Annotated in this window: 54 protein-coding genes (2 of these 54 only partly in view); 33 read left to right on the forward strand and 21 right to left on the reverse strand. The window is 31.9% G+C overall.

All coding sequences use genetic code 11. The features are described from left to right. From C3729_RS02675 to C3729_RS02715, 9 genes are all read left to right on the forward strand, one after another. Nucleotides 1–77, forward strand: the end of a protein-coding gene (locus tag C3729_RS02675; protein WP_104792714.1) for a DUF4199 domain-containing protein. The gene continues 502 nt to the left of window position 1, outside the view; only the last 77 of its 579 coding nucleotides appear in the window; the start codon falls outside the window, past its left edge; the stop codon is at nucleotides 75–77. Beyond that, nucleotides 77–622, forward strand: coding sequence for a hypothetical protein (locus tag C3729_RS02680; protein WP_104792715.1), 546 nt, complete (start codon nucleotides 77–79; stop codon nucleotides 620–622). Before C3729_RS02675 ends, C3729_RS02680 begins: the two co-directional genes overlap by 1 nt. Before the next feature lie 6 nt (nucleotides 623–628). Next, complete coding sequence (locus C3729_RS02685) at nucleotides 629–1,582, forward strand: glycosyltransferase family 2 protein (protein WP_104792716.1); 954 nt, start codon at nucleotides 629–631, stop codon at nucleotides 1,580–1,582. Nucleotides 1,583–1,760: 178 nt separating this feature from the next. Beyond that, nucleotides 1,761–2,474 (forward strand): GIN domain-containing protein, encoded by a 714-nt coding sequence (locus C3729_RS02690; RefSeq protein ID WP_104792717.1) that lies wholly within the window; start codon nucleotides 1,761–1,763, stop codon nucleotides 2,472–2,474. Nucleotides 2,475–2,606: 132 nt separating this feature from the next. Continuing rightward, a complete protein-coding gene (locus C3729_RS02695) occupies nucleotides 2,607–4,319 on the forward strand; it encodes a phospho-sugar mutase (RefSeq protein WP_104792718.1) in 1,713 nt (570 codons plus the stop codon). A gap of 124 nt (nucleotides 4,320–4,443) precedes the next feature. Continuing rightward, on the forward strand, nucleotides 4,444–5,697 hold the full coding sequence (locus C3729_RS02700) for a pyridoxal phosphate-dependent aminotransferase (protein ID WP_104792719.1): 1,254 nt from the start codon (nucleotides 4,444–4,446) through the stop codon (nucleotides 5,695–5,697). Between the two features lie 96 nt (nucleotides 5,698–5,793). After that, the gene (gene kdsB, locus C3729_RS02705) at nucleotides 5,794–6,570 is read left to right on the forward strand and encodes a 3-deoxy-manno-octulosonate cytidylyltransferase (RefSeq protein WP_104792720.1); all 777 of its coding nucleotides are present in this window, start codon (nucleotides 5,794–5,796) and stop codon (nucleotides 6,568–6,570) included. Between the two features lie 96 nt (nucleotides 6,571–6,666). Next, nucleotides 6,667–7,329 (forward strand): outer membrane lipoprotein-sorting protein, encoded by a 663-nt coding sequence (locus C3729_RS02710; protein WP_104792721.1) that lies wholly within the window; start codon nucleotides 6,667–6,669, stop codon nucleotides 7,327–7,329. A 91-nt stretch (nucleotides 7,330–7,420) separates the two neighbouring features. Continuing rightward, the gene (locus C3729_RS02715; RefSeq protein ID WP_104792800.1) at nucleotides 7,421–7,957 is read left to right on the forward strand and encodes a glutathione peroxidase; all 537 of its coding nucleotides are present in this window, start codon (nucleotides 7,421–7,423) and stop codon (nucleotides 7,955–7,957) included. A gap of 153 nt (nucleotides 7,958–8,110) precedes the next feature. Here the strand turns inward: C3729_RS02715 and C3729_RS02720 are convergent, their stop codons facing one another. After that, entirely contained in the window at nucleotides 8,111–8,767 is a 657-nt protein-coding gene (locus C3729_RS02720) for an NAD(P)H-binding protein (RefSeq protein WP_104792722.1), read from the reverse strand. Between the two features lie 114 nt (nucleotides 8,768–8,881). Between C3729_RS02720 and C3729_RS02725 the strand changes: the two genes are divergently transcribed. Next, nucleotides 8,882–9,241 (forward strand): MmcQ/YjbR family DNA-binding protein, encoded by a 360-nt coding sequence (locus C3729_RS02725; protein WP_104792723.1) that lies wholly within the window; start codon nucleotides 8,882–8,884, stop codon nucleotides 9,239–9,241. A gap of 209 nt (nucleotides 9,242–9,450) precedes the next feature. On the opposite strand, the gene C3729_RS02730 is transcribed toward C3729_RS02725, so the two are convergent. Together C3729_RS02730 and C3729_RS02735 are read right to left on the reverse strand one after the other, a co-directional pair. After that, nucleotides 9,451–10,209: a TerC family protein gene (locus C3729_RS02730; protein WP_104792724.1), complete on the reverse strand. Its 759-nt coding sequence runs from the start codon at nucleotides 10,207–10,209 to the stop codon at nucleotides 9,451–9,453. Between the two features lie 88 nt (nucleotides 10,210–10,297). Continuing rightward, complete coding sequence (locus C3729_RS02735; protein WP_104792725.1) at nucleotides 10,298–11,224, reverse strand: bifunctional riboflavin kinase/FAD synthetase; 927 nt, start codon at nucleotides 11,222–11,224, stop codon at nucleotides 10,298–10,300. Nucleotides 11,225–11,328: 104 nt separating this feature from the next. Between C3729_RS02735 and atpD the strand changes: the two genes are divergently transcribed. Beyond that, nucleotides 11,329–12,837: a F0F1 ATP synthase subunit beta gene (atpD, locus tag C3729_RS02740; RefSeq protein ID WP_104792801.1), complete on the forward strand. Its 1,509-nt coding sequence runs from the start codon at nucleotides 11,329–11,331 to the stop codon at nucleotides 12,835–12,837. Between the two features lie 85 nt (nucleotides 12,838–12,922). Beyond that, entirely contained in the window at nucleotides 12,923–13,207 is a 285-nt protein-coding gene (locus tag C3729_RS02745) for a FoF1 ATP synthase subunit delta/epsilon (protein ID WP_104792726.1), read from the forward strand. Nucleotides 13,208–13,259: 52 nt separating this feature from the next. Here the strand turns inward: C3729_RS02745 and C3729_RS02750 are convergent, their stop codons facing one another. The 4 genes from C3729_RS02750 to C3729_RS02765 form a co-directional block, all read right to left on the reverse strand. Further along, entirely contained in the window at nucleotides 13,260–15,449 is a 2,190-nt protein-coding gene (locus tag C3729_RS02750) for a B12-binding domain-containing radical SAM protein (protein ID WP_104792727.1), read from the reverse strand. A gap of 95 nt (nucleotides 15,450–15,544) precedes the next feature. Then, on the reverse strand, nucleotides 15,545–15,955 hold the full coding sequence (gene rnk / locus C3729_RS02755) for a nucleoside diphosphate kinase regulator (RefSeq protein ID WP_104792728.1): 411 nt from the start codon (nucleotides 15,953–15,955) through the stop codon (nucleotides 15,545–15,547). A gap of 66 nt (nucleotides 15,956–16,021) precedes the next feature. Continuing rightward, on the reverse strand, nucleotides 16,022–17,296 hold the full coding sequence (locus C3729_RS02760) for an aminotransferase class I/II-fold pyridoxal phosphate-dependent enzyme (protein WP_104792729.1): 1,275 nt from the start codon (nucleotides 17,294–17,296) through the stop codon (nucleotides 16,022–16,024). A gap of 74 nt (nucleotides 17,297–17,370) precedes the next feature. Next, nucleotides 17,371–18,408, reverse strand: a complete 1,038-nt coding sequence (locus tag C3729_RS02765; RefSeq protein ID WP_104792730.1) for a PLP-dependent cysteine synthase family protein — start codon at nucleotides 18,406–18,408, stop codon at nucleotides 17,371–17,373. A gap of 272 nt (nucleotides 18,409–18,680) precedes the next feature. Here C3729_RS02765 and C3729_RS02770 point away from each other — a divergent pair, with 272 nt between their 5' ends. The 9 genes from C3729_RS02770 (at nucleotide 18,681) to C3729_RS02810 (ending at nucleotide 31,386) form a co-directional block, all read left to right on the forward strand. After that, nucleotides 18,681–22,166 carry a DUF2723 domain-containing protein gene (locus C3729_RS02770; protein ID WP_104792731.1) on the forward strand — a complete coding sequence of 1,162 codons (3,486 nt, stop codon included), beginning with the start codon at nucleotides 18,681–18,683 and terminating at the stop codon, nucleotides 22,164–22,166. A gap of 126 nt (nucleotides 22,167–22,292) precedes the next feature. Continuing rightward, entirely contained in the window at nucleotides 22,293–23,783 is a 1,491-nt protein-coding gene (locus tag C3729_RS02775) for a hypothetical protein (RefSeq protein ID WP_104792732.1), read from the forward strand. A gap of 9 nt (nucleotides 23,784–23,792) precedes the next feature. After that, nucleotides 23,793–24,326: a DUF1697 domain-containing protein gene (locus tag C3729_RS02780; protein ID WP_104792733.1), complete on the forward strand. Its 534-nt coding sequence runs from the start codon at nucleotides 23,793–23,795 to the stop codon at nucleotides 24,324–24,326. Between the two features lie 64 nt (nucleotides 24,327–24,390). Beyond that, complete coding sequence (locus C3729_RS02785) at nucleotides 24,391–26,382, forward strand: S9 family peptidase (RefSeq protein WP_104792734.1); 1,992 nt, start codon at nucleotides 24,391–24,393, stop codon at nucleotides 26,380–26,382. 100 nt (nucleotides 26,383–26,482) lie between these two features. After that, nucleotides 26,483–26,971 carry a DNA-deoxyinosine glycosylase gene (locus C3729_RS02790; RefSeq protein WP_104792802.1) on the forward strand — a complete coding sequence of 163 codons (489 nt, stop codon included), beginning with the start codon at nucleotides 26,483–26,485 and terminating at the stop codon, nucleotides 26,969–26,971. Nucleotides 26,972–27,087: 116 nt separating this feature from the next. Continuing rightward, entirely contained in the window at nucleotides 27,088–28,137 is a 1,050-nt protein-coding gene (gene queA / locus C3729_RS02795; protein WP_069799285.1) for a tRNA preQ1(34) S-adenosylmethionine ribosyltransferase-isomerase QueA, read from the forward strand. Between the two features lie 93 nt (nucleotides 28,138–28,230). Next, complete coding sequence (rlmN, locus tag C3729_RS02800; RefSeq protein ID WP_104792803.1) at nucleotides 28,231–29,268, forward strand: 23S rRNA (adenine(2503)-C(2))-methyltransferase RlmN; 1,038 nt, start codon at nucleotides 28,231–28,233, stop codon at nucleotides 29,266–29,268. 185 nt (nucleotides 29,269–29,453) lie between these two features. Further along, nucleotides 29,454–30,311 carry a hypothetical protein gene (locus C3729_RS02805; RefSeq protein ID WP_104792735.1) on the forward strand — a complete coding sequence of 286 codons (858 nt, stop codon included), beginning with the start codon at nucleotides 29,454–29,456 and terminating at the stop codon, nucleotides 30,309–30,311. Nucleotides 30,312–30,408: 97 nt separating this feature from the next. Then, complete coding sequence (locus C3729_RS02810; RefSeq protein ID WP_104792736.1) at nucleotides 30,409–31,386, forward strand: polyprenyl synthetase family protein; 978 nt, start codon at nucleotides 30,409–30,411, stop codon at nucleotides 31,384–31,386. Here C3729_RS02810 and C3729_RS02815 read toward each other — a convergent pair. Both C3729_RS02815 and C3729_RS02820 read right to left on the reverse strand, forming a co-directional pair. Next, nucleotides 31,367–33,088, reverse strand: a complete 1,722-nt coding sequence (locus C3729_RS02815; RefSeq protein WP_104792737.1) for a helix-turn-helix domain-containing protein — start codon at nucleotides 33,086–33,088, stop codon at nucleotides 31,367–31,369. The two genes, C3729_RS02810 and C3729_RS02815, sit on opposite strands and share 20 nt — an antisense overlap. 268 nt (nucleotides 33,089–33,356) lie before the next feature. After that, entirely contained in the window at nucleotides 33,357–35,141 is a 1,785-nt protein-coding gene (locus C3729_RS02820) for a helix-turn-helix domain-containing protein (RefSeq protein ID WP_123057189.1), read from the reverse strand. 184 nt (nucleotides 35,142–35,325) lie between these two features. On the opposite strand from C3729_RS02820, the gene C3729_RS02825 reads away from it, so the two are divergent. From C3729_RS02825 to C3729_RS02850, 6 genes are all read left to right on the forward strand, one after another. Next, nucleotides 35,326–35,571, forward strand: a complete 246-nt coding sequence (locus tag C3729_RS02825) for a hypothetical protein (protein WP_104792739.1) — start codon at nucleotides 35,326–35,328, stop codon at nucleotides 35,569–35,571. Nucleotides 35,572–35,911: 340 nt separating this feature from the next. Then, nucleotides 35,912–36,133 (forward strand): hypothetical protein, encoded by a 222-nt coding sequence (locus C3729_RS02830; protein ID WP_104792740.1) that lies wholly within the window; start codon nucleotides 35,912–35,914, stop codon nucleotides 36,131–36,133. A gap of 274 nt (nucleotides 36,134–36,407) precedes the next feature. After that, complete coding sequence (locus tag C3729_RS02835) at nucleotides 36,408–38,837, forward strand: thiamine pyrophosphate-dependent enzyme (protein ID WP_104792741.1); 2,430 nt, start codon at nucleotides 36,408–36,410, stop codon at nucleotides 38,835–38,837. 3 nt (nucleotides 38,838–38,840) lie between these two features. Further along, nucleotides 38,841–39,077 carry a hypothetical protein gene (locus C3729_RS02840; RefSeq protein WP_104792742.1) on the forward strand — a complete coding sequence of 79 codons (237 nt, stop codon included), beginning with the start codon at nucleotides 38,841–38,843 and terminating at the stop codon, nucleotides 39,075–39,077. A gap of 122 nt (nucleotides 39,078–39,199) precedes the next feature. Beyond that, nucleotides 39,200–40,588, forward strand: a complete 1,389-nt coding sequence (gene lpdA, locus C3729_RS02845) for a dihydrolipoyl dehydrogenase (protein ID WP_069799305.1) — start codon at nucleotides 39,200–39,202, stop codon at nucleotides 40,586–40,588. Between the two features lie 79 nt (nucleotides 40,589–40,667). After that, nucleotides 40,668–41,435: a patatin-like phospholipase family protein gene (locus C3729_RS02850; RefSeq protein ID WP_104792743.1), complete on the forward strand. Its 768-nt coding sequence runs from the start codon at nucleotides 40,668–40,670 to the stop codon at nucleotides 41,433–41,435. Between the two features lie 6 nt (nucleotides 41,436–41,441). Here the strand turns inward: C3729_RS02850 and C3729_RS02855 are convergent, their stop codons facing one another. From C3729_RS02855 to C3729_RS02880, 6 genes are all read right to left on the reverse strand, one after another. Further along, a complete protein-coding gene (locus tag C3729_RS02855; protein WP_104792744.1) occupies nucleotides 41,442–41,795 on the reverse strand; it encodes a diacylglycerol kinase in 354 nt (117 codons plus the stop codon). Beyond that, the gene (locus tag C3729_RS02860) at nucleotides 41,795–43,159 is read right to left on the reverse strand and encodes a M20/M25/M40 family metallo-hydrolase (protein WP_104792804.1); all 1,365 of its coding nucleotides are present in this window, start codon (nucleotides 43,157–43,159) and stop codon (nucleotides 41,795–41,797) included. The genes C3729_RS02855 and C3729_RS02860 overlap by 1 nt, the downstream gene beginning before the upstream one ends. Before the next feature lie 59 nt (nucleotides 43,160–43,218). Next, a complete protein-coding gene (locus tag C3729_RS02865; RefSeq protein ID WP_104792745.1) occupies nucleotides 43,219–44,469 on the reverse strand; it encodes a DUF1015 domain-containing protein in 1,251 nt (416 codons plus the stop codon). A gap of 74 nt (nucleotides 44,470–44,543) precedes the next feature. Continuing rightward, the gene (locus C3729_RS02870) at nucleotides 44,544–45,503 is read right to left on the reverse strand and encodes an NAD(P)-dependent oxidoreductase (RefSeq protein ID WP_104792746.1); all 960 of its coding nucleotides are present in this window, start codon (nucleotides 45,501–45,503) and stop codon (nucleotides 44,544–44,546) included. Between the two features lie 14 nt (nucleotides 45,504–45,517). Further along, a complete protein-coding gene (gene serC / locus C3729_RS02875; RefSeq protein WP_104792747.1) occupies nucleotides 45,518–46,573 on the reverse strand; it encodes a 3-phosphoserine/phosphohydroxythreonine transaminase in 1,056 nt (351 codons plus the stop codon). 79 nt (nucleotides 46,574–46,652) lie between these two features. Next, on the reverse strand, nucleotides 46,653–47,003 hold the full coding sequence (locus C3729_RS02880; protein WP_104792748.1) for a 4Fe-4S dicluster domain-containing protein: 351 nt from the start codon (nucleotides 47,001–47,003) through the stop codon (nucleotides 46,653–46,655). Nucleotides 47,004–47,139: 136 nt separating this feature from the next. On the opposite strand from C3729_RS02880, the gene C3729_RS02885 reads away from it, so the two are divergent. Then, nucleotides 47,140–48,177 (forward strand): acyl-CoA reductase, encoded by a 1,038-nt coding sequence (locus C3729_RS02885; RefSeq protein WP_104792749.1) that lies wholly within the window; start codon nucleotides 47,140–47,142, stop codon nucleotides 48,175–48,177. 47 nt (nucleotides 48,178–48,224) lie between these two features. After that, nucleotides 48,225–48,914, forward strand: a complete 690-nt coding sequence (locus C3729_RS02890) for a Bax inhibitor-1 family protein (protein WP_104792750.1) — start codon at nucleotides 48,225–48,227, stop codon at nucleotides 48,912–48,914. A 37-nt stretch (nucleotides 48,915–48,951) separates the two neighbouring features. Here C3729_RS02890 and C3729_RS02895 read toward each other — a convergent pair whose 3' ends face one another. Beyond that, a complete protein-coding gene (locus tag C3729_RS02895) occupies nucleotides 48,952–49,266 on the reverse strand; it encodes a DUF4286 family protein (protein ID WP_104792751.1) in 315 nt (104 codons plus the stop codon). Nucleotides 49,267–49,307: 41 nt separating this feature from the next. On the opposite strand from C3729_RS02895, the gene C3729_RS02900 reads away from it, so the two are divergent. From C3729_RS02900 to C3729_RS02910, 3 genes are all read left to right on the forward strand, one after another. Beyond that, nucleotides 49,308–49,679, forward strand: coding sequence for a DMT family protein (locus C3729_RS02900; RefSeq protein ID WP_104792752.1), 372 nt, complete (start codon nucleotides 49,308–49,310; stop codon nucleotides 49,677–49,679). A gap of 153 nt (nucleotides 49,680–49,832) precedes the next feature. Then, nucleotides 49,833–52,394 (forward strand): DNA gyrase subunit A, encoded by a 2,562-nt coding sequence (gene gyrA / locus C3729_RS02905; RefSeq protein ID WP_104792753.1) that lies wholly within the window; start codon nucleotides 49,833–49,835, stop codon nucleotides 52,392–52,394. Between the two features lie 58 nt (nucleotides 52,395–52,452). Then, complete coding sequence (locus tag C3729_RS02910) at nucleotides 52,453–53,841, forward strand: tetratricopeptide repeat protein (RefSeq protein WP_104792754.1); 1,389 nt, start codon at nucleotides 52,453–52,455, stop codon at nucleotides 53,839–53,841. Nucleotides 53,842–53,887: 46 nt separating this feature from the next. On the opposite strand, the gene C3729_RS02915 is transcribed toward C3729_RS02910, so the two are convergent. Next, the gene (locus C3729_RS02915) at nucleotides 53,888–54,538 is read right to left on the reverse strand and encodes a metal-dependent transcriptional regulator (RefSeq protein WP_104792805.1); all 651 of its coding nucleotides are present in this window, start codon (nucleotides 54,536–54,538) and stop codon (nucleotides 53,888–53,890) included. A gap of 227 nt (nucleotides 54,539–54,765) precedes the next feature. On the opposite strand from C3729_RS02915, the gene C3729_RS02920 reads away from it, so the two are divergent. Then, entirely contained in the window at nucleotides 54,766–55,185 is a 420-nt protein-coding gene (locus tag C3729_RS02920; protein WP_104792755.1) for a nucleoside-diphosphate kinase, read from the forward strand. 54 nt (nucleotides 55,186–55,239) lie between these two features. Here C3729_RS02920 and C3729_RS02925 read toward each other — a convergent pair whose 3' ends face one another. The 4 genes from C3729_RS02925 to C3729_RS02945 all read right to left on the reverse strand — a co-directional run. Further along, complete coding sequence (locus tag C3729_RS02925; protein WP_104792756.1) at nucleotides 55,240–55,512, reverse strand: hypothetical protein; 273 nt, start codon at nucleotides 55,510–55,512, stop codon at nucleotides 55,240–55,242. A 27-nt stretch (nucleotides 55,513–55,539) separates the two neighbouring features. Then, nucleotides 55,540–56,190 carry a ribulose-phosphate 3-epimerase gene (rpe, locus tag C3729_RS02930; protein ID WP_104792757.1) on the reverse strand — a complete coding sequence of 217 codons (651 nt, stop codon included), beginning with the start codon at nucleotides 56,188–56,190 and terminating at the stop codon, nucleotides 55,540–55,542. A 1-nt stretch (nucleotide 56,191) separates the two neighbouring features. Beyond that, on the reverse strand, nucleotides 56,192–56,602 hold the full coding sequence (locus tag C3729_RS02935) for an RDD family protein (RefSeq protein ID WP_104792758.1): 411 nt from the start codon (nucleotides 56,600–56,602) through the stop codon (nucleotides 56,192–56,194). A 349-nt stretch (nucleotides 56,603–56,951) separates the two neighbouring features. Continuing rightward, on the reverse strand, nucleotides 56,952–57,671 hold the 3' portion of the coding sequence (locus C3729_RS02945; RefSeq protein WP_104792760.1) for an RNA polymerase sigma factor RpoD/SigA. Its footprint extends 147 nt past the window's final position; the window shows 720 of its 867 coding nt (coding positions 148–867); its start codon lies off the right edge, out of view; its stop codon occupies nucleotides 56,952–56,954.

Consider the following 57,671-nt stretch of genomic DNA (forward strand, 5'->3'; position numbering starts at 1 on the left):
TCGCTGCAGTTTTGGTATTTTATACCATTCTGTCTACATTCTTCGGAACTTTCTTTAGAAATAAAACTTTAGAATAATGAGCTTAAAAACTACTGTTTCCAGAAATTTGACGGGCAAAAAAGTTCTTATCTTCTTCGTGTTGTCAAGTGTGGTTTATTTTGCCATGATTTTTTTTACGATTCCAAAATTAACTGATTTTGCGAATGGTTTACAGATTTTTGACATGAAACCCAATGGTTACAGTTTTACTTATGCCAAAGAACTTTTAGGAAATCTAGGGAAGAGTGGCAGAAATTTTTATCTGTCTCGTCAGTTGCCATTAGATTTCGTATATCCTCTCTTGTTTATGATCAGTAATATTCTGATTTTGAGTTTCTTTCTTAAGAAAATTGGCAAATTAGAATCTTGGTTTCTTTTGGTTTTATTCCCTGTAATTGCTGGAGTTTTGGATTATTTAGAAAATTTCGGTCTTATTTATTTACTCACTTCTTATCCTAAAATCTCTGAAATAGGCGTGAGAATAATCAGCACATTTACTGTAATAAAAAGTCTATTTACAAGCTTATATTTTGTAATTTTGCTGTTCGTTTTAGCGATATTAATTTTCCAAAAAATAAAATAATTTTTAATGAATCTATCCGTTGTAGTTCCTTTATTAAACGAAGAAGAATCTTTGCACGAGCTTTATGCAAGAATAAATAAAGTGTGTCAAGAAAACCAATTGTCTTACGAAATTTGGTTCGTAGATGATGGAAGTACAGATTCTTCTTGGCAAATTATAGAAAATTTATCCAAAGAAAATCATCATGTTCACGGCATTAAATTTTCTAGAAATTATGGGAAATCTCAAGCGTTACATGCCGCTTTTGAGAAAGTTCAAGGCGATGTAGTGATTACAATGGATGCAGATTTGCAAGATTTTCCAGAAGAAATTCCTGAATTATACAGTAAAATTGTAGTCGAAAAATACGATTTGGTTTCTGGTTGGAAGAAAAAACGTTTTGACAATGTGATGACCAAAAATCTTCCGTCAAAATTGTTCAATTCTGCGGCAAGAAATCTTTCTGGAGTAGAATTACACGATTTTAACTGTGGTCTGAAAGCTTACAGAAAACAAGTGGTAAAATCTGTAGATGTTTACGGAGATTTACACCGATGGATTCCTGTTTTGGCAGCAAATGCAGGTTTCAAGAGAATCACCGAAAAACCAGTTCAGCATCAAGCAAGACCTTACGGAACTTCTAAATTCGGGACAGAAAGATTTATTCGTGGATTTTTAGATTTAATTACGCTATGGTTTGTAAGCAAATTCGGAGGAAGACCAATGCACTTCTTCGGAGCAGTGGGAACTTTAATGTTTATTTTCGGATTTTTCTCAGCATTTTGGTTGGGAGCAACCAAATTAGTTGATGTGTATTATTATCACGTTTATGGAAATTTAATCGCCGAAAATCCTTGGTTTTACATTGCATTAACCATGATGATTATGGGAACATTATTGTTTGTAGCAGGATTTTTAGGAGAACTCATTATCAGACAAAGTAGAGGTCATAAGAATTATCATATTGAAGAGGTAATTTAATTTGAAAGTCTGCTAATTTGAAAATTTGAAAATGAAAAGTTCCGTAGGAACGAAACGTTTGTAGAAATAATAAAACAAACAGCAGAGTTCCGTAGGAACGACAGATATTATAACGTTGGAATTTATTCCAACGAAAAAATGAAAAATAAAATCATTCCGTAGAAACGCAATGTAAAAAATGAAAAATATCACAAAACTTTTCCTTTACCTAAACCTTTGCCTTACTCTTTTGGCTTGCTCTAAAATTTCTCCAAAAGGGGAAATAGAGGTGAAAGATGTAACCGTAGAAAATTTCACTAAATTAAATCTTAAAGGAGATTTCAAAGTGTTTTTTGCGAAAGGAAATCAGAATTTGGTAAGTGTAGAAACGTATCCTAATGTTTACAAAAATCTAGATATAGAAGTAGAAAACGGAATTTTAACCATCGAAGAAAATCGAAAAACAGACCAAGTAGATTTTTACAATATCACTATTTTTGGTAAAAACGATTTAAATGAGGTTTTGCTTTCTGATAAAGTAGAAATGAATGTTTCTGGACAAGTAAAAATACCAGAATTTTCACTTTATCTAAAAGGAAATTCTAAATTTATGGGAGCGGTAATTGCCCCGAAAAGTAAAATAGAAATGGCAGAGAAATCTAATGCCAATATTCTAGGAGAAACTAAAAACTTGAATTTAAAATTAGCAGATTCTGCAAGCATTATGGCACCGTATTTTTACGTAGATAATTTAGAAATTCTTAGTAAAAATGGAGCTTCTGCAGGATTAAATATAGATCAAGAAATGAAAGGAACGCTAGAAAATACCTCAAAACTAATTTTCTACGGAGAACCGCTCAATAAATTGACAAGAAAAGACAAAGCTTCTGTAGAAAACAGAAAATTGAAATAAGCATTGACGATTTGTTATTCTGAGAGAAACAAAGTGTAGCGAAGAATCTATTTTAAGAGATTCTTCATTCCGTTTCACTGCATTCAGAATGACAAAACATTTAAAAATTAAAAAAACAAAAAATTTAAATATATGACAACTTTGGAAAAAGCAAAACTTTGGTTATCAGATACTTTTGATGCAGAAACCAGAGCTACAGTTCAGAATTGGATTGATACCAATTCCCCAGAATTAGAAGACAGTTTTTACAGAGAATTAGAATTCGGAACTGGCGGAATGCGAGGAATTATGGGAGTAGGAACCAATCGTCTCAATAAATATACATTGGGTCAAGCTACGCAAGGTTTGGCGAATTATCTTCATCAACAATTTCCTAATCAAGAAATTAAAGTAGCGATTGCTTATGACGTAAGAAATAATTCTAAAGAGTTCGGAAAAATGTGTGCAGATGTTCTTACAGCAAACGGAATTAAAGTGTTGCTTTTCAAAGAACACAGACCAACTCCAGAACTTTCTTTCACGGTTCGTGATAAAAAATGTAACGCGGGAATTGTTTTGACGGCTTCTCACAATCCACCAGAATATAACGGTTACAAAGTATATTGGAATGATGGAGCACAAGTAGTTCCACCAAATGATGAAAATATCATCAAAGAAGTTTACGCTACAAAATTCGAAGAAATTAAATTCAACGGAAATGATGATTTAATCGAATGGATTGGCGAAGAACAAGATGATGTGTACATCGATACTTGTATGGAAAATTCATTGTACCAAAATATTGGAAGAGATAATGTAAACATCGTTTTCACTTCTATTCACGGTACTACTTATACTACGATTCCTAAAGCTTTAGCAAAAGCAGGTTTCACGAAAGTGGATTTGGTAAAAGAACAAATGATTCCTTCTGGAAATTTCCCAACGGTAGAATCTCCGAATCCTGAAGAGCCAAAAGCGCTTTCTATGGCGGTAGATTTGGCAAATATTACCAATGGAGATATCGTTATCGGTTGTGATCCAGATGGCGACAGATTAGGAATTGCGGTAAGAAATCTAGATGGCGAAATTCAGTTATTGAATGGTAACCAAACCAATATGATTTTGACGTATTACATTCTTGACCAATGGAAAAAAGCAGGCAAAATTACAGGAAAAGAGTTCATCGGTTCTACGATTGTAACTTCTGACTGTTTCTTTGATGTAGCTGAAAAATTCGGAGTAGATTGCAAAGTAGGATTGACTGGTTTCAAATGGATTGGTAAAATGATTCGTGATGTAGAAGGTCAAGAAAAATTCATTTGCGGTGGTGAAGAATCTTTCGGATTTATGACGGGAGATTTCGTAAGAGATAAAGACAGTTGTGGTTCTATTTTATTGGCTTGTGAAATTGCAGCCGTTTGCAAAGCACAAGGAAAAACCATGTATCAGTACATGATTGATATTTACAAAGAAATAGGTATGTATCAAGAAGGTTTGGTGAACGTGGTAAGAAAAGGAAGAACTGGTGCCGAAGAAATTGCTCAAATGATGGTAGATTTCAGAGAAAATCCTGTAAAAGAATTGGCAGGCTCTAAAGTTTTGGAAGTAAAAGATTTCCAAGAACAAACTTGTCTTAATGTAATTACAGGAGAGAGAAAAGTAATGAATGATATTCCGAAATCTAATGTGTTAATCTATTACACAGAAGACGGAACTAAAGTTTGTATCAGACCTTCAGGAACTGAGCCGAAGATTAAATTCTATTTTTCTGTGAAAGATAAAATTGAAAACGAAGCAGATTTCAAAGCTAAACAAGCTTCTCTGGAACAAAAAATCAATGAAGTAAAAAAAGATTTAAAACTATAAATATTTTAATCTAATGCTTTTAAGTTCACAGAAGTTTAACAAATCTTTAGGTTTTTAATCTTTTGTGAACTTTTTTATTTTATTTAAATTTGAAAAATCATTAACAACAAAATCTTAATAAAAAGTGGTTTCAAAACTCGCTCAAAACCTTATCGGTTCAGAAATTATTAAAATCGGTAATCAAGTAAACGAACTCAAAGCTCAAGGAGCTGAAATTGCCAACCTCACTATCGGTGATTTAGATTCTAACATTTATCCTATTCCTGCAGGATTAAAACAAAATATTCAGAAAGCTTACGCGGATAATTTAACCAATTATCCTCCTGCAAATGGTTTGCTTTCATTAAGAAAAGCAGTGGCAAAAGACATAAAATCTCGTTGGAATTTAGACTATTCTCCAGATGATATTTTGGTTTCTGGCGGTTCTAGACCTTTAATTTATGCTACTTTTAAAACCATTGTAGACGAAGGCGATAAAGTAGTTTACGCTGTTCCTTCTTGGAATAATAACCATTACGCTTACTTAACTTCTGCCAATGCAGTAGAACTAGAAGTTTCTCCAGAAGATAATTTTTTGCCAACAGCTGATGTGATTACCCCACATTTAGAAGGTGCAGTTTTATTGGCGCTTTGCTCTCCGCTAAACCCAACTGGAACCATGTTTACCAAAGAACAACTTTCAGAAATTTGCGAAGCGGTAATTGCAGAAAATAAAAAAAGAGGAGAAGGCGAAAAGCCAATTTACTTAATGTACGACCAAATTTATGCAATGCTTACGTTTGGTGATTCAGAACATTTTAATCCAGTTTCTCTTTATCCAGAACTTAGAGATTACACCATTTATATTGATGGAACTTCTAAATGTTTTGCAGCAACTGGAGTTAGAGTAGGATGGAGTTTCGGACCAACTAAAGTGATTGATAGAATGAAAGCGCTATTAACACACGTTGGAGCTTGGGCGCCGAAACCAGAACAACAAGCTGTAGCAGAGTTTTTAGATAATACACCAGCTGTAAACGAATTTGTGAATGATTTCAAAGGTAAAATTGCGCACAGTTTAGAAGTTTTACATGCTGGAATTCAAGAAATGAAATCTAAAAATTTCGCGGTAGATAGCATTAAACCAATGGGTGCTTTGTATTTGACCATTAAATTGGATTATGTAGGAAAAACCACTGAAGACGGTAAAGTTCTGAAAGATTCTACAGATTTAGTTTTCTATTTAATCGAAAAAGCAGGAGTAGCATTAGTGCCATTTTCAGCATTTGGAAATTCTAGAGAAATGCCTTGGTTTAGAGCATCAGTTGGCGCTTGTTCAGTAGAAGATTTACAAAAAATGTTCCCGAAATTAGAAGCTGCTTTAGCTAAATTAAAATAAATTTATCTCTCGCTGATTGAGCAAATTTAGAGGATTTTGATCTGCTAAATCAGTTCAATCAGCGAGCTTTTTTAAATAAAATTATCAAAGTCAATAATGAATAATCTCGGAACCAGAAACTCGGAACTCGAAACACTTAAAATAATCGCTGTTATACCAGCTCGTTACGCTGCAAGTAGATTTCCCGGGAAATTAATGCAGATTTTAGGCGACAAAACAGTAATTGCTACTACTTATCAAAACGTTTTGGAAACTCAGCTATTTGATGAGGTTTTCGTGGCGACTGATTCTGAAATTATCTTTGAAGAAATTACCAAAATCGGCGGAAAAGCAGTAATGACTGGTGAACACGAAACAGGAAGCGACAGAATAGCGGAAGCGGTTCAAAATATTGATTGCGATATTGTCATCAATGTTCAAGGTGATGAACCTTTCCTGAAAACTGAACCTTTGAAACAACTGATTGAAGTTTTTAAAAATGATGTAGATAAAGAAATTTCATTGGCTTCGCTTAAAATCAGGTTAAAGGAAAAGGAAGAAATCGAAAATCCGAATAATGTAAAAGTTATTACAGATTTACAGAATTTTGCAATGTATTTTAGTCGTTCTGTGATTCCTTATCCTAGAGAAACCTCTTTAGAACACTTGTATTACAAGCATATTGGTGTTTACGCTTTCAGGAAAGAAGCTTTGTTGAAATTTGCTAATTTGGTGATGACTCCACTGGAAATTTCAGAAAAAATAGAAGCGATTCGTTATCTGGAAAACGGAATGAAAATCAAAATGATAGAAACAGATTTCATTGGGGTAGGAATAGATGTTCCCGAAGATTTAGAAAAAGCGAAAGCAATTTTAAGTAGGGACAAGTCGTGACTTGTCCAAAAAGAAGAAAATTAATTTGAAAATTTGAAAAATTAAGTTGGTTTTCGTTTCAAAATCATATATTTGGAATCTCGTAAAAAAGATTGAATGAAAAAGATACTATTAATCGCTACAATTCTAGTAACCACCATATTTTCGGCGCAAACTGCTAAACAAATTATTGATAAAAATATTGAGTTAACAGGAGGCTTAACCAACTGGAAACTGCTCAATTCTATTATTCTACAAGGAAAAGTAATTCTGGGCGTAAATGATGAATATCCTATGAGAATTTATCAACAAAGACCTAATCTTACGAAAACAGTAGTATTCATAGGCAATAAAGAAAATGTAATCGAAGGATATGATGGTAAAAATGGTTACGCAATGAATTACGTGGTGAATAAACTTCAGGTTCAAAAAAATTACGTTCCAGAAAGCTTTGACACAGATTTCATCGATTATGAGAACAAAGGTTTTACCGCACAAGTTCTTGGTAAAGAAAAAGTGGGAGACAGAGATTGTTATAAGGTAGAACTCACCAAAAATGTTAATAAAACCGTTTATTATTTTGATGTTCAGAACTTTTTACTGTTAAAAGAAGAAAAGAAAGACGAAACATTGGTTTATTCTGATTTCAAAAAAGTGAATAATTTGGTAATGCCTTTCAGAATTGAAGCAACTACGCCGAAAAAAGAAGGAGATTACGTGATGATTCTTTATAAAATTGAAGTCAACAAAGCCTTTCCAGCCAATACTTTTAAGTTCTAATAAAACTTTACGATAAAAAATTTCTATGACTGCAATTTCTTAGGATTTTGCAGTTTTTTTATCCCTAAATTTGAAATCAAATAAAATCAAAATGAAAAAAATATTATTTATTCTTATGGCATTTTTTGGACTTTTTTCTTCGCAGGCGCAACAAGCAAAATCCATTCATTCTTTTAAAGTGAAAGCTTTAGATGGTAAAACCATTGATTTTTCTAAGTTTAAAGGCAAGAAGATTCTAATTGTAAATACAGCTTCAGAATGTGGTTTTACACCACAGTATGAAGGTTTACAAAAGTTGTACGAAACTTATAAAGACCAATTGGTGATTGTAGGTTTTCCTGCAAACAATTTTGGTGGACAAGAACCTGGAAGCAATGAAGAAATTGGTGCTTTTTGCAAAAAGAATTATGGAGTTACTTTTCCGATGGCGGCTAAAGTTTCTGTGAAAGGAAAAGATATTGCTCCCATTTTTAAATTTTTAACAGACAAAAAACTAAACGGAGTAAAAAGCACGACCATTCTTTGGAACTTCGAGAAATTTTTGCTCAATGAAAAAGGAGAGTTGATTGATACTTTTGTAAGTACTACAAAACCTACTTCTGAATCTATTACGAAATATTTTAAATAGTTTTTTTTGCCACTAATGCACGAATAAAAATACTTTAAATGCTCATAAAATCTAAATTTCTATTTTTAGAAAATTTTTAAAAATAAGTAGAGCCGCGATTTATCGCGTCTAAATAGATATTTTAGAAAAGCATTCGTGCATTCGTGGCAAAAACTATTCTTTTCTTTTTTCTGCAAAACTGAAAATACTGCCTAATTTTATTTTAGAATATCCGTAAGATTTTATTTTAGATGAATTCACCAAAGCTTGTGCTAAAATGTCTGTTGGCAATGGTTTTTGAGATTCTAAAACGCCAAATTTATTGGCAAATTTTATAATTCTAGCTCCTAATACTTCACCAGTTCTGTCGGTGTTTTTTCGATCGAGCATTCCGGGTTGGAAAATGGTAATTTTATTAAAATGAAGTTTTTTTACTTCTTCTTCTAATTCGCCCTTCATTCTAGAGTAGAAAATTTTAGAATTAGGATTGGCTCCATAAGCAGAAACCAAAACGAAATCTTCCACGCCATTTTCTTTGGCAGTTTTGGCAAATTGCAATTGATAATCAAAATCTACTTTTCGCTGTGCTTCCTTACTTCCCGCATCTTTCAAGGTAGTTCCGAGGCAAGAAAAAGCGACATCACCTTTTACCAAATCTTTCCATTCTTCTGGCTTTTCGAAATTTACTACATGAAATTTCACTTTCTCAGAAGTAGATTCTACAGGTTTTCTTACAAAAGCATGAATTTCTTCGAAATCTTTGTCTTGACTTAGTTTTTGAACCAAATCTTTTCCTGTAGCGCCAGTTGCTCCTATAATCAAAGCCTTCATATTTTTAAGTAATTGGTAGTTAGTGTTGATCTTTATGAGTATAAATTTAGTAAATTTGTTTTAATTGAGAATAAGAAAGTCTAATTACCAAAATACTAACTACCAACTACTAAAATGTTAGCCGAAGAAATAAGAGAATATTGTCTCAACAAAAAAGGAGTTACGGAAGGTTTTCCGTTTGATGAAACTACTTTAGTCTTTAAAGTAGGTGGTAAAATGTTTCTATTAATGGCTTTAGAAAAGCAACCATTGGTCTTTTCGGCAAAAAACACTGCAGATTATAACGAAGAACTCCGAGAGCAATATTACCAAATTTCTGGCGCTTATCACATGAACAAAACACATTGGAATTCTATAATTTGTGAAGGATTGAAGCCGGAATTCATTAAAAAACTCATTGATGATTCATATCAATTGGTGTATGAAAGTTTAACGAAGAAAATAAAATTAGAAATTAATAAATTATTGATATAATGATTAATATAATATTAAATACAATTTTTTTTGGATCTGCAATTTTTTGGATCTTGTTGTATTTTATTGATAAGGATTATACAAAGAAAATTAGACTTATTTTAGGAATAATTTTTATTATACTTTTATTATATGGTTTATATGGAATATTGATTTATGTAATAAATGATAGGTAGAAAAGCATTCAGAAATTCTGAATGCTTTTTGTTTTACAAAACATCTTTATCAAGATGCTGTTCTTCTTCTTTGTAATGTTCGTGAAGATGTACAGGTTCAGATTTTTTGGTCGTTTTCATTTGAATAATATCTACCAAAAGCGAAAATGCCATAGCGAAATAAATATAACCTTTCGGAATTTCTTTGCCAAAACCTTCCACGATTAGTGAGAAACCAATCAATAGCAAGAATGAAAGTGCTAAAATTTTAAAAGCAGGATGTTTATTCACGAAATTGCTGATAGGTTCTGCTGCAAAAAGCATGATAATCACCGTTACAATCACCGCTACATACATTACCCAAACTTCTTTTACCATTCCTACTGCGGTAATAATGGAATCAATAGAGAATACCAAATCCATTAATAAAATTTGGAATATCACTTGTCCGAAACTCGTTACAATAATGGTTTTAGTTACATCGCCATCTTCGCCTTCCATTTTATGATAAATTTCGGCGGTACTTTTGTAAAGTAGGAATAAACCTCCTAGAATTAAAATCAAATCTTTACCTGAGATTCCCGTTTCGAAAACGGTAAATAAATCTTGGTCTAGTTTCATAATTTGACTAATCAAAAGTAATAAACCAAGTCTCATCACTCCGGCAAGAATAAGCCCGATTCTTCTGGCTTTTTTCTGTTGGTTTACAGGTAATTTATTCGCCAAAATAGAAATGAAAATAACATTGTCTATTCCTAGAACGGTTTCTAGTGCGATAAGGGTAAGTAAAGAAATAATAATTTCTGCTTCCATAGTTTTATTTTATGATTTTCACAAAACTATAGAAACTTATGAATCTAATTTTATAAAATCTGATTGAAAATTTATATGATTCTAACTCTTAACTAAAGTTAAAATTTTCGGTCAAAACCTTGTCTTCATCTAATCTTTCGATAAGTTTTTCTAGCGATTCAAATTTAATTTCTTCGTGTAAAAAATCTCTGAATTTCACAGTGATAACTTCGCCGTAAATATCTTGATTGAAGTCTAAAATGTACACTTCTGCAGTCAATTTATCACCATTTACAGTTGGATTAGTGCCAATACTCATCATGCCTTTGTAAAATTGGTCTTTCACAAAAACTTCTACAATGTAAGCACCTTTTTTAGGCAAGAGTTTCAGTTCGTCTATTTCTAGATTTGCAGTAGGGTAACCAATTGTTCTTCCCAGTTTTTTCCCGTCAATTACTTTTCCAGAAAGAGAGTAGGAATATCCCAGCATTTTATTGGCGCCAACGATATTTCCGTTTCCTAAGCAATTTCTGATTTTAGTAGAACTGATATTGAAATCGTCTTCATTTTTGATGGCTTGTAATTGCTCTACAGTAAATTCTAATTCGGTAGAAAGTTTTTGGAGCAGTTCGAAGTTTCCAGATTTATTTTTCCCGAAAACGTGGTCGTGACCTATGATAATGTGTTTTACATTTAGTTTTTTGATGAGAATTTCACGAATAAACTCTTCACCAGTTAAGTTTCTGAAATGTTCATCAAATTTTTGTAAAAACAAAGAGTCAATTCCAGACTTTTCTAGCAAAAAAAGTTTTTCTTCTAATGTGTTGAGCAGTTTAAGGTCGTCATTTGGGTTGAAAATTTTCCTAGGATGAGGCCAAAAGGTGAGCAAAGAAGTCTCTAAATTATTTTTTTTTGCCTTGTCTTTCAATTGATTGATGATGGAAATATGACCGAGATGAACTCCGTCAAACATCCCTAAAGAAAGAACTTTAGGAGATTTTTCGTGATAAAAATTTAAATCTTCTATGAGTTTCAAAACCGCTTACATTTTCTGTGTGCAAAGATGAAAAAAAATATTGATTTTTGATTATGTATTTTGAAGAGAATCACTATATTTGCACCACAAGAAAAAATAAAGCAATGGCAAACCAAATTAAAGGGAAAATTTCACAAATTATCGGTCCAGTTATAGACGTTCTTTTTCAAGAAGTAGAAGAATTACCAAAAATTTATGATGCTCTTGAAATTAAAAAATCAAACGGAGAAACTGTTGTATTAGAAGTAGAACAACACATTGGTGAAGATATGGTAAGATGTATCTCAATGGACGCTACTGACGGTTTACAAAGAGGGCAAGAAGTTGTAGGAACAGGAAACCAAATTACCATGCCTACAGGTGATGGTGTAAACGGAAGACTTTTTAACGTAGTAGGTAATGCAATTGACGGACTTCCTAATTTATCTAAAGATGGCGGTTTGCCAATCCACAGAGAAGCTCCTCATTTCGATCAGCTTTCTACTTCGGCTGAAGTTTTATTTACTGGTATCAAAGTAATTGACCTTATCGAGCCTTATGCAAAAGGTGGTAAGATTGGTTTATTCGGTGGTGCTGGTGTAGGAAAAACAGTATTAATTCAAGAATTAATCAATAATATTGCTAAAGGACACGGTGGTTTATCTGTGTTCGCTGGTGTAGGTGAAAGAACAAGAGAAGGAAACGACCTTCTTAGAGAGATGTTAGAATCAGGTATCATTAAATATGGTGAAGGTTTCATGCACTCTATGGAAGAAGGTGGATGGGATTTATCTAAAGTAGATTTAGAAGAAATGAAAGATTCTAAATGTACCTTCGTTTTCGGACAAATGAACGAACCTCCTGGTGCAAGAGCTAGAGTAGCACTTTCTGGTCTTACTGTTGCTGAATATTTCAGAGATGGTGGTGAATCAGGTCAAGGTAGAGACGTATTATTCTTCGTAGATAATATCTTTAGATTTACTCAAGCGGGTTCTGAGGTATCTGCACTTTTAGGACGTATGCCTTCTGCAGTAGGTTACCAGCCAACTCTTGCTTCTGAAATGGGAGCAATGCAAGAAAGAATTACTTCTACTAAAAACGGTTCTATTACTTCTGTACAAGCAATTTACGTTCCTGCGGATGACTTAACTGACCCGGCTCCAGCAACTACGTTTGCTCACTTAGATGCAACTACCGTATTAGATAGAAAAATTGCTTCATTGGGTATTTATCCAGCAGTAGATCCACTAGCTTCTACTTCTAGAATCTTAACTCCAGAAATTTTAGGAGCAGATCATTATAATACAGCTCAGAGAGTAAAAGAAATTCTTCAAAGATATAAAGCGCTTCAAGATATCATCGCAATCCTTGGTATGGAAGAACTTTCAGAAGAAGATAAATTAGTAGTATATAGAGCTAGAAAAGTACAGAGATTCTTATCTCAACCTTTCCACGTTGCAGAGCAATTTACAGGTCTTAAAGGAGCTTTAGTAGATATCAAAGATACTATCAAAGGTTTCAACATGATCATCGATGGTGAGTTAGATCACTTACCAGAAGCTGCTTTCAACTTGAAAGGAACTATCGAAGAAGCTATCGAAGCAGGTCAAAAAATGCTTGCTGAAAACGCTTAATAAATTTTAAATGTTAAATTTTAGATTTTAGATTTGATTTCAACAATTTAAAATTTAAAATCTATAATCTATAATTTGAAAAGAAATGAATATTAAAATATTAACTCCGGAATTTGTAGTTTTTGATGGCGAAGTAGATTCAGTTCTTCTTCCTGGAAAAAATGGTGATTTCCATATCATGAAAAACCACGCCGCTATTGTTTCTTCTTTAGTGAATGGTAAAGTAAGAGTTTTCACGAATGAAATTCAGAATGAAAATTTTGCAAAATTCTTTACCAAAGAAAACGAAAAGAACAGTGTTTTTTCTTATTCAATAAACAGTGGTGTAGTAGAATTTAGTAACGATAAAGGAATTATCCTTTGTGATTAAAATTCTTCACAATAAATTAAAAACTCGAGCAATTTTGCTCGAGTTTTTTGTTTTATAAGGTTAAGATGACTCCGTTTTCTTTTAAAATTTGCATCGGCTTAGAATACCAAAACAATTCGAAATCATCAAAATCTAATTCATATTTTGCTTTTAACTGGTTGAATGTTACGTTTTTATTAGAATGAATAGAAATTTCATCAATGGTTTCAAGAAGCCAAACTGCTTTTTCTTTTTCTAAATTGATACTAAAAACATTGGTCTTTTCATGGAAGGTAAGTGTTGCCATTTCCCAAGAATTTCCTTTTTTGGTTTTAGTATAAAATTCAACTAACGGTTTTACACTTGTCCAAATGATTTTAGCGTTCGGTTTGGTGATAAAATGGTCTTCTTCTAAAAGACAATCGTGAATATAATCAGGATGAATAGTGGTTTTCGGAATTTTAAAATCAAACCATTCTTGCAGTGGATTTTCAAAATAAATTCCGTGCATATAATTAAACAGCGATTTTTTGAGTCCAAAACTGAATTTACTGTGGTCAATTCCGGTTTTATCTTGAAAATCCACATCATTATTGGCAAAAGTAATCTCTTTCAAGTGAGGAATTACACCAAATTCTTCAGGATTTTTCCCAACAGGAGAATGTGCAGTCATGGCAAACTGATGCCAAAATCCGCTTTGTAAAATCCCCATTTCGAACATTTGACGAACCATTTCCAAAGAATCGATGGTTTCTTGCTCTGTTTGTGTAGGATAACCGTACATTAAATAGGAGTGAACCATAATTCCTGCTTCGGTAAAATTTCTGGTGACTTTGGCAACTTGAGAAACAGAAACTCCTTTGTTGATGAGTTTTAATAATCTGTCCGATGCTACTTCTAGGCCGCCAGAAACCGCTACACAACCTGAAATTTTCAGTAAAAAGCATAAATCTCGGGTAAAGCTTTTTTCAAATCGAATATTTGTCCACCAAGTTACCACGAGTTTTCTTCTCAAAATTTCAAGAGCCACTTCTCGCATTAAAGCTGGTGGTGCTGCTTCATCTACAAAGTGGAAACCGTTTTCTCCCGTTTTTTCAATGAGTTTCTGCATTCTGTCTACCAAAATTTTGGCAGCAATAGGCTCATAAATTTTGATATAATCGAGCGATATGTCGCAAAAAGTACATTTTCCCCAATAGTAACCATGAGCCATCGTGAGTTTATTCCATCTTCCATCGCTCCATAAACTATGCATAGGATTCGCGATTTCTATTACAGAAATGTATTGATCTAAAGGTAAATCTGTGTAATCTGGAGTTCCGATTTCGGCTTGTTTATAATCGTGTCTTTCTGAATTGTTTTTATAAACAACTTCTCCATTTTCTAATAGGAAAGTGCGTTTGAATAAAGATTCTTCACTCTGCTCAGAATGACAGACGTTTTCAAAAAGTAATTCTATCGGAAGTTCACCATCGTCTAATGTGATATAATCAAAAAATTCAAAAACTCTTTTGTCTTTTAAATCTCGGAGTTCTGTATTGGCAAAACCGCCACCAAAAGCCGTTTTAATATTTGGATAATGATTTTTAATATGTTGAGCGCATCTAAACGCTGAATATAAATTACCAGGAAACGGAACGGAAAAACAAACCAGTTTCGGCTGAGTTTCGAGAAGTTTTTTATTTAAAATTTCAAGAGTAAAGTTATCTACGAAAGTTTTGTCTGATTGGAGTTTTTGATATAACTCGTCAAATGAATTAGCACTTCTTCCTAATCGTTCTGCATATCTGCTAAATCCAAAATTTTCATCAATATTTTCTATGATGTAATCTGACAAATCTTCTAAATAAAGGGTAGCGAGATGTTTTGCTTTGTCTTGCAGTCCCATGTTTCCAAAAGCGTATTCCATATCATCTAACTGATTAAATCTGGAAGCTTCTGGCAAGAAATTCATACTGCAAATTTGCCTTGCAAGTGTTGGTTTTTTATTTTGAAGAAAAGCAATAACTTCATCTATAGTTTTGATGTATTCTTCTTTTAACGCAAAAATTCTCTGAGTATTTTCAGATAAATTTTCAGGCTTTACATTAAAAATTTGGGTTACTCCTTTTTTGGAAAAAATTTCTAAGATGACTTCAATTCCTAAATCGATTTGATAACTCGAAATATTTTTGGTATTAAGAAATCCTTTCAAGTACGCAGTTGCAGGATACGGCGTATTGAGTTGGGTAAATGGAGGAGTGATGAGCAGTAAATCTTTCAAAAAATGAATTTTTGCAAAGGTATGATTTTCCTATAGATTTTTGGAATAAAAAAATCCGTCAGAAATGTCTCTAACGGATTATAATTCATTGAATTTTATAAATCAAAATCTCCAGCTGCTTCTGGCTGATAAATAAGATCTACAATTTTTATTTTGGTCTTTCCGCCAGGAACAATCCATTCTATTTCGTCTCCGATTTTGTAACCGATTAATGCTGTAGCAATAGGTGAAAAAATGGAGATTTTATTTTCTTTTAGATTGGCATCTTGTGGATATACAATTTTAAAGGATTGCTCTTTCTGAGTGTTTTCAAAAAAAAGTTTTACTTCAGAATTCATAGTCACTACATCCTTATCAATCTTTTCTGAAGGTACAATTTCTGCTTTACTTAACTCAGACAAAAGCTTTTCGGCCTCATTGCTGTTAATGGTTTTAGAATTTTTAGCATCAGTGATGGCTTTGTAAATTCTAGTGTAATCATTCTTAGTTAAAGTTACTTTTTTCATAATATTTATGCATTAAAAAAACCGTTTGGAGTTCCAAACGGTTTCAATTTTTTATTTTAATAAAAATTAAAGCGGTTTAAAACTCAAATTTTGTTCTTCTAATAATTTTTCAGCTTGTTGCTTGTAAACACCATTCACTAATTTATCGTGAATAGCTTCAAAAGCAGCAAGAGTCTCATTGATTTCAGCATCTGTGTGAGAAGCTGTAGGAATTAATCTTAATAGAATGCTTCCTTTTGGTATTACTGGATATACTACTACAGAAGTGAATATTCCAAAATTTTCTCTTAAATCTTTAACTAGAAGAGTAGCTTCTACTGGTGTCCCTTGCATGAAAACAGGAGTAACACAAGTGTTAGAATTTCCAAGGTTGAAACCTCTGTCTAATAATCCTTTTTGTAGTTTTTCTACATTTTCCCAAAGTTTAGCTTTGATTTCTGGTCTTGTTCTTAAAAGTTCTAATCTTTTTAAACCTCCAATTACCATTGGCATCGTCAATGATTTTGCGAAAATTTGTGAACGAAGATTGAATTTTAAATATCTGATGATTTCTTTGTTTCCAGCGATAAATGCACCGAAACCAGCCATAGATTTAGCAAAAGTAGAGAAGTACACATCAATTTGGTTTTGGCAACCTTGCTCTTCTCCAGCTCCAGCTCCAGTTTTTCCTAAAGTACCGAAACCATGAGCATCATCTACTAATAAACGGAAACTGTATTGTTTTTTGAATTCTGCAATTTCTTTAAGCTTTCCTTGTTGACCAGTCATCCCGAAAACTCCTTCAGTGATTACTAAAATACCTCCGCCGTTTTCTTCTGCAACTTTAGTAGCTCTTTTAATATTTTTTTCGAAGCTATCCATGTCGTTATGACGGAACATGAAGCTTTTTCCCATGTGAAGACGAACTCCATCTACAATACAAGCGTGAGAATTAGAATCATAAACAATTACATCATGTCTAGAAACCAATGCATCAATTGTAGATAGCATTCCTTGGTAACCAAAATTCAATAAATAAGCAGATTCTTTGCCTACGAAATCAGCTAATTCTCTTTCTAATTGTAAGTGTTGTTCTGTTTCACCAGACATTGCTCTAGCTCCCATCGGATAGAACATTCCGTATTCTGCAGCTGCTTTAGCGTCAGCTTCTAGAACTTCTGGGTGATTACAAAGTCCTAAATAATCATTTGCACTCCAAAAAATTACTTCTTTTCCTTGGAACTTCATTCTTGGGCCAATTGGACCTTCTAATCTTGGGAAAATGAAATAACCTTCACCATAATCTGCAAATTGACCTAGAGGACCAGGATTTTCTTTAATTCTTTCAAAAATATCTTTCATTTCGATGATATTGTAGATTTGTATTTTAAATTTTAAAAAAATCAGATGCCAAGAAGGACATCTGAATTCTATTTTTATTTAATGTATTCTGTTTTAAAAACTTCTTCGTAATTATGGACACAATTATTGATGAATCCTTGTTCTTCCATCCATTTATCACTGTATACTTTGGTGATATATCTAGAGCCATGGTCAGGGAAAATTAAGACTACTAAATCGTTTTCTGAGAAAGGATTTGCATTTGCATATTGTCTAAGTGCTTGTAAAACAGCTCCAGTAGTATAACCGCCCATAATCGCTTCTTTAAGTGCTATTTCTCTAGTACAATAAGCGCTCATTTCATCATTTACTCTTACAAAATGGTCTATTCTGTCAAAAAGTAAAGCAGATGGAATAAGATTTTTTCCTAATCCTTCAATTTGGTATGAATGAATTTCAGAAGGATCTATTTCACCTGTTTCGTGATAGGTTTTTAGGATAGAACCATCTGCATCTACACCAATAATTTTGATATCAGGATTTTTTTCTTTTAAAAATTTAGCAGAACCAGAAAGTGTTCCACCAGTTCCTGTACAAGCAAAAAGATGAGTGATTTTTCCTTCTGTCTGTTCCCAAATTTCTGGACCAGTAGAAGAATAGTGTGCGTCTATATTCAGCTCGTTAAAATATTGATTGATGTAAATAGAATTAGGTGTTTCTGCTGCAATTCTTTTCGCTACTTCATAATAAGAACGAGGATCGTCTGCAGGAACAGAAGCAGGACAAACGTATACAGTAGCGCCCAAAGCTTTAAGATAAGCAATTTTTTCTGGCTTGGTTTTATCACTTACAGAAAGAATACATTTATATCCTTTTATAATACTTACCATAGCGATAGAAAAGCCCGTATTTCCAGAAGTGGTTTCTACGATAGTAGCTCCAGGAGTTAAAAGCCCTTTTTTTTCGGCAGCTTCTATAATATGAAGCGCGATTCTATCTTTAGTAGAATGCCCCGGATTAAAAGATTCTATTTTAGCATAAACTTTTGCAGGAATATCCTTAGTTACTTCATTAAGTTTCACCATTGGAGTATTACCAATTAACCCGAGAATATTATCAAAAACGTTCGTCATTTTCTTCATTTTTCTCTAAAAAACCGATTGCAAAAATAAGAAAAAAATCAAATAAATTTATCATTTTGTCCTAACATTTTGAACGGAAAGCAAATAGAAATGATTTTTTTCATGTTTTTTTGCTCAATTCTTTACCAAATTTTAAGCCAAACAAATGTTTAAATTTATTTTTTCATTTTTTTTCTTAAAATATTCTTAATAAATCTATGTTTTAGAAAATATCAGAATAAAAAAACTTAATTTCGCAACATTGTAAATTTTTAAAAATTTCTATGAAGAATTGGACTTTCAAAAAATGGAACACCATTTTAGGTTGGGTGGTTTTTGCAATCGCATTTTTCACCTATTTATCTACTATTGAACCTAATTTTAGTTTTTGGGATTGTGGAGAATACATTTCATCTGCTGTAAAATTAGAAGTTACGCACGCTCCTGGTGCTGCATTATTTCAATTAATGGGTGCTGTTGCAGCTATTTTTGGCTTTGGAGATGGTTCTAAATATTCTATAATTATCAATGCTATGTCTGCGCTTTTCAGTGCATTCACCATATTATTTTTGTTTTGGACGATTACGCATTTCGTAAGAAGACTTTTGAATAAAGACTTCGAAGACGTAACCGTTTCAGACGAAATTGCCATTCTATTTGCTGGTGTCATTGGTGCTTTAGCTTTTACTTTTTCAGAAACTTTTTGGTTTTCTGCAGTAGAAGGAGAGGTTTATTCTATGTCTTCTATGTTTATTGCACTTTTGGTTTGGCTCATTACAAAATGGGAAAACGAATATCATGACAGTGATAATGAACGTTGGCTCATTCTAATTTTCTTCATTACTGGGCTTTCTGTAGGAGTTCACATGATGGTAATGTTAGCAGTTCCAGCCGTTTGTTTGGTGTACTATGCTAGAAATTATGAATTTACATGGAAGAGTTTTATCATCGCTAATTTGGTGACACTTTTCATTTTAGCAGTAGTTTTCAAAGGAATTTTCCCAATTATCATGAGTCTTTTTGGTAAATCTGAAATTTTCTTTGTTAATGGATTAGGTTTACCTTTCCATTCAGGAACTATTGTTGCATTTATCATTTTGCTTGCTTTAATGTATATAGGAATTTCTTATGCTAGAAAATCTAAAAGCAAATTATATCAAACCATCGCACTATCAGTAATCTACATGATTATTGGTTTTTCTTGTTGGTTAGTCATTCCGATTAGAGCGAATGCAAATCCGCCAATGAACTTGAATGATCCAGATAACGCCATCGGAATGTTAGATTATTACAATCGTGAACAATACGGAGATTGGCCAACTTCTTACGGACAAAACTATACTGCATATTTAGACAATTATGGTATTGAAAAAAATGATGATGGTAGTTATAAAACGCAAAAAACAGGTGATGTTTACGAAAAAAATGAAAAAACCGGTCGTTATGATATTGTAGGAGAGCGTTTCAATTACGTTTATTCTAAAGAACATGTAAGCATTTTGCCGAGAATGTTCAATGAAGATGAAACCGTGATGAGCAATTACATTTCTATGTATGGAGCGCCAGATTTTGAATTCAATTATGACAATCAGGATATTGCAGATAATCTTCAAGCTAAAGAAGTTTTTGACCAATTAAGACAAAAATTTGAAGACGGAAGCATTACGCTTGATGATTACAAACAAGCCAGAGAATATGATTTAATCAAGGTACATAGACCTACATTAGCACAAAATCTTACGTATTTTGTAGAATTTCAAATTGGATATTATTTTGTAAGATATCTCATGTGGAATTTTGTAGGAAGACAAAATGATTTAGAAGGTCACATGGAAAACACCAATGGAAACTGGGTTTCTGGTATTCCTGCAATTGATGACAATTTATGGGGAAGTCAAAAAGATATGCCTGCAAAATTCAAAAATGAAAGTACGGTTTATTTCTTCTTTTTACCATTGTTATTGGGAATTTTAGGAGCGTTTTTCCAGTTCAACAAAGATTTTGGAAGATTTTGGGCAATTCTTTCTTTATTCGTGTTAACCAGTTTTGGAATTATTTTCTACACTGGTGTGAAACCTTTTGAACCAAGAGAAAGAGATTACGCAATGGTAGGAAGTTTCTACGCCTTTGCAATTTGGATAGGTTTCGGAGCGGCAGCAATTCTTTGGTATTTACAAGAAAAAATTAAATCAAATGCAGCTACTTGGATTACTGGAATTGTTTTATTAGGAGTTCCATTAATGATGGGCTTCCAGAATTATAATTCTCACGATAGAAGTGAACGTTATGCAGCTTATGATTTCGCTTATTCTTCATTGAAATCCCTTCCAAAAGATGATATTTTCTTCGTTTATGGAGATAATGATACGTATCCAATTTGGGGATTACAAGAAACGGAGCAATTCAGAGATGATGTAAAAGTGGTGAATTTCACGCTTTTAGGAACACCTTGGAATATAGACCAAGTAAAACGCAGAACATACAATTCAATGCCAGTTCCGTCAGTTCTTACCCACGAAGAATACAGAGATGGAACCAATGATCAAGTAGTTTTACTTTCTGCAGAAGATTGGAAAAATTTCATTCAAAATAATGTAGATGCAGGAGTTCCAGAGAGTTTATTTGAGCCTTACAAAAAATATATGGTTCAAGATTCTATGAACATCAAAGACGCCGTAAATTTCTTGAGAAAAAGAAGTCCAGAAAAAGATGAAATTTTAAAATTACTTTTTGGAGAAGATAAATATGAACGTTTTAATTTCTTGCCTGTTTCTAGATTTGTTTTACCTGTAAATAAAGCAAATGCCGTGAAATCTGGTATTATTTCTGCTAAAGATTTGCCGAATACAGTAGACCAAATTACCATAGACTACAGAAGAGGAAATATGTTTAAAGCCAATTATATTTTAATGGATATTTTGGCGAATTTCGATTGGAAACGTCCTATCAATTTCTCAGTGGGTGGAATTTATGATGACGAAAACATTTTCTATCTGAAAGATTATCTTCAGTTTGATGGATTTAGTTATAGATTAGTGCCTATTAAAACAGAAGAAAGAGAAGATGGCGAAATGGGAAGAGTAGACGCCGAAGATTTATATAAAATTGTCAAAAATTACAAATGGGGCAATTTCAAAAATCTAAATGTTCACATGGACGAAACGTGTACACAGAACATCGTAAGTTATAGAAGTTCTGCAAGTAGAGCTGCGGAAGCATTGACTTTAGAAGGTAAAAAAGCAAAAGCCATCGAAGTTTTAGATTTAGCAAGCAGAGAAATTCCTTCTACCAAATATAATGACCCTCGTTCTTTAAGCGCAATGGTTTATGGATATATTGTTGCAGGTCAAGAACAAAAAGGTTTACAATTGGCAGAGCAATTAAAAAGAGATATTTTCGAAGAATATGACTATTATTTGTCGCTTTCTAAGTATGAACAAAAATATGTGAAAAAACAGATGAATGCTCAACCCATCTTGTATTCATTGGTAACAGGAGCAGTTTCTGATGCGTATAAGAAAATCGGTCAAAAAGATAAAGGTTACAATTACTTGTTAAAATCCATCGAACCGATTGATAAGAGATTTAAAAATTTCATCAGTGATTTACAGATGGCAGGAAAAGAAAAAGCCTTCAACGAAGCTGAAAAAGTACAAAAAATCACACCGTTTTATTCTTATTTATTTGAAGTGATGAAACCTTATGATTCTACTTATCCAAAAGAAAAAGAAGCAGAAATCACTAGACAAATGATGAAAGCGACCAACTAGTTTTTCAATTAAAATTTAATATAAAATCCGTTAGAAATATTCTGACGGATTTTTTTATGACTGAAAGTCTAAAATCTTTGACAGCGATTTTTTTAAAACTATATTTGTAAAAATTTACACGAAAAAATGTCTGAAACTTTACAGAAGTACGCAAAATTTCCTCTTTTGGCAGTAGTTTTTACCGTTTTGGTGAAACTTCTTTTTTTGCTCACGCATCACATTCAGGAAGATGCTTTTATCACTTGGAGAGTAGCGCAAAACTTATTGGATTACGGTGTAATTGGTTTCAATGGAGAAACTAAAATTTCTGCTTCTACTACGCATTTGTATGTGTTTGTTTCTTATATTTTTAATCTGATTTTTGGCAAAGAAAACTTCATATATCCATTATTGATTTTCAATTCATTATTGTTCACGATAGGGAGTTACTTTCTTTCAAAATTAATCCTCGAAAATCCTGTACATCAAGCTATTTTTATCTTTTTATTTGGCATTTTGCCACCATCTATCAAAATTTCAATTCTCGGAATGGAATACGGAATTCTGTTCTTTCTAGAAATGGCTTTGTTGTATTTCGGTTTCAAGCAGAATAAAATCTGGGCACAAATTCTTTTCCCCATTCTCATTCTTTTCACCAGAATAGATACAGTGATTTTCTTAGGAATTGTCTTTTTGGTGGATATTATTTGGAATAAAAAAATTCGTTGGTTCTACATTTTAGGTGGAATTTTAGGAGTTGCCGTTTTGATGAGTTTCAACTGGTTTTACTTCGGTGAATTGGTGAATAATACCATTGTTGCCAAAAGTGTGACGTATGCAAAAAACATGTGTTTGGCACTCCAGTGGAAATATTTCCTAATGAATTATGGTAATTTCTGGGGAATGCTGAAACTTCCTGCAGATTTTAATCCTTTCACGATTTTAGTTTTAGTTTTTGAATTTTTAGCGTTTTTATACATCGTTTCGAAGAGAGAAAGCAAAAACCTTTTCATCTGGATAATTTTCCTTTTTGGTTGGGCAAAACAATTAATTTTTATTTCTCAAAGAAGTTATTTTGATTGGTATTATTGGGTTCCACAGATTTTGCTTTTTGCAGTAATTTTGGTATTTGTTTTAGAGCAAAAAACATATAAATTTTGGTGGATTTCTCTGCTTTTGATTTTCTATATTTTACCGATGGCTACTTTTCAAACGGTACATTCTATAGCCACAGGAAACGGAGAGTGGAATTACAGAAGAAGCATTGGTTTGTTTTTAAAAGACTACGAAAAAGATAAAAATCAATACATTTTGCTAGAACCAGCAGGTTATATTCCTTATTTTTCAGGTTTAAAGGCAATAGATGAAGTCGGTTTGGTAGATAAAGAAATTCAAACTGAAATCAAAAAAGACAAAACCAATTATTGGAAAAACACCGTTGAAAAAAGGAAACCAAAGTATTTATTGGCTCCAAAAAATTTATTTGAAGGAAAAGATGGAAGTTTTTACCAAGAAAACTATCAATTATTGAAGGAGTTTAGAATTAAAAATCACTTAAATTCTGACAATAAAATTTTGGAAAAAATATACAGACTAAAACCTTCTGGAACAGATTATAATCTCTACGAAAGAAAATAAATTTACTTAATGAAATACTGTGCTTTTTTACGCGGCGTAAACGTAAACGGAACTGCAATGAAAATGGCAGAAGTCTGTGATGTTTTCAAAAAAGCAGGAATGAAAGACATTTCTAGCGTTTTGGCAACAGGAAATATTTTATTTGAGTCTGATGAAGTTCCAGAAAATTTAAAACAGAAATTAGAAAAAGCACTTTCCGAGCATTTTCATTACGAAGCTTTTTTGTTTTTAAAAACTGATGAAGAAGTGAAGGGGATTTTAGAAAATTCTCCTTTTGAGAAAAATGAAAATCTACATATTTACAGTTTTATTTGTAATTCTGGAGACGAAAATCTTTTGATGCAAGAATTTCTAAAAACCAATCATCAAGAGCAGGAAGAAGCCAAATTAATTAACGGTAATTTTTATTGGAAAATTCCTAAAGGAAATACGCTTGAAAGTGAGTTTGGTAAGATTTTGGGAAAGAAATCTTTTAAAAATATTTTAACCAGCCGAAATATCAATACCATCGAAAAAATTGTCAATAAATTTTTAATCCTTTAGGAAAGAGGCAAAGAAAATTTATCAATAAATTTAAGTAATTTTAGACCGCTAAAATCATTATAAAATGAAACTAAAACATACAATTATCGCTCTAGCAGCACCTTTCCTTATGAAAGCACAACAGGTAATGACGCCAGAAATTCTCTGGACGCTTAATAAATTCTCGGTTACTGCAGTAGAACCATCTCAATCTGGGCTATTTTACAGCGTAGGAAAAGTAGATTTGAAAACCGAAAAGACTAATAAAGAACACTTTTACTACGATTTGTCAAAAAATCAAACTTCTAAAGTGGATTTCGGTAAAAAATCTTTAATTCAGTGGGACAAAAACGGAATTTACGCTTCAGAAGGTGATAAAATCTATATTTCTAAAGACAGAGGATTGACTTGGACTGAATTTTATACCATTGGCGATGCAGACAATATTAACATTTCTCCTGATGGTAAAAAAATCGCTTTTAGTAAGTCGGTTCACGTAGAAAAATTGTTTGGAAAAGATAAATATTCTGACCTTCCTAAAACGACAGCTCAAATTTATACAGACCTTAATCACAGACATTGGGACGCTTGGAACGAAGGAAAATACAATCACGTTTTTGTAGCCAATGTAGGTGAAGATGTTGCGAAAGCTAAAGATTTATTAGAAAATTTACCTTTTGATGCTCCTCAAAAACCTCATGGTGGAAGCGAAGATTTCGTGTGGAGTCCAGATTCTTCTAAGGTTTTATACGTTTGCAAGAAAAAATCGGGGAAAGATTATGCAACCAGCACCAATACAGATATTTACGCTTATGATTTAGCTTCTGGTAAAACCGAAAACTGGACAGAAGGAATGATGGGTTATGATGTAAATCCTAAGTTTTCGCCAGATGGAAAATCTTTGCTTTGGCAATCTATGGCGAGAGATGGTTACGAGGCAGACAAAAATGACATTGTAGTGATGGATTTGGCTTCTAAAAAAATCACAAATCTTACTAAATCTTGGGACGAAAGTGTAGTGGGAGATGTAGCATGGAGTCCAGATTCTAAAAATATTTATTTTTCTACTGCTTACAGAGGTGTAAAACAGCTTTTCCACATCGGTTTAGATGGGAAAGTGAAGCAAATTTCTGGTGGTAATTTTGATGTGAATGAAATTATTGCCTTCCAAAGCGGAAACATTTTGGTAACCAGAACAGATATTAATCATAATGCAGATTTATTTAAAGTTAATGTAAAAGACGGAAGTATGTTGCAGTTAACTTCTGTAAATGAAAGCACTTACGCTAAATTATCTCAAGGAAAATCTGAACTGAAAATGGTGAAAACTTCAGATGGAAAAGAAATGGGAGTTTGGTTCCATTATCCACCGAATTTTGATCCAAATAAGAAATATCCTACACTTTTATATTGTCAAGGAGGTCCGCAATCTGCTTTAACTCAATTTTTCTCTACCCGTTGGAATTTTGCTTTGATGGCTGCAAATGATTACATCGTAGTTGCACCAAACAGAAGAGGAATGCCAGGTTGGGGAACCAAATGGAACGAAGATATTTCTAAAGATTGGGGAGGACAACCAATCAGAGATTATTTAGCAGCGGCAGATTTTGCAAAAACTTTACCTTATGTAGATGGTGATAGAATGGCTGCAGTAGGAGCTAGTTACGGCGGTTACAGCGTTTTCATGTTGGCTGGAGTTCACGAAAATAGATTCAAAACGTTCATTGCTCATGACGGATTGTTTGATATGAAATCTTGGTACGGAACTACCGAAGAGTTGTGGTTTGCCAATTGGGATTTAGGTTCGCCTTGGGAAAAACCTTTACCAAAAGCGTATACAGATTTTAACCCAATCAATTTTGTAGACCAATGGAATAAACCAATTATGGTGATTCAAGGAGGACTGGATTTCAGAGTAGGTTATGAACAAGGTCAGGAAGCTTTTCAAGCAGCAAAAATGAAAGGTCTGAAAACCAAATTCCTTTATTTCCCTAATGAAAACCACTGGGTTTTACACCCTCAAAATGGTTTAGTTTGGCAAAGAGAATTTTTCGATTGGTTGAAAGAAACTTTGTAGAAATCAGAAATAAATTTTTATTTTATAAATAGTAACGGGCTAAAGCCCGTTTTTTCTTTTTCGTATATTTGATTTGGCTTTAGCCGAAACTTATTTTAAAATGCAAAAAATATCCTCATTTCTTCCAATTATTGATAAAGAATCTAAGATTCTGATTTTAGGCTCTATTCCGGGAGTTAAATCTTTGGAAATGCAACAATATTACGCACATCCTCAAAACAAATTCTGGAAAATTATCTTTGAACTATTCACTGAAAAATTTACCACAGATTATGACGAAAGAATTAAAATTTTAGAAAAATACCACGTTGCACTTTGGGACGTAATAGACAATTGCGAAAGAAAAGGAAGCCTAGATTCTGAAATTAGAAACGAAGAGGCGAATAAAATAGGAGAGTTGCTACACAATTATCCAAACATAAAAGCTATTTTCTGCAACGGACAAAAATCTCATAAAAATTTGCAAAAAATTCTACCAAAAGATTTTCATTTGCCAATTATTGTTTTACCTTCTACGAGTCCTGCTCATGCAAGTTTGAGGTATGAAGAAAAACTAAAATCATGGAAAATGGTCTTGAATTATTTATAAAAAATTATACTTAAAATTTAAGAATTTTCAAAATACTTCCCAAAACACTTGACAACCCCTGTTTTCATATCGTATATTTGCAGGCTTAAAAAATTTAAATAAAATCCGTAAATTTTATGAAAACATCTGATTTCAATTTTCACTTGCCAGAACATTTATTGGCAGAACACCCTTCAGAACACAGAGACGAAGCAAGATTAATGGTTCTTGACAGAAAGACACAAACCATTGAACATAAACTATTTAAAGACGTTATCGATTATTTTAACGAAGACGATTTATTTATCTTTAACAATACAAAAGTTTTCCCTGCAAGATTGTACGGAAATAAAGAAAAAACTGGTGCTAAAATTGAAGTTTTCTTATTAAGAGAACTTGATAAAGAAACCAGAGTTTGGGATGTATTAGTAGATCCAGCTCGTAAAATTAGAATTGGAAACAAACTTTTCTTTACAGAAGATGAATCTTTGGTTGCAGAAGTTATTGATAATACTACTTCTAGAGGTAGAACTTTAAGATTTTTATTTGATGGTTCTTACGAAGAATTTCGTGCTAAATTAAAAGAATTGGGAGAAACTCCACTTCCTAAATACATCAAAAGAGAAGTAGAACCAGAAGATGCAGAACGTTATCAAACCATTTATGCTAAAATAGAAGGTGCAGTAGCTGCTCCAACTGCAGGTTTACACTTTTCTAAGCACTTAATGAAGCGTCTAGAAATCAAAGGAATTAACTTTGCTGAAGTTACACTTCACGTAGGTTTAGGAACATTTAACCCAATCGAAGTAGAAGATCTTTCTAAGCACAAAATGGAGTGTGAAGAAGCAATTATCGACGAAAAAACTGCTGATATTATCAATAAAGCAGCTGATGAAAATAGAAGAATTTGTGCTGTAGGAACTACTACAATGAGAGCACTAGAAACTTCTGTTTCTTCTAACAAAAAGATTTCTGCTTACCAAGGTTGGACCAATAAATTTATTTATCCACCTTATGATTTTGGGGTAGCAAACGCTATGATTACCAATTTCCACACGCCAAAATCTACATTAATTATGATGATTGCAGCTTTTGCAGGAACAGATTTTATCATGCACGCTTATGAAGAAGCTGTGAAAAATGAATATAAATTCTATTCTTACGGAGACGCAATGTTGATTTTGTAAGATTAATTTTAAAATAATTTTCTCGCAGATTTGGCTGATATTGCAGATGAATTAAAATCTGCTAAATTTGCTGAATCTGCGAGACTTTTTTATATGAAAGACATCAGAACATTAAGTTTAGAACAACTCAAAGAATATTTTGTCACTCTTGGCGAAAAACCTTTTCGTGCGAAACAGGTTTATGATTGGTTATGGTCTAAAAATCTACATTCCATAGATGAAATGACCAACCTTTCTAAAGAGTTGAGAGAAAAAATTTCCCAGGAATTTACCATTAATCCTATTTCTGTAGATTTATTGCAAAAATCTAAAGATGGAACCATCAAAAATGGAGTAAAACTTCATGATGGACTTTTGGTAGAATCTGTTCTCATTCCTACAGAATCTAGAACTACCGCTTGTGTTTCTTCGCAAGTAGGTTGTAGTTTGAACTGTGAATTTTGTGCAACGGCAAAACTCAAAAGGATGAGAAACCTAGAAGTTGCCGAAATTGTAGACCAAGTTGCCCTGATTGATAAACAGAGCAAACTATATTTTGATAGACCTTTGTCAAATATTGTTTTTATGGGAATGGGAGAGCCTATGATGAACTATAAAAACGTAGTAGATGCTATCAGAAAAATCACTCAAGAAGACGGTTTGGGAATGTCAGCACGAAGAATTACCGTTTCTACATCTGGAATTACGAAAATGATGAAAATGCTTGCTGATGAAAATTTGAAAGTCAAATTAGCACTTTCATTACACTCTGCAATTGAACACAAAAGAAACGAAATAATGCCTTTTTCTACAAAATTTCCGTTAACAGAAATTATGGAAGCGATGCAATATTGGTATGATAAAACTGGAAGCAGAATTACCTTTGAATATTGCGTTTGGAAAGGAATTAATGATGGCGACGAAGATATAAAAGCTTTGATAAAATATTGTAAGCAAGTTCCTTGTAAAGTGAATTTGATTCAATATAATCCAATTGGCGAAGGGAAATTCGACCATAGAAGTGTGGAAGCCGAAGAAAAATATGTTCGTGAGTTAGAAAAAGCGGGAATTACTGCTTTGGTGAGAAGAAGTAGAGGTGGAGATATAGATGCAGCTTGTGGACAATTGGCCAACAAAAATTCTGGAGAATAATTTGATGTTTTAATTAAATTTCAAGTCTAGTATCTCACAGATTAAGCAAATTTTGCTGATTTTCTATTGTTTTATCTGCCTAATCTGCCAAATCAGCGAGAATAATTATAAAAAAATCTTTTAAAATAAAAATAACAAAGTTTTAAGATTTTATTTTTTAAGAGGTAGCAATTTTAATTTATTTTATGAAAAAGTTGTTGTTTTTTCTTTCTTTTCTAATTTCACTTCATTCTTTTTCTCAAAAAACAGAAAAGTTAGCTCTTAGAAAATACAAAATTGCCACGTTATCGGATTCTTTGAAAGAAACATCAGGTCTTACTTTTCTTAAAGATAAACTCTATACCTTAAATGATGGTGGAAATACCAATGAGATTTTTGAAATCGATAAAAATTCAGGTAAAATTTTATCAAAACTGAAAATTAATTTTCCGAATAAAGATTGGGAAGCGATCACCAGTGATGGTGAAAATTTTTATATAGGAGATTTTGGCAATAATGCAGGAAGTCGAAGAGATTTAGCCATTTATAAAACTGATTTTAAGGGAATTTATTCTAAAAATTCTTTTAATTATTCAGCGCAAAACGATTTTTCTACACGATATCTTTCTCATAATTTTGATGCAGAAGCCATGATTTTTCACAATGAAAAAATTCATGTTTTTTCTAAAGAATGGAGTTCTAAAAATATTTCTCATTATACTATTGATTTACAAAATTCAGAAAATCAATCACTTGTAAGTTTGGAATCTTTTCATGCAGGTTTTGTCATTACAGATGCTGCTTATTTTGAAGGAAAACTTTATGTGGTAGGCTACACTAGAAAAGCGAAAGTGTATATGATGATTTTTGAGGAAAATTCTGAAGGGTTATTTTTCTCTAAACCATTGAAAAAGTATAAGTTAGGTTCTTTTCTTTCGATAGGTCAAGTAGAAGGAATTGCAGTGAATAAAGATGGAATTTACATTTCTAATGAAGATTTTTCTAAGTTTATTTTCAGTGTAAAACAGCGTTTGTATTTTATTCCTTTCGAAAAGTTAAAATAATTTTTTTATTGCATTCAACGGATTATGTAAGTATAGTTTTAATTAATTATATTTGTATGAATTTATAATTATTGTCAATAATCATTCCATTTATAGCGTGTCAAACATCGTAGAAGAAATCAAGAAGCCGATTAACGAAGAAATGAAACTTTTTGAACAAAAGTTTTATGAATCTATGCAAAGTAAAGTTCCTTTGCTGGATAAAGTTACTCGTTTTATTGTAACCACCAAAGGAAAGCAAATGCGACCAATGTTTGTATTTCTTACCGCTCAATTGGTAGGAAATGTAAATGAAAAAACATTTCGCGGCGCTTCTATGATTGAATTGATTCACACTGCTACTTTGGTTCATGATGACGTAGTAGACGAAAGTTTTAAACGTCGTAATTTCTTTTCTATCAATGCTTTATGGAAAAATAAAATCGCAGTTTTAGTAGGTGATTATTTACTTTCTAAGTCAGTTTTACTTTCTACTGATAATAAAGATTTTGATTTATTGGCTGTTATTTCTAGAACCATCAGAGAAATGTCTGAAGGTGAGTTGCTTCAATTAGAAAAAGCTAGAAAATTAGATATTACTGAAGACGTTTATTATGAAATTATTCGTCAAAAAACGGCTACACTTATTGCTGCTTGTTGCGAAGTAGGTGTTTTGTCTAATGGCGCTGATGAAGTTTTAGCCAAAAAAATGCAAGATTTCGGGACTTATACAGGAATGGCGTTCCAAATTAAAGACGATTTGTTTGATTATCTTTCTAAAAATATTATTGGAAAACCAGTTGGAATTGACATTAAAGAACAAAAGATGACTTTGCCGCTTATTCATACTCTGAAAACGGCGAATGAAGCTGATAGAAAGTATTATTTCAATACTATTAAAAGATATAATAACGACCAAAAACGTGTAAAAGAACTGATAGAATTTGTGAAAAAATCTGGTGGATTGGATTATGCAATTGGGGTGATGAAAGATTTTCAGCAAAAAGCAAAAGATATCCTTGCAGAATTCCCTGATTCTGACGCGAAACATTCTCTTAATTTGATGCTTGATTACGTTATAGAGAGGAAGTTTTAATATTTTCCTTCATCATTTTAATGAAGTAAGAAGGTTTAATCTCAAATTTTCTCTGGAAATTATCAGAAAATGCTTCTGCATTCGTAAATCCTGCAATATTTGCCAATTCTTTAATTTCTTTTTCTAAAAATTGATGCTCTGTTTTGAGCAATTCTACAATATATTCTAATCTTAAGTCATTGAGGTAATTACTAAAGCTTTTCTCTTTATAAGCATTAATAATTTTGGAAAGATAAGTAGGATTGGTTCCTAATTTTTCGCTGAGTAATTTTTGAGTGATTTTAGAATCTAGAAATTGTTGTTCTTTTTCGAAAATATCTAACTGTTCTAGAATATATGTGACTGTGGATTCACTAAGTCCAGCGATTTTAGGAGTTACAGTTTTATCCTCATCAACAATTGTAACTGGGATTTTCTTGATTTCTGTATTTTTTGAAATGATTTGCTCAAAACGTTCTTTATATTTCCTTTGCATTTGAAAATATTTATATGTAGAAAACGAAATCAAAACAATGCTGATAATGATTACAAAAAGTGTGAGGTATTGATGAATTTTTAAGCTGTTTTCAATACTGTTTTTCTCGTCAATCAATTTTTTTGTATCATATTCTTTATGAATTTTGGCAAAAAGATATTTGTAGTTCTTTTCGTAGGATTTATCTAGAGACATTAATTTGTTAATGTATTCGAGTTGTTTGTTGGTATTGTTTTTAGAAGCGTAGTATTCTATAAGTAATTCATAGGCAGGTCTGAACTGAGGATCTTGATTTTTGTCTTTGTAATATTCTTTGTCTAATTTTTCAAAATATTTTACAGCTTCTTTTTTATTTCCAAGTTTCCAATAAGACATTCCTAAGTAGAAAATATCTGTATAATGAGGCCAATTGTCTTGATATAAAAGTTGTGCTTTTTTAAGTTTATTAATTGCTACAGAAAACTTTTTTAGATAATAAGCATCAGTTCCTTCACAAGATATAAAATATGGAATTAAATGTCTTGCATTGTTTTTATTAATGAATTCGTATGCTTCTTTGTATAAAGAATTATTTTCAGAATGTTTTTTTAGTTTTGTATTACAGTCAATTAAGCTCATAAGAGCATAACTGTAGTATGTTTTATAATCATATCCTAATTCAGTTTCATTTATAGGCTGTTTGAAAAATTCAACACATATGCTAAGGTGTTTTTTTGCTTCTGTGATTTGCCCTAATAACATTTTGTTTTGAGCAATGAAATAAAGAGTTTTGTAATTAATGTAATCATTTTTTACATTATTCAAGTATTTTTTTGCTTGCAAAATATAATCTAAGGCAGGTCCATATTGATAATAATCCATTAACAATACTCCTTTGTTAAGTAAAGCCTCTGAAATAAGTTCGTTATTATTAGTTTTTTTAGCAATTACTATTGCGCTATCGGCGTATTTATATCCAATATCTTCAAGTGTGGCTTTACTAGCGTATCTGTAAGCATAAATCAATGCCTGATCGTTATTTTCTTTTTTAGATTTCTTTATGTAATATTTAATTGTTGGTAAAGTATTACTATTAATAGAAATTAAACTATCAATTTTTTTTTCTAATTCTAAAAAAGATAAATCTTCTAATTTTTTTCCTTGAGCATTTAATTGAATGTGGAAGAAAAATAAAAGTATTATTATTAAGTGATTGATAATCAGTTTTTTAATTTTGTTGATTTCCAATTTTAGTTTTTTTACAATGTTAAAACAAAAAATTGGAATAAGAAATATGATATTTTTTCAAAAAATCCCGGTTGATTTTTATGAATTCCGAGTTCACTTTTTAGTAAGGGAATAATGAAAAGAGTAGTTTTGCTTCATCTTATAGAAACACAATAAAAAGGGGTAAGATTTAATAACCAAAAAAAAAACAATACTATTTAGAATAGTAAAGTTCTTCTTCAAAAAACTTCAACATGAAAATGTTGAAGTTTTTTTATTTAGATGTTTTTTAAGAATGGGTTTTAATATTTTCCTTCATCATTTTAATGAAGTAGGAAGGTTTTATCTCAAATTTTCTTTGGAAGTTATCAGAAAAGTTTACCGCATTCGTGAAACCTGCCAGAGATGCTAGATTTTTGATATCATAGTTTAAATAGGTAGCATCATTTTTGAGTAATTCTATAATATAGTCAATTCTTAAATCATTAATATAATAGTTGAAATTTTTTCCTTTGTATACATTAATGATTTTAGAAAGGTAGGGTATATTGGTGTTGAATTCTTCACTTAAAAGTCTCAATGACATTTGATTATCGGTAAACCTAAGTTCTTCTTCAAATTTGTCTAATTGTTCCAAAATATTTTGAACTAAAATTGGGTTAAGTCCAGGTATTTTATTATAAAATTCAAGTTCAGAAGAATTTTTTGGTGTGGTAATTTTGATTTTGTCGTTTATTTTAAGAGTCTTTTGTTTTTGTTTTCCTTCTTTTAATTCTATTTGTGCTTGAGACTCTGACTTTTCTATATTAGGCTTCTGTGCAATAATTTCTTCAAATTTTTCTTTATATTTTTTTTGTAAAGAGTTATATCGATTCCAATAGAATAGTGAAGCCAGTATTGTTATTAATAATATTGAACTAATTATAGTTCTTTGATTTTTTAGAGAATTTTCAATTTTGTTCTTTTCATTAATTAATTTTTGGGTATCATATTCTTTGTTAATCTTTGTATAGAGGTACTTGTAATTTTTTTCATAATTTCTATCAAGCGCCATTAATGTATTGATATATTTTAATTGCTTATCTCTATTACCAATGGAGTCATTATACTTAATTAATAGTTCATATGCTGGTCTAAATTCAGGGTTTAATTTTTTTGACTTGTCATATTCTTTATCAATTTCTTCAAAGTATTTAACTGCGACATCTCTTTTTCCAAGTTTCCAATTAGAAAGACCTATATAAAAAATATCAGTAATGTGTGGCCATTGGTCATTGTATAATCTAATTGCCTCAGAAAGTTTTTTTATAGCTGACTTATAATTTTTTAAAAAATAATCATCTACGCCATCACAAGAAATAAAATATGGTTTATATATATTTAAATCTTTATTATCAATGTAGCTGTAAGCTTCATTTAGAAATGGTTTATTTTGAGAGTGTTTTCCTATTTTAGTATTAGTATCTAAAATGCTCATAAGGCTATAGAGATAATATTTTTCATTATCCTCACCTAAAGATGATTTATTTACATTTTCTCTGAAATATGAAATACATTGTAATAATTCTTCATTTGCATCTTCATATAATCCAAGATAAATTTTGTTTTGAGCAATAAAATATTTTGTCTTATTAGTGATATATGGATTTTTTAAATCTAATGAATATTTATTAGCTGTAAGAATATTATCTAATGCGAGCTTATACAAAGAAGCATCCATTAAAACAACTCCTTTATTCAAATAAGCATCTGTTATTAGATTTTTATTATTAGAAATTTTACTGGTAATTAAAGCGCTATCTGTGTATTGAAAATTCTGAGGACTGCTAAAAATTTTACTGGCATAACGATATGCATAAAATAATGCTTCATTATTTTTATCTTTTTTTGATTTTTTTATGTAAAATTTGACAAGCTTAATCCCTTCATTATGGTTTATATCATATAAACTATCAATTTTTTTCTCAATTTTTACATAATTTAAATACTCAATATTATTATTTTGAGAGAAAAAAATATTTGAAATAAGTAGAATCAAAAAAAACAATATTTTTATGCTAAAGTGCTGATTCATTTTGATTAATAACAGAATTCTTTATTTATTTTAATTTAATAATAAATTATTTTTACAATAATACTGTTATTTTTTCTAAAACAAAACAGTTTTTTTATAAAACAACACTTATATTTTATGAAATGACAGTTGAAAAATTTGTTTGTAGCTGTTGTTTCATGATACATTTGTAAAAAAATTAGTTATGAAAAAAATTATTCTTTTATCCGTTAGTGCGTTAAGTGTTTTATTTGTATCATGTAGACAAAATGAAGATATTCTAAGTAATGAAGATATTCAAACTCTTAATATAATACAAAAGAATAGAGATTTAAGAGAATTAAATAATAAAAATAAAAAAGATACTATTTCAATAAAAACTCAAGTTTTAAGAACTGATTCTCTTTCAACTGTTTTATCATTTGATGAAATTGTAAAGCCACCAAGATAATTTATATAAATCTAATAAAAAAGTAAAATAAAATTTTTTTTCATCGTTTGTGTTTTCTCTTTTCGCTGTTTGTTCTCAGAACAGCGAAAGAGATTTTTGAAGATTTTTTTATTTAAATTTTTTGAAAGATTTAAAAATAATATTAATAAAAAGTAAAATAAAATTTTTTTTCATCGTTTGTGTTTTCTCCTTTCGCTGTTTGTTCTCAGAGCAGCGAAGGAGATTTTTAAAAGAAAATTTTAAAATACAAATTAAAGAAATATCTAAGATGTACTTTGTTATATTCATAACCATATTTTAATCTTAGAAATTTAAAATATTAATTTAAAAATTTACTGTTATGAAAAAATTTACACCAATATTGTTAGCATTGGCTTCAATCGCAGTATTATCATTTAAACAATCAAATAGTTCAGGGAAATCTGATGATGTTTTGAGTAAAAATGACATTGAGATTTTAGAAATTATACAAAATAAAAGAAAATTAAGAAATAGTAATGAAAATAAGACTACAGTAGTTTTACATAATGAAGAAGAAGCATTAAGATTTCTTAATAAGTAATATTCAGCTAAAATAAATCTAATAAAAGTAAAATAAAATTTTTTTTCATCGTTTGTGTTTTCTCCTTTCGCTGCTTGTTCTCAGAGCAGCGGAGGAGATTTTTTAAAGACATCATCACAATTATTCATACATTCATATTAATTAAGTTGAGCTTAACACAGTATTTCACTAGAAATATTGTGTTTTGTTTTGTAATTGAAAAATAATCAAAAAAATCAATTTATTTTATCAATTCCATAATTTTATTATCTTTGTAAAAATCCTTATCCAAGATATGCAAACTACTTATATCGAAACACAAACAGTTTCTTTTCAAGATTTTAAGAATCAAATATTAGCAGACTATAAACTAGGTAGAATTTCTCGTGAAATGTCTTACATGGCAAGGAGAGAAGTTTTAACAGGTAAAGCTAAGTTCGGGATTGTAGGTGATGGTAAAGAATTACCACAATTAGCCATGGCAAAAGTTTTTAGGAACGGAGATTTTAGAAGTGGCTATTACAGAGACCAAACTTTCGCATTAGCAGTTGGGGCTTTATCAGTAGAGAGTTTCTTTGCGCAGTTGTATGCAGATACTTCTGTAGAAAGAGAACCTGCTTCTGCTGGTAGACAAATGAATGGTCACTTTGCAACGCGCAGTTTAAATGAAGATGGGACTTGGAAAGATTTAACTCAAATTAAAAATATATCATCTGATATTTCTCCTACTGCTGGACAAATGCCTAGACTTCTAGGTTTGGCTCAAGCTTCTAAGGTTTACAAATCAGTAAAATTTCATGGTTCAGATAAATTCAGCAATAATGGAAACGAAGTTGCTTTCGGAACTATTGGCGATGCATCATCTGCAGAAGGTCATTTCTGGGAAACATTAAACGCAGCTTGTGCTTTGCAAGTTCCTATGATTTTATCCATTTGGGATGATGGTTACGGGATTTCTGTTCCTACTCATGACCAAAGAGCAAAAGAAGATATGGCAGAAATGCTTTCTGGCTTCCAAAGAAAAGAAGGAAAAACAGAAGGTTGCGAAATTATTCAAGTAAAAGCTTGGGATTATCCTGCACTTCTTGACGCTTATGCTAGAGCAGAGCATTTTGCCAGAACAGAATCTGTTCCTGTGGTAATTCACGTGACAGATGTTACTCAGCCTCAAGGTCACTCTACATCTGGGTCTCACGAAAGATATAAATCTGAAGAAAGATTAAAATGGGAAGCGGATTTCGACGGCTTAGAAAAATTTAAAGAATGGATTCTTAATTATTCTATTGAAATAGAAGGAAAAGAAGAAATATTAGCTACAGTAGAAGAACTTGAAAATATAGAAAAAGAAGCTAAAAAAATCGCTAAAGACGGTCAGAAAAAAGCTTGGGAAAATTATAGAAATTCTATAGAAGTTCTTAAAAATGAAGTACTTCCATTAGTAGAGAATCTAAAATCTCAGAATAGCGAAGTAGAAGCAGAACTGCAAAAATTCGGTTCTTTGATTTCTTATGCTAAAAAAGATATATTTAGTTTGATGAGAAAAGCTTTGCTTTTGACTAGAACTAATCAATCTACTGAAAGACAATGGATTGCTTCTAAATATGAACAGCTTTTAGCGCAAGAAAAAGAAAATTATTCATCACACCTATATTCAGAATCTGAATGGAAATCTACCAATGTAAAAGAAGTAAAACCAATTTACTCAGAAAATTCTGAAATGGTAGATGGAAGAGTAGTGGTAAGAAATAATTTTGATAAAATCTTTGAAAAATATCCTGAAACTTTGGTTTTCGGTGAAGATGCAGGGAATATTGGTGACGTAAACCAAGGTTTAGAGGGACTTCAAGAAAAATACGGAAAAGTAAGAGTAGCAGATACTGGTATTAGAGAAGCTACAATTTTGGGTCAAGGAATTGGTATGGCGATGCGTGGACTTCGTCCGATTGCAGAAATTCAGTATTTAGACTATATTTTGTATTGTTTACAAGGAATTAGTGATGATTTGGCAACACTTCATTACAGAACAAAAGGTGGACAAAAAGCACCAGTTATCATCAGAACTCGTGGTCATAGATTAGAAGGAATTTGGCATTCTGGTTCACCAATGGCTGGGATTATTAACCTAGTAAAAGGTGTTAATGTTTTGGTTCCTAGAAATTTGACTAAAGCAGCAGGTTTTTATAACACGATGCTTCAGAGTGATGAACCCGCAATTATTGTAGAAACACTCAATGGTTATAGACTAAAAGAAAAACAACCGGATAATTTAGGTGAATTCACCGTTCCTGTTGGTAAAATAGAAGTAACTAAAGAAGGAAAAGATGTTACTCTAGTAACTTATGGTTCTACTTGGAGATTGGTAATGGAAGCTGCCGAAGAATTAGAAAAATTGGGAATTTCTGCGGAAGTTATTGATATTCAGTCTTTAATACCTTTTGATATTTCACATGAAGTGGCAGAAAGCGTGAAGAAAACCAATCGTTTAGTGATTATAGACGAAGACGTAGAAGGCGGAACTTCTGCATTTATTCTACAACAAATTGTAGAAAAACAAAAAGCATTCAGATATTTGGATTCAGCTCCGTTAACGATTGCAGCAAATGATCACAGACCAGCTTATGCAAGTGATGGAGATTATTTCTCAAAACCTTCTGTAGATGATATGGTAGAGAAAATATATGCAGTTTTTCATGAAGCGAACCCTTCTCAATTTCCAAAAATTTAAAAAATGAAAATTTTATTTGTAATTATAGCAGCTTTTACGCTTTCGAGTTGTACTGTGGCAAAAATCCAAGATTGCCCAGAAGAAAAAATCATCAATAAAATGCCAAAAGTGATTGATGGAAACTCACAAACGCCTAATGAATATTACATTTACAAAGGAGAAAGAAGGGAAATCAAGGAATTTGATGCCGCTTGGATTGAGAAAAATTGCCCGAATATAAAAGTACAAGAAGTTTATTAAGTTAAATAAAGAAACAACTCAAATTAGGAGTTGTTTTTTTGTTTTAAAAAATCATATTTATATCATAGTAAAACCCGAATTTTCTGAAAAATTCCGTAAATTCGCAAAAATTTAATCTCGAAATGAATTACGATATTATTGTTATAGGTTCTGGACCTGGTGGTTACGTAACCGCAATTAGAGCATCACAATTAGGTTTTAAAACTGCTATAATAGAAAAAGAAAATCTAGGTGGTATTTGTTTAAACTGGGGGTGTATTCCTACCAAAGCTTTACTGAAATCTGCTCAAGTTTTTAACTATATAAAACACGCCGAAGATTACGGTCTTAATAAAGTAGAGGGAAGTTTTGATTTTCCTAATGTAATTGCTAGAAGTAGAGGAGTTGCTACTAAAATGAGTGGAGGAATTTCTTTCTTGATGAAGAAGAATAAAATTGACGTTATCATGGGAACTGCCAAAGTTCAAAAAGGCAAAAAAGTTTCGGTAACAGATAAAGAAGGAAAAGTTTCTGAATATTCAGCAAATCATATTATCATTGCAACTGGAGCTCGTTCTAGAGAATTACCAAATCTTCCACAAGATGGAGTAAAAGTAATTGGTTACAGACAAGCTTTGTCTTTACCAACTCAACCAAAATCTATGATTGTAGTAGGTTCTGGAGCAATCGGAGTAGAGTTCGCAGATTTTTATAATACAATGGGAACTAAAGTGACGATTGTAGAATTTATGCCAAATATCGTTCCTGTAGAAGATGAAGAAATTTCTAAGCACTTAGAAAAATCTCTTAAAAAATCTGGAATTGATATCATGACCAATGCATCTGTAGAATCTGTAGATACTTCTGGAAACGGTGTTAAAGCTAATGTAAAAACCAAAGATGGAAACATTACACTAGAAGCTGATATTCTACTTTCGGCAGTGGGTATAGCTGCAAATATTGAAAATATCGGTTTGGAAGAAGTAGGAATTGCTACAGATAAAGGTAGAGTTTTGGTAAATGAATGGTACCAAACTTCTGTTCCTGGTTATTATGCAATTGGTGACATTATTCCTACTCAAGCTTTAGCTCACGTAGCATCAGCAGAAGGAATTACTTGTGTAGAAAAAATCAAAGGAATGCACGTAGAAACAATTGACTACGGAAATATTCCTGGTTGTACTTACTGTCATCCAGAAATTGCATCTGTTGGTTTAACTGAAAAGCAAGCTAAAGAAAAAGGATACGAAATTAAAGTTGGTAAATTCCCACTTTCAGCATCTGGTAAAGCTACCGCAAATGGTAATACAGATGGTTTCATCAAAGTAATTTTTGATGCAAAATACGGAGAATGGTTAGGTTGTCACATGATTGGTGACGGTGTTACCGATATGGTTGCAGAAGCGGTGGTTGCTAGAAAATTAGAAACTACTGGTCACGAAATCATCAAATCTATTCACCCGCATCCAACTGTTTCTGAAGCAATTATGGAAGCTGTAGCTGCTGCTTACGGAGAAGTGATTCACATCTAATATTTATGTAATAAATACAAAAAAAACCACAGTATTTGCTGTGGTTTTTTTAATTTTAACCAAGAAAACTATTTAAAATATGAAGAAAGAAATCGGGTTAGTACTTTCAGGTGGTGGAACTAAGGGAATTGCGGAAGCTGGTGCACTGAAATTTTTAGAAGAAAAAAATATTTTTCCAGAAGTCATTGCAGGAACGAGTGCTGGTGCAATTGTTGGCGGATTGTATTCTTTCGGGAAGTCTCCTGATGAGATTTTAGAATTTTTTAAATCGGTTTATTTTTTCAATTGGAAACATTTTACGCTTACTAAACCAGGATTTATCAATTCTGAAGTTTTCAGATTGTACTTGAAACCCATTATTGGAGAAATTAAAATTAAAGATTTAAAATTAGAATTGCTCATTACAGCTACTGATTTGGTACAAGGTGTTACGCACGTTTTTGATGGAGACACCTATTTGCTTGATGCGATTATAGCTTCATGTTCGGTTCCTGGTTTGACCAGCCCTTTTCAAAAAGATGGAATGTTATTAAGTGATGGCGGAATTTTGAATAATTTTCCTTCAAATCTCATCAGAGAGAAATGTGAAAAACTAATTGGAGTATATGTTTCGCCACTTCAAGACATTGAAGGCAAACAACTCAATAGTATCAAAGCAGTTTCTACCAGAGCTTATGAATTGCTGAGTCATAGTGTAGAAAACTATAAATTCAAAGATTGTGACTGGTTTATCTCTCCCAAAGAATTATCTAATTATGGAATGTTCGAGAGCAATAAAGCCAGAATGAACGAAATCTTTAAATTGGGTTACGAAGAAGCTGTAAAAACTTTCCCCGAAAATTTTTAAAATTTTCTAAAAAACATATTTCGAATAGACTAAAACTCCTGTAATTAAGGAAAGTAGAGTAGCTGTTACTACACTTGCTGCTGCTAAATCTTTGATTAAACCTATTTTTTCATTGAAATTTGGTTCTATGAAATCACAAATTTTTTCAATAGCTGTATTGATGATTTCTGCAATGAGAACCAAAAAACAAACGATAAAAATTAAAACAGCGTCTGTAGAGTTTAATTGGAAATAAACCATTAAAAATAAATTAATAACAAGCGCTAAAACTTCTAACTGAAAGTTTCTTTCGGTTTTTAGCATCCAAAAAAGTCCTTTGAAAGCATAATAAACACTTTTGTAAAACGGAGGTCTTTTCATTACCAATTTTTATCAACCATGTAAATAAGTTGTGTCATAACCACAGCTCCCAATAATAATTCTCTGCGATTCACTTTTTCGAAAGTGTCTTCTGGAGTATGATGAATGTCAAAATATCTTTGTGAATCTGTTACCAATCCAGATGCAGGAATTTTAAGTTCTCTCAGAGGTTCTATGTCTACGCCAGAATGGTCTCCCGCAAATTCATAAATTCCGTATGGGTTAAAAAGTTTTTCCCAAGATTTCATAGATTTGGCTTTGTCAGGATGCATTCCTAAGCTAAAACTTCTCGGTGTAAAACCTCCACTGTCACTTTCTAGAGCAAAAACGTGCGGTTCTTCAGATTTTTTTACCGTTTCCATGTACGTTCTTCCACCTCTAACACCATTTTCTTCATTGGCAAAACAAACAACTCTTATGGTATGATTATTTTTGAGTTTTAAATTTTTGAAAGTTCTCAGTACTTCTATACTTTGTACAATTCCAGCACCATCATCATGAGCGCCTTCACCTACATCCCAAGAATCAAGATGAGCGCCAACTACAATTACTTTTTCGTCAGATTTTCCCTTGATTTCGCCAATGACAGATTTGGTCATCATTTGTCCATTCATTCCACAATTAGAATTGAGAACGGCTTGAACTTTTTGTTTTTTGAGTAAAATTTCTTCTAAATAATCCGCAGACTCTGCACCAATTGCAACGGCAGGAATTTTAGGAATTCCGTCTTCGTAACGAGTAGAACCAGTATGAGGAACATCGTCAAATGATGATGTGAGAGAACGAATGATTACCGCTTTTCCGCCTTTTTTTGCTACTTCAGAAGGAGTAACTCTTCTGTATTTTCCAGCATCTCCATAAGCTTGTCCTGTTACCACAAACTCTTGTTTAAAGGCATAGTTGAAAAACACAATTTTATCTTTTACAGCATAATCTGGTAATTTTTCGAAATCTTCTAAAGTTTTTACTAAAATTACTTCTCCTTCTAAATCTTTACCTTTGGTTCCTTCGGAATTGCCTAAGGAAAGCATCTTTACTTCTTTCCATTTTCCGTGATTCACTTTTAATTTTAAAGATTCGTCACCTCGAGTCCAAACGTTTACCATTACAGGTTGAAACCAAACTTGGTCTGCACCAGCTTCCAGCAGTTTTTTCATCGCCCAGTCTGCAGATTTTTCGTAATTGCTGCTTCCAGATAATCTGCTGCCAATATCTTTGGTTAATTCTCTTAAGTCTTCATAAGATTTACCATTGACCAAAATTTCGTCTGAAATTTTCTTGAATTGAAGAGAATCTTGTTTGAAATTTTGAGACCAAAAAAATCCGCCCAAAAAGAGCGGAAGTATGTAAAGTAGTTTCTTCATGTTGTGATTTCTTTTTGGAAATCTAAAAGTACTATTTTTTTGTAATAAATCAAGAAAAATTACCAATCCATGTCGTACATTAACAGTGCAGTAACCAATTTTGGCTCTATGTAAGTACATTTTGGAGGCATTTGTAAATTCTGATTTGCTAGTTTGGTAATATCATTAAAACTTACTGGGAACAATCCAAAGCCAACGGAATAGTCGCCAGAATCTACTTGTTCTTTAAGTTTGATAATTCCTTCAATATTAGAATTTCCTTTTATAAAATTCATTTTGCTGTTTTCTTCTTCCTCATAATCATTAATTCCGAGAATAGGTTTGAAGATATATTTGTCTAATAAATGATGGTCTACATTGTCTAACCCTTGGTCTAAATCTCTGAGATTATGTTTTACGTGCAGTGAATAAAATTTACCACCCAAATACATAGAAATGTGGAATTTCTGAGAAGGATAGTAAGCGTTTTCACCTTTTTCGTGGATAAGGAAGTTCTCTGATAGTTTTTGTAAAAATTCTTCTTCAGAATTTCCGTTTAAATCTTTTACAACTCTGTTATAGTCATTAATTTTAATCGATTGACTAGAAACAATAAAGCTGAAAACAAAATTATAAGGTTCATTGCCATTATGTCTTTTGTTTTTTTCTTTGTGTTTTTGAGCGTATAAAGCTGCAGAAGCTATTCTGTGGTGACCATCAGCTACATAAAAAGAATCAATTTGGTCTATTACTTCTTTAAATTGCTGAAGTTTTAGACGATTGTCTATTCTCCACACTTTGTGTCTTACTCCAGTTTCGTCTGTATGATTAATGATGGGAACATTTTTTTCTTCGTGATTCATCAGTAATTCTATTTTAGAATTAGCTTGATAGGTAAGAAGAACTGGTTCTGCTTGAAGTGAAACTTTCTCTAAGAAATGAGCTAGTTTTTCTTTTTTATAAGTAAGGGTAGACTCATGTTTTTTGATTTTTCCGTTCCAGAAATCTTCCACACTTGTCAATCCTAATAATCCTCTAAAAACAGATTTATTGGGTAAAATTTGCTCATACAAATAATAAGAAGAGCTGTCTTGAAGAAGTTTATTGTCGCCCAACATTTCTTCGTAATTGCTTCTTACTTTTCGTAGATTTCTATCAACATCTTTCGATTTGCTACATACATATGGTTTAATCATCTGTATGTAAGAAGAGTCTTCCGTCGCTTTTTTATTGATTTCTTCCTGCGTAAAATTATCCAAAGGATGAGTTGGGAATTTATCAATATAATCAGGGTGCGGTCTAACTCCTCTAAATGGTTTAAAAACTGGCATGTTCTACGTTTAATTAATTTGAGGTTTTATATAGTTTAATTTTTTAAATTTTGCGAATATAATAAATTTTTAAATTATATAAGTTTTTGTAAGTCAATAATTTGTTGTGCTAATTCTGTTCCTATTCTTTCTTGGGCTTCTAAAGTGCTTCCACCAACATGCGGAGAAAGCGAAAGCGAAGGATTCATCAGAATCTGAATTTCTGGTTTTGGTTCGGTTTCGAAAACATCTAGAGCAGCTCCCGCTACTTTTTTATTTTCTATATAATCTATCAGTGTTACTTCATTAATTACACCGCCTTTTGCAGTATTTACAATGAAAACGCCATCTTTCATCATTTCAAATTCTGGCGTGTCAATAATATATTCAGAAGTTTCTAAAGTATTAATGCTGATGAAATCTGCTTCTTTTAGAAACGCTTCCATATCATTGGTAGAAGTGAATTCAAAATCAATAGTTCTTCCGTCAAAAAATTCTAAAGAAATGGTATCTGTTTTAGGTTTTCTGGTGTAGAAAATAATTTTCATTCCAAGACCAATTCCTATTTTGGCAACTTCTTTTCCGATGTTATCAAAACCGATGATTCCAAGGGGTTTTCCTGAAAGTTCTGTTGCTTTTTCGTAAGATTTTTTGAGAAAAGCAAATTTAGTATCACCTTCTAAAGGCATATTTCTATTAGAATCATGCAAAAATCTAATCAAAGTCAGAAAATGCGCAAAAACCAATTCGGCTATGGATTTAGCAAAAGCGTTTGGAGTATTAATGACATGAACTCCTTTAGATTTGGCGAATTCTACATCGATATTATCCATTGATTCGCCACCTTTTCCTATGATTTTTAAACTTGGACAAGCATCTATAAGTTCTTTGGTTACTTGTGTTGCGTTTTTTACCAATAAAACTTCTACTTGATTTTCATTGATAAAAGGAATGAGGTGTTCCTGAGAAACTCTGTTGTCAAGAAGATTTAATCCAACTTCTTTCAAAACTTTTTCTCCAGAATTTGAAATACCGTCGTTTGCTAAAATTTTCATATTTTTTTTAGATTTTAAATAGATTTCATAACATCTACCAAAACCTGTACGCTTTCTATTGGTAATGCATTGTAAAGACTTGCTCTGTAACCACCTAAACTTCTGTGTCCATTTAATCCATTGATTCCAGCAGCTTTCCAAGCGTTGTCAAAAGCTTCTTTTTTAGATTCGTCTGTAATTTTGAATGAAACATTCATTAAACTTCTATCTTCTGGAACGCAGAAACATTCAAATAATGGATTTCTGTCTATTTCATCATAAAGAAGTTTTGCTTTAGCAATATTTCTTTCTTCTGCAGCAGCTATTCCGCCATTATTTTCTAACCATTGTAGGGTAAGTAGTGAAGCATATACTGCAAAAACTGGTGGCGTATTAAACATAGATTCTTTCGCTACATGTTGAGCGTAATCTAAGTAAGATGGAATAATTCTGCCTGATTTTCCTAGAATTTCTTTTTTTACCACCACTAGAGTCGTTCCAGCTGGTCCCATATTTTTTTGAGCACCTGCATAGATTAAGTCAAATTTAGAATAATCAATCACTCTAGAGAAAATATCAGAGCTCATGTCAGAAACCATTAACGTATTTACTTTTGGAAAATCTTTGATTTGAGTTCCATAGATGGTATTGTTAGAAGTGCAGTGGAAATAATCATATTCTGCACCTACTTCTTCAATTTTTGGAATGAAAGAGTAATTTTCTTCCTTAGAAGAACCGATTACATCTACTGTTCCTAATTTTTTGGCTTCTTTAATTGCATTAGCAGCCCAGTTTCCAGAATCTAAATAAGCAGCTTTACCGTTTTCTTTCATCAAGTTAAAAGGAACCATCGCAAATTGTAAACTTGCGCCTCCACCTAAAAATAATACATCATAGTCATCATTAAGATTCATTAATCTTTTTACGATGGCTCTGGCTTCGTCCATTACTGCGATGAAATCTTTACTGCGGTGAGAAATTTCTAAGATAGAAAGTCCCATTCCGTTAAAGTCTAAAATCGCTTCTGCTGATTTTTGGAAAACTTCTTGAGGGAGAATGCATGGTCCTGCACTGAAATTATGTTTTTTCATATTTTTATTGAGAATGATACTAATTTTATTGAAACAAAAAATCCCGCTCATGCAGAATGAAGCGGGATTTTTTTAATTTTTATTCGCCGTGTAAAAATGCTTTTTTACCTAAAAGTTCTGCGTCCGTTTCTACATGGTTGTCATCTGGAACACAACAATCTACCGGACAAACCGCTGCGCATTGTGGCTCTTCGTGGAAACCTTTACACTCGGTACACTTATCTGGAACAATGTAGTAAACATCATCACTTACAGGTCTTTGAGGCGCATTAGCATCTATTGTTAAACCTGATTTTAAAGTTACGGTTCCTTTTAAACTGGTTCCGTCTGAAGCTTTCCAGTCTACAGCTCCTTCATAAATCGCGTTATTAGGGCATTCTGGTTCGCAAGCTCCACAATTAATACATTCGTCTGTTATTATAATAGCCATTGCTAGGTATTTTTTTTAAATTTGCACAAAATTAGTAAATTTCAGTTGATTTGGAAAAGTTTTGCATGGTAAAACTTATCTTTTTTGAGGTAATTTTTAATAATAAGTGCAAAAATAATAGGATTAAATAAATAAAATGAAACAAGATCTCAAAATACAGGGTTTAAGTAAATTAGGACATTATCTTCAACAATTTTTACAAAAATCAGAAATTGATTATACTCATGATGAGCAAGAATTAGCCGCATTGATGAGACGAAGCGAGGTAGAAAACCCTTGGTTTACTCAAGAAAACATAAGGTTTTGTTTTAAAAATTGGGCAGATATTTTAACCCAAGAAAATATTAAAAATTGGCTTTCAGAATATCAGGTTTCTCAACTGTCTAAAAAAGTAGGATTGATTTTGGCGGGAAATATTCCATTGGTGGGATTTCATGACGTGATGTGTGTGATTATGAGTAATCATATTCCGCTGATTAAACTTTCTTCTAAAGATAGACTTCTTTTGCCTTTCTTTTTGAAAAAATGGGGCGAATTTTCTGAGTGGAATTTAGAATTTCAAATCGTAGAAAGATTGACGGAATATGATGCGGTAATTGCTACAGGAAGTAATAATACAGCAAGATATTTAGAATATTATTTTAAAGATGCTTTGTCTATTATTAGAAAAAACAGAACTTCTGTGGCAGTAATTAAAGGAGATGAAACTGATGAAGAATTGCAATTATTGGCAGAAGATATTTTCAGGTATTTTGGTTTAGGTTGTAGAAATGTAACGAGACTTCTTATCCCGAAAGATTATGAATTAAGCAGACTTTTCGAAAACTTTTTAGGTTTCAAAGACGTAATTAATCATCATAAATATGCTAATAACTATGATTATAACAAAGCGGTTTATCTCTTGAATCAAGAAAATTTTTGGGATAATAATTTTGTAATGCTCAAAGAAGATAGCGCACTATTTTCACCACTTTCTGTGCTTAATTTCAGCAGATACGAAAGTGTAGAAGAAGTTCACGCTTTTCTCGTAGAAAATGAATCAAATATTCAATGTGTGGTAGCAAAACCAGAATTGAGAATAGAAAATTCTGTAAACTTTGGGGAAGCGCAAAATCCTAGTCTCAATACTTATGCAGATAATATTGATACGATGGCTTTTTTAAGTGTGGTATAAATATTTTTTCTATTTTTAACAATTAAAATTTTTAAAAACAAATATCTATGGAAATTCAAACTACATTAGTTTCTCAAGCTACTGATATTGAGAAAGGAGAATTCTACAAAAAAACGTATTTACATGTTGCTTTTGCACTTTTAGCATTTGCGTTGGTAGAATACATTTTATTATTCAACATTCCGGAAGAGTATATCATTGCGATGGTTTCTCAAAAATTTGCTTGGTTATTCATTTTGGGGTTATTTTGGCTAGGTTCTACATTAGCGAATAAATGGACACTTTCTCAAAGTAAAAATGTGCAGTATTTAGGCTTAGCTTTTTATGTTTTACTAGAAGCGATTATCTTTTTGCCAATGATTTATTTGGCTGTAGTGTACACAGAAAGTTTAGAGGTTTTAAAACAAGCTGCGCTCCTTACTTTAGCTTTATTTGGAGGCTTAACAGCTGTTGCTTTTTTAAGCAATAAGGATTTTTCTTTCCTGAAAAATGTTATTGTAATAGGAGGTTTTGTTTCTCTAGGATTAATCGTAATTGCAATCCTTTTTGGATTTAATTTAGGATTATGGTTTTCACTAGGAATGGTTTTATTGGCTTCGGCAAGTATTTTATATGAAACACAGAAATTAAAAGATGTTTATTCTCCTAATCAATATGTAGGAGCATCACTACAATTATTTGCTTCAATCATGCTTCTTTTCTGGTATATTTTAAGAATTCTATCAAGTAGAAAATAAACCAGTTTAAAATAAAATTAAAAAAAATCCAGATTATTTAAAATCTGGATTTTTTTTCGTTTAATTCTGTTTTGAAAATCATCACGCTTTCCCCGAATTTTCGAGCGATTATTTCAGAAAGATTATAGAGTTCAGTTTCTGTGAATTCTTGTCTTTTTTCATCGCTTTCGAAGATGAGAAGGAGGTTAGTGTTCTTGCCTTCGGTTAGCATTTCGGTATTTACTTCAGAAAGAATGTAGTTTTCTACGTCTATAAAGTTTTCAACTAAAGTTATCAATTCATTCTCTAAATACTGTTCCCAAGTCTGCAATTGGCTTTCTACGGTGTGGAATGTTATGCTTAAAATGCTCATTTTTCTTATTTTTGGAAATTATTTTGCAAAAATACTCAAAAATGACAAAAGGAATTCTCACCGTTCTACTTTTATTGATTTCTAATATTTTCATGACGTTTGCGTGGTATGGTCATCTCAAATTCCAAGAATGGGGTTGGATGAAAAAATCTGTGCTTTGGTCAGTTATTCTCATCAGTTGGGGATTTGCCTTGTTTGAGTACATCTTTCAAGTTCCTGCAAATAGAATTGGTTTTAGAGAAAATGGTGGTCCTTTTACCTTGTTTCAGTTGAAAATTATACAAGAAGTAGTTACATTGGTTGTTTTTACGGTATTTGCAGTGTTTTTCTTTAAAAATGAATCGTTTAAATGGAATCATTTAGCGGCTTTTGTCTGTTTGGTTTTGGCGGTTTATTTTGTTTTCAAAAAATGATAAATATTAGCTTATTTGTGGATAACAAATTGTGAATTTCCGTCAATTTTTTCGGCATTTTTTCGTATATTCGTGCGTTATTTAAAATTGAAAAATTTAGAAATCAGTTTATTTTGTTATAAGTCTGATTTTCAAATAATTAAAAAATAAAGTATGCATAAAGAAGGAGAAAGACTAATTCCTATCAACATCGTTGATGAAATGAAATCCTCTTACATTGATTACTCAATGTCGGTAATTGTTTCCAGAGCGTTACCAGATGTAAGAGACGGCTTAAAACCTGTTCACAGAAGAGTTTTATACGGGATGTATGGTTTGGGCGTTTTTTCGAACAGAAAATATTTAAAATCTGCAAGAATTGTAGGGGATGTTTTAGGTAAATATCACCCTCATGGAGATTCTTCAGTTTATGATGCGATGGTGAGAATGGCGCAACCATGGAGTTTGCGTTATCCGCAAGTAGATGGTCAAGGTAACTTCGGTTCTATGGACGGAGATCCACCCGCTGCAATGCGTTACACAGAAGCGAGATTAAAGAAAATTTCAGATGAAATTCTTTCTGATTTAGATAAAGAAACGGTAGATTTTCAGAATAACTTTGATGATTCATTAACTGAGCCAAAAGTTCTTCCTACCAAAATACCTAATCTTTTAGTAAACGGAACTTCGGGGATTGCTGTCGGTATGGCTACCAATATGGCGCCTCACAACTTATCTGAAGCTGTAGATGCTATCTGTGCTTATATTGACAATAGAGAAATCACCATAGATGAATTGATGAAGCATATTATTGCTCCAGATTTCCCAACAGGTGGTATTATTTATGGTTATGAAGGGGTAAGAGATGCTTTCCATACAGGAAGAGGAAGAATTGTTCTTCGTGCTAAAGTAAGTTTTGAGGAAATAGGCAATAGAAATGCCATCATCGTTACCGAAATTCCTTACCAAGTGAATAAAGCTGAGATGATTGCCAGAACTGCAGAATTGGTAAAAGATGAAAAAATTCCTGGAATTTATGAAATCAGAGATGAGTCAGACAGAAACGGTCTTAGAGTAGTTTATGAATTAAAGAATGACGCGATTCCAAATGTTGTTCTTAACTTATTGTATAAATATACTGCTTTACAGACTTCTTTCTCTGTAAATAATATCGCTCTAGTTCATGGTAGACCAGAACAATTAAATCTTAAAGATATTATTCATCATTTCGTAGACCACCGTCACGAAGTGATTGTGAGAAGAACAGAATATGAGCTGAAAAAAGCGAAAGAAAGAGCGCATATTTTAGAAGGTTTTATGAAAGTAATTGGTTCGCAAGAATCTCTTGATAAAGCCATTGCCATTATTCGTCATTCTGCAAATCCACAAGAAGCGAAAGAAGGATTAATTGCAGAATTTGAACTTTCAGAAATTCAAGCTCAAGCGATTCTAGATTTACGTCTTGCTCGTTTAACAGGAATGGAGCTTGACAAAATTAGAGCTGAATATGAAGAAATTATGGCTTTAATTAAAGATTTAGAAGATATTCTTTCTAACGAACCAAGAAGATACCAAATCATCAAAAATGAATTGCTAGAAATTAAAGAAAAATACGGTGACGAAAGACGTTCAGAAATAGATTACTCAGGTGGAGAAATGTCTATCGAAGACTTAATTCCAGACGAAAAAGTAGTTCTTACAATTTCTCACGCTGGTTACATTAAGAGAACACCACTTTCTGAATACAAAGTTCAAAGTAGAGGTGGAGTTGGTAACAAAGCTGCTACCACTAGAGATGCAGATTTCTTAGAATACATTGTTTCGGCAACGAATCACCAATACATGATGTTCTTCACCGAAAAAGGAAAATGTTTCTGGTTAAGAGTTTTCGAAATTCCTGAAGGTTCTAAAACAGCGAAAGGAAGAGCAGTTCAGAATTTAATTAACATAGAACCCGATGATAAAATCAGAGCATACATCAGAACCAATGATCTAAAAGATGTAGATTATGTAAATTCTATGTATGTAGTAATGGTAACTAAAAATGGTATTATCAAGAAAACTTCTCTTGAGCAATATTCTAGGCCTAGAGTAAATGGTATTAACGCTATTGAAATTAGAGAAGATGACCAATTATTAGAAGCTAAATTAACTACAGGAACTTCTGAAATCATGATTGCGACTAAAGGTGGTAAATGTATTAGATTCCCAGAAGAAAAAGTAAGAGCAGTTGGTAGAAGTTCTATTGGAGTTCGTGGTGTAGATTTATCTGACGGAGATGAGGTAATTGGCATGATTGTGGTAAATGATATTCAAAATGAAACGGTATTGGTCGTTTCGGAGAAAGGATATGGTAAACGTACCGCAGTAGAAGATTATAGAATTACCAATAGAGGTGGAAAAGGAGTAATCACCCTTAATATTACTGAAAAAACAGGAAATCTTATTGCGATTCAGTCGGTTACAGATGAAGATGGTTTGATGATTATCAACAAATCTGGTGTAGCTATTAGAATGGGAATGGATGACTTAAGAGTAATGGGTAGAAATACTCAAGGAGTAAGAATGATTAACTTGAAAAATAATGATGAGATTGCTGCTGTTGCAAAAGTGATGATGGACAAAGAAGTAGAAGAAGAAACTGAAGAGACAGTAGAAAATAATGACGAAGAAACTCAAAATCAAGCTCCTCTAGAATCTCAAGAAGATACATTAAATAAGAACGAAGAAGAATAGTATTATATTGAGGACAAGCCATAAACTTGTCCTTTTTTAAAAATTTAATTTTTACATTATGAAAAAAATAATTTTAAGTGCAGCAGTTATTGCCTTTGGTTTTTCATTTGGACAAAAAAAAGAAATTTCAGCTGCTTTCAAAGCAATCGAAGCAGATGATACTGCTACAGCAAATACACAAATTGGTGCTGCAGATGCAATTTTAGGTGGGAAAACTTACCTTTTAGAGCCTGCTATTTTAGAACAATATTATTATGCTAAAGGTCTTGGACTTTTAAATACTGGTAAAGTTTCAGAAGGAGCTGCAGTTTTAGCGAATATTTCGACTCTAGGAAAATCTAAAATTTATGTAGGTAAGAACGCAGAAAAACAAAAAGTGTATTACGTTGGTAAACAAGCTGCAGATGCATCTGGAGTGGCTAATCTTAAAGAAGAAACTTATGCACCTACACTTGTAGGAAATCTTGGAGCAAAAATCAATCCGCTTTTGACTAAAGCTAATGAAGAAGCTATGGCTGCTTATAATTCTAAAAACCATGAATTAGCAGGAAAAAAATTCTTAGAAGTAAATAATCTTTTAGCCGCAGCAGGTAGCGAAGATAAACTATATAAATATTATGCAGGTGTATCTTATGCTCAAGGTCAAAAAAATGTAGAAGCTGCAAAAGTATATAATGAATTAATTAATGAAGGTTATACAGGTGTAAAAACAGAATATAAAGCGAAAAATAAGAAAACAGGAGCTGTAGAAAATCTTGATAAAAATTCTTTTGAGCTTTATAAAAAAATGGGTGCAACGGCTGATTATACTGATTTCAAAACAGAAACTACTCCAAGTGTAGAACAAGAGTTATATGAAACAGCTGTAGCTTTGGAAATTGAAAATCAAAATTATGATTCAGCATTAGCATTAATTGAAAAAGGTTTGGTGAAATTTCCTAAAAGTGCCAAATTAACTGAACAACAAGGAACTGTTTACTATAAATCTGGAAAAATGGATCAATTTATTGCAAATTTAAAAGATCAGGTAGCAAAAAATCCTAATGATAAAATTTCATGGTATAATTTAGGCGTTTTAGCAAGTAAAGATCCTAGCAAATTAACTGAAGCTGAAGGTTATTTTAAAAAATCCCTAGAGATTGATCCCAATTATATGGAAGCTTTACAAGGAATGGTTTATAATATATATATAAATGGAGATGATAAAGCGATTGCCGCAATTGATGAAGCTAGAAAAGCTAAAAAAATGGATTTATTCAATAAATTATTAGCTGAAAGAAGGGCTAAACTTACAAAAGCAATTCCTTATGCTGAAAAAATTTATTCAATAGACCCTAAAAATGTAGAAAATGTATCTTTACTAAAAGGTTTATATCAAACTTCACATAACGATGCAAAATTCCAAGAGATGAAAGCGGTAGAAGCTGCTCTAAAAGCTGGAAAATAATTATAGTTCAAAATACATAAAAATAAATCCCGAAGAAATTCGGGATTTATTTTTTTACCAATAGTTTCTCGCAAACCATTTTACTTAGAATTTCTGTTCTATCTGAAAAATCTATCTGCATAGAACCATCAAATTTTTCTATGTTTTTAATTAAAATTTCTGCACCTAAAGCTAAATTTCTCTGGTTGAGGTAATTCAGGAAATCATCTGTAGAAATAGTCACAGAAGTAAGAATTACTGTTTCATTTATTTTACACTCACTTAGTTTTTTAAGATTTTGAGTGATAATGATACCGTCTTTGTCTGGAATAGGTTCACCATGAGGATCTACTTTTGGAAAATTGAGGATTTCATCCATCTTGTCAAAAAAATCTTCAGAGTGTACATGTTCTAATTGTTCTGCAATTTCGTGTACATTTTCCCAACCGAATCCCATTTTTTCAACCAAAAACATTTCTGTTAATCGGTGTTTTCTTACCACTATAGCCGCTTCTTTTCTGCCCAATTCTGTAACTTTTATTGGTTTATAAGTCTCGTAGATTACCCAATTTTTGTCTGCAAACTTTTTCATCATGCTGTTTACAGAAGGCATTTTGATTTGTAAAAATTTGCTTAATTCATTTACAGTAACCTGATTTTCAGAATCTAATAGATGGAAAATGGCTTTTAAATAGTTTTCTTCGGTAAGGGAATTCATGTTGTTAGATGTAATATTTTTCAAATCTAACATTTTATTTTTACATAAAAAAACCTCCAATTGCTTGGAGGTAAAAACTAATAACCATGAAAACTCAAATTAAACATGAGAATCGTTATTAATATTGCAAATAACGTGCCAAAAGAAAATGGCTCTCTTTGAAATAAGTTTCCTTTGCAAAAGTACAAAAAAATCTTACATTTGCAAAAAATATTTTAAAAAAAATTATGTCAGGTAACATTACATTTACAATGATTAAGCCAGATGCGGTTGCAGATGGGCACATTGGAGCAATTTTAGGGAAAATTGCAGAAGCTGGATTTACATTCAAAGCATTAAAATTAACTCAACTTACAGTTGCAGATGCTAAAAAATTCTATGAAGTACACGCAGAAAGACCTTTCTACGGAGAATTAGTAGAATTTATGTCTTCTGCACCAATCGTAGCTGCGGTTTTAGAAAAAGAAAATGCAGTAGAAGATTTCAGAAAACTAATCGGTGCTACTAATCCTGCTGAAGCGGCAGAAGGAACTATTAGAAAGATGTTTGCAAGAAGCGTAGGCGAAAATGCAGTTCACGGTTCAGATTCTGATGAAAATGCTCTAATTGAAGCGCAATTCCATTTTTCTGGAAGAGAAATTTTCTAATCAAATAGTTTTACTCAAAATTTATAAAAAAAGTTCGAGAATTTCTCGAACTTTTTATTTTTTATCTTTTACATATTCATCTATGTCTGGTGAAGCATCTACTTTTGAAATAAAATTTGTTGCTCCATATTTCTTAGAAACTTTATTGGCCCAATAAATTCCTAAAATAATTCCTGCTATGACAAAAAATCCAAAAAGGAAATTACTGTTCAAGTAATATTGACACGCAAAGCCAATTCCAATTCCTAAAATAGTTGGTGATGCAAATATTTTCAACCAAGAAATAGCATCAATAATGGTTTCGAAAAAAGATTTTTCATTTTTCATGATAATGGTGATTAGTTTTTTTTGAAATTAAACTTTTAACAGTTCAATTGTTCTTTCTGGATTTTCACTGGCAAAAACAGCATTTCCTGCCACCAAAACATCTGCACCTGCTTCGAAGAGTTTTGGAGCATTTTCGGTATTTACGCCGCCGTCTATTTCGATGAGCGCTGTAGAATTATTCTCCAGAATCAATTCTTTGGTTTCTCTGATTTTTTTGTAAGTGTTTTCTATGAATTTTTGTCCACCAAAACCAGGGTTTACGCTCATTAATAAAACCAAATCTACTTCGGTAATAATATCTTCTAAAACCCAAACTGGAGTAGAAGGATTAAGCACTACACCAGCTTTTGCACCTTTGTCTTGAATCAAATTAATGGTTCTGTGAAGATGTGTACACGCTTCATAATGTACAGAAACCAAATCTGCGCCGTAATTGATGAATTCTTCTACATATTTTTCAGGCTCTACAATCATAAGATGTACATCTACAAATTTTTTGGCGTGTTCCTGAATTGCTTTCATCACAGGGAAGCCAAAAGAAATATTCGGTACGAATCTTCCATCCATTACATCTATGTGAAACCAATCGGCTTGACTGCCGTTAATCATTTCTATATCACGCTGTAAATTCCCAAAATCTGCAGATAAAACTGAAGGTGCAATAAGTTTTGTTTTCATTTTATTTTTTACTTTCTATAATTGTTGTTTTTGCAAATAAATCTCCTAATCTTTGACCTTTTTCAGAATTTTTTACACTGATGTAAGCAGGTAAACCAAAGAACGAAAAGTCTATTATATCTATTAAATGTCTTTTGAAAGAATTTTTTAAACCAATTTCTTTATTGTCTATTTGAACAACTTTTAAATTTAATAAGTAATGCCCTAAAGTAGCTTTAAATAAAGATTCTACAATGATGAAATAGAGTAACCAAAATAAAAAAACAGGTAATGCCTTTAATCCATTTACTGAATAAGTTCCTTCATGATCTTTATTTCCAAAGTAAATCACATAAAAAATACTAACAGTGAAATATATTAGATAATCTAATAAACAAGCGAAGATTCTTTTTCTTAAAATTATTGATTTCATTTAACCTATCGAAAAGCTATTATTGTGACTGATATAATAATAAATTAAAAAACTAGAAATAGCTAAAAATTCTAAAATACTTATTAATTTATTGTTAGTTAATTCAAGTAAAACTCTATCAATCAAAACAATAAAGAAAAAGATTAATAAAAATATAATTTCTAACATATAGACTAGACTTGAACTTTCATCTAAAGTCATCATTTGATATATAATTAGAGGAATCATTATAACATATAATAATATTCCTAAAATTGAAACAAAAGTTGGTCTTTTGTATAAGTCAGAAATGAATGTTTTCATATAAAAAAAGCAAAGTCCGAAAACTTTGCTCTAATTTAAGAATTTTTTATTTACCAAGGTAAGACTTCAAGATTTTGCTTCTAGAGTTGTGTTTCAATCTCTTAATCGCTTTTTCTTTAATCTGTCTTACTCTTTCTCTCGTTAAGTCGAAAGTTTCACCTATTTCTTCTAGAGTCATAGGATGTTTTCCGTTTAGACCGAAATATAATCTTACCAAATCTGCTTCTCTTGGTGTAAGCGTTTGTAAAGCTCTTTCAATCTCTATTTGTAGAGATTCTAGCATTAAGTCTTTATCAGGACTTGGAGATTCACCAGAACGTAAAACGTCATATAAGTTAGAATCTTCTCCTTCTACTAATGGTGCGTCCATAGATAAGTGACGACCAGAGTTTTTCATAGATTCTTTAATATCTTCTTCGCTCATGTCTAGAACTTCTGCCAATTCTTCTGGTGAAGGTGGTCTTTCGTTTTCTTGTTCTAAGTGTGCGTAAGCTTTGTTGATTTTATTGATTGAACCAATTTTGTTCAAAGGTAATCTTACAATTCTAGATTGCTCTGCAAGAGCTTGTAAGATAGATTGTCTAATCCACCAAACTGCATAAGAAATAAATTTGAAACCTCTGGTTTCGTCATATCTTTTAGCAGCTTTCATTAGACCAAGGTTTCCTTCATTAATAAGGTCAGGAAGAGATAATCCTTGGTTTTGATATTGTTTTGATACAGACACCACGAAACGCAAGTTGGCTTTAATCAACTTTTCTAGAGC

It is taken from the genome of Cloacibacterium normanense (assembly GCF_002943105.1).
GTDB lineage: Bacteria > Bacteroidota > Bacteroidia > Flavobacteriales > Weeksellaceae > Cloacibacterium.

Excerpts from the sequence above, each read along its gene's own strand:
- C3729_RS02680 (WP_104792715.1), top strand. The coding sequence starts at position 77 with ATGAGCTTAAAAACTACTGTTTCCAGAAATTTGACGGGCAAAAAAGTT.
- C3729_RS02685 (WP_104792716.1), top strand. The coding sequence starts at position 629 with ATGAATCTATCCGTTGTAGTTCCTTTATTAAACGAAGAAGAATCTTTG.
- C3729_RS02690 (WP_104792717.1), top strand. The coding sequence starts at position 1,761 with ATGAAAAATATCACAAAACTTTTCCTTTACCTAAACCTTTGCCTTACT.
- C3729_RS02695 (WP_104792718.1), top strand. The coding sequence starts at position 2,607 with ATGACAACTTTGGAAAAAGCAAAACTTTGGTTATCAGATACTTTTGAT.
- kdsB (WP_104792720.1), top strand. The coding sequence starts at position 5,794 with ATGAATAATCTCGGAACCAGAAACTCGGAACTCGAAACACTTAAAATA.
- C3729_RS02710 (WP_104792721.1), top strand. The coding sequence starts at position 6,667 with ATGAAAAAGATACTATTAATCGCTACAATTCTAGTAACCACCATATTT.
- C3729_RS02715 (WP_104792800.1), top strand. The coding sequence starts at position 7,421 with ATGAAAAAAATATTATTTATTCTTATGGCATTTTTTGGACTTTTTTCT.
- C3729_RS02720 (WP_104792722.1), bottom strand. The coding sequence starts at position 8,767 with ATGAAGGCTTTGATTATAGGAGCAACTGGCGCTACAGGAAAAGATTTG.
- C3729_RS02725 (WP_104792723.1), top strand. The coding sequence starts at position 8,882 with ATGTTAGCCGAAGAAATAAGAGAATATTGTCTCAACAAAAAAGGAGTT.
- C3729_RS02730 (WP_104792724.1), bottom strand. The coding sequence starts at position 10,209 with ATGGAAGCAGAAATTATTATTTCTTTACTTACCCTTATCGCACTAGAA.
- atpD (WP_104792801.1), top strand. The coding sequence starts at position 11,329 with ATGGCAAACCAAATTAAAGGGAAAATTTCACAAATTATCGGTCCAGTT.
- C3729_RS02745 (WP_104792726.1), top strand. The coding sequence starts at position 12,923 with ATGAATATTAAAATATTAACTCCGGAATTTGTAGTTTTTGATGGCGAA.
- rnk (WP_104792728.1), bottom strand. The coding sequence starts at position 15,955 with ATGAAAAAAGTAACTTTAACTAAGAATGATTACACTAGAATTTACAAA.
- C3729_RS02760 (WP_104792729.1), bottom strand. The coding sequence starts at position 17,296 with ATGAAAGATATTTTTGAAAGAATTAAAGAAAATCCTGGTCCTCTAGGT.
- C3729_RS02765 (WP_104792730.1), bottom strand. The coding sequence starts at position 18,408 with ATGACGAACGTTTTTGATAATATTCTCGGGTTAATTGGTAATACTCCA.
- C3729_RS02770 (WP_104792731.1), top strand. The coding sequence starts at position 18,681 with ATGAAGAATTGGACTTTCAAAAAATGGAACACCATTTTAGGTTGGGTG.
- C3729_RS02775 (WP_104792732.1), top strand. The coding sequence starts at position 22,293 with ATGTCTGAAACTTTACAGAAGTACGCAAAATTTCCTCTTTTGGCAGTA.
- C3729_RS02780 (WP_104792733.1), top strand. The coding sequence starts at position 23,793 with ATGAAATACTGTGCTTTTTTACGCGGCGTAAACGTAAACGGAACTGCA.
- C3729_RS02785 (WP_104792734.1), top strand. The coding sequence starts at position 24,391 with ATGAAACTAAAACATACAATTATCGCTCTAGCAGCACCTTTCCTTATG.
- C3729_RS02790 (WP_104792802.1), top strand. The coding sequence starts at position 26,483 with ATGCAAAAAATATCCTCATTTCTTCCAATTATTGATAAAGAATCTAAG.
- queA (WP_069799285.1), top strand. The coding sequence starts at position 27,088 with ATGAAAACATCTGATTTCAATTTTCACTTGCCAGAACATTTATTGGCA.
- rlmN (WP_104792803.1), top strand. The coding sequence starts at position 28,231 with ATGAAAGACATCAGAACATTAAGTTTAGAACAACTCAAAGAATATTTT.
- C3729_RS02805 (WP_104792735.1), top strand. The coding sequence starts at position 29,454 with ATGAAAAAGTTGTTGTTTTTTCTTTCTTTTCTAATTTCACTTCATTCT.
- C3729_RS02820 (WP_123057189.1), bottom strand. The coding sequence starts at position 35,141 with ATGAATCAGCACTTTAGCATAAAAATATTGTTTTTTTTGATTCTACTT.
- C3729_RS02825 (WP_104792739.1), top strand. The coding sequence starts at position 35,326 with ATGAAAAAAATTATTCTTTTATCCGTTAGTGCGTTAAGTGTTTTATTT.
- C3729_RS02830 (WP_104792740.1), top strand. The coding sequence starts at position 35,912 with ATGAAAAAATTTACACCAATATTGTTAGCATTGGCTTCAATCGCAGTA.
- C3729_RS02835 (WP_104792741.1), top strand. The coding sequence starts at position 36,408 with ATGCAAACTACTTATATCGAAACACAAACAGTTTCTTTTCAAGATTTT.
- C3729_RS02840 (WP_104792742.1), top strand. The coding sequence starts at position 38,841 with ATGAAAATTTTATTTGTAATTATAGCAGCTTTTACGCTTTCGAGTTGT.
- lpdA (WP_069799305.1), top strand. The coding sequence starts at position 39,200 with ATGAATTACGATATTATTGTTATAGGTTCTGGACCTGGTGGTTACGTA.
- C3729_RS02850 (WP_104792743.1), top strand. The coding sequence starts at position 40,668 with ATGAAGAAAGAAATCGGGTTAGTACTTTCAGGTGGTGGAACTAAGGGA.
- C3729_RS02855 (WP_104792744.1), bottom strand. The coding sequence starts at position 41,795 with ATGAAAAGACCTCCGTTTTACAAAAGTGTTTATTATGCTTTCAAAGGA.
- C3729_RS02860 (WP_104792804.1), bottom strand. The coding sequence starts at position 43,159 with ATGAAGAAACTACTTTACATACTTCCGCTCTTTTTGGGCGGATTTTTT.
- C3729_RS02865 (WP_104792745.1), bottom strand. The coding sequence starts at position 44,469 with ATGCCAGTTTTTAAACCATTTAGAGGAGTTAGACCGCACCCTGATTAT.
- C3729_RS02870 (WP_104792746.1), bottom strand. The coding sequence starts at position 45,503 with ATGAAAATTTTAGCAAACGACGGTATTTCAAATTCTGGAGAAAAAGTT.
- serC (WP_104792747.1), bottom strand. The coding sequence starts at position 46,573 with ATGAAAAAACATAATTTCAGTGCAGGACCATGCATTCTCCCTCAAGAA.
- C3729_RS02880 (WP_104792748.1), bottom strand. The coding sequence starts at position 47,003 with ATGGCTATTATAATAACAGACGAATGTATTAATTGTGGAGCTTGCGAA.
- C3729_RS02885 (WP_104792749.1), top strand. The coding sequence starts at position 47,140 with ATGAAACAAGATCTCAAAATACAGGGTTTAAGTAAATTAGGACATTAT.
- C3729_RS02890 (WP_104792750.1), top strand. The coding sequence starts at position 48,225 with ATGGAAATTCAAACTACATTAGTTTCTCAAGCTACTGATATTGAGAAA.
- C3729_RS02895 (WP_104792751.1), bottom strand. The coding sequence starts at position 49,266 with ATGAGCATTTTAAGCATAACATTCCACACCGTAGAAAGCCAATTGCAG.
- C3729_RS02900 (WP_104792752.1), top strand. The coding sequence starts at position 49,308 with ATGACAAAAGGAATTCTCACCGTTCTACTTTTATTGATTTCTAATATT.
- gyrA (WP_104792753.1), top strand. The coding sequence starts at position 49,833 with ATGCATAAAGAAGGAGAAAGACTAATTCCTATCAACATCGTTGATGAA.
- C3729_RS02910 (WP_104792754.1), top strand. The coding sequence starts at position 52,453 with ATGAAAAAAATAATTTTAAGTGCAGCAGTTATTGCCTTTGGTTTTTCA.
- C3729_RS02915 (WP_104792805.1), bottom strand. The coding sequence starts at position 54,538 with ATGAATTCCCTTACCGAAGAAAACTATTTAAAAGCCATTTTCCATCTA.
- C3729_RS02920 (WP_104792755.1), top strand. The coding sequence starts at position 54,766 with ATGTCAGGTAACATTACATTTACAATGATTAAGCCAGATGCGGTTGCA.
- C3729_RS02925 (WP_104792756.1), bottom strand. The coding sequence starts at position 55,512 with ATGAAAAATGAAAAATCTTTTTTCGAAACCATTATTGATGCTATTTCT.
- rpe (WP_104792757.1), bottom strand. The coding sequence starts at position 56,190 with ATGAAAACAAAACTTATTGCACCTTCAGTTTTATCTGCAGATTTTGGG.
- C3729_RS02935 (WP_104792758.1), bottom strand. The coding sequence starts at position 56,602 with ATGAAATCAATAATTTTAAGAAAAAGAATCTTCGCTTGTTTATTAGAT.